This is a genomic window from Microcoleus sp. FACHB-831 (assembly GCF_014695585.1).
Taxonomy (GTDB): domain Bacteria; phylum Cyanobacteriota; class Cyanobacteriia; order Cyanobacteriales; family FACHB-T130; genus FACHB-831.
Map to the genome: position 1 here is coordinate 1 of NZ_JACJON010000053.1, position 57,671 is coordinate 57,671.

A 57,671-nucleotide genomic window follows, 5' to 3' on the forward strand; every position below is an offset into this window, starting at 1 on the left:
AAGCTCTAGATTTAGCGATTAGTCAGGCCTTTAGTCAAGTTTCCCTTAAAGACATTCGTAATTGGTTTGCTCACTCCTGTTACTGTATCTCACATATTTGAGAAAAGCTATATCAAAATAAGCGATTATCTCGTCAAACCAACGGATAATAGTATTGTTGCTATTGGGAAAATATTGTTTAGCTTTTGAGAGCCAAATACCCAGTTTAAAGACTGCTGTATACCAATCATTAGTTTTATTAAAAATGCTTCTAATTTTCTTTTTTAATTCATGCATTGCTTTGAGAATAGAAGACACCGCTTTTACTTGAATAAGCTTAGTTTGTTGCTCCTCATTTAAATCTGACTCATTTTTAAGTAGAACGTATTTACTTTTCTTTATTCCGTCTAAGAATTTTTCATATTCGGCCTTTTTTGATGATGTTTTTGCTTTTTTTATTAACTCTTCTATATGCCGCTTTTCCCGTTTTCTCTGCGTATCTAGTTCCTTATTTATCTGAACCATGACGTGAAATCTATCTGCAACTACTTGAGCTTTAGGCATTAATTCTGTAACTAAATTTTTATACCCTTTCCATAAATCTATACTGACTTCCTCTATTTGTTCTAAAACTTCACTTCCCCATTCTGTAAGGGTGTTCTTGATTACCTCAGCCGTGCGATTGCTTAAAACTACGAGTAATTTAGATGTATCTAAATCTACTAATACTGCACAGTAATTACCTTTTCCTTTAATCAGAGCTATCTCATCGATTCCAAGTCTTTTTAAGTTTAAAGGTTTTGAATCTAATAATTCTGCGGATGCGTCCTTTAACATACGTTCTATCTCTTCCGTTGTTACTATCCCTTTTGAGGCTATAGTATGAATGTCATTTTCTAAAACTTCTTGTATTATTTGGTGTGCGAGCCGTTTTGTATAAGTCCTTTTCTTCCTCACAAACTCTAGGTCTTCGCTAAAGGGTTTTCTACATTTTTCACATTTGAATTGTCGCCTATTAATTTCTAAATATACTGATTTCTCCCCAAATGGTAAGTCTTTAATAATGTGTCGATGATTTTGATGTAATTTATGACTGATTGTGCCACACTTAAGGCAAGTACTATATGACTTTTTTGATTTATTGTAAGATTATTCCAATCTCAGCATGAAGACGATGTGATATAACTTTTACATCGCTTAAATCAAGAAGCTCTGTTAAAATTTTAATATTTTTTTTGCTGACCATAATTGTAAATGCACCAAAAATACTAGGACTATATTTATATCCAACAATAAATATTGCCTAGATGTCAAGCATGGCAGCATTTTAAGTCTTTTTTTGATATACTTATTAATCTTGTTTTCTCTTATTAACTAATAATTTGGCATAACAAGTACTGAAGAACCATAATTTTTAATGTTGTTATTGATTAATTTAGTATAAAAAAATGGGGTATTGCCTTAATTGGGATTCCAGTAATTTTTAAAATTTAAGACCTACTTTCCAGGCTGCACCTCACGCTAATAATCCTTTCTTTAAGTGGAATTATATACCTTAAAATTTCCTGATTTTTGCCGAAAAATACACTCCAAAAAAAATTATGTAAAGGTGGTTGGGGGGACTCCCCCTAATTCCGGCTTTTTGCCATGTGCCTAATAAAAAGCCTCTAAATCCCAATTTTTAATTAGGTTGGGAGATATCTTTACAACCCTGCAAACCACTCGTAACCCTGATCCTCCCAGTATCCCTTTGCAGGCAGCAGATCGCTAACTAACCTAATACCAGTTACCCATTTACTCAGCTTGTAGCCAAGCTTAATAGGTGAAGCTAGACGTAGAGGCGCACCGTTATCAATAGGCAAAGGTTGCCCATTTTTTTGATAAGCCATTAAAGTTTGGGGGTGCATAGCAGAAGCAATATCCCAACTTTCGTAATAGCCATCAGCAGACATAAAGTAAACATAACGAACAGTAGATTTAGGTTGGACAAGAGACACAATATCCCGCAATCGCACGCCCCCCCATTGCACAATTGCTGCCCAACCTTCAACGCAGACATGGCGAATTGTCATCGAAGTTAGGGGCATTCCTTCGATATTTTCCATGCTAAGACTTAGAGGGTTATTAACTTCACCATCAACCGTCAAACGAAATGCTAAAGGATCGATTTTTGGAGTAAACCTGAAGCTATTGACTATCAGACCATTTGGTTCAATTTCGCTGGTAGGAAATTCCGGTACGGGCTTTTGAGGATTAAATAGTAAAGTTTCTACACTTTGGTTGAGGGGTTCAAATGCTTTTCCAGCAATACTATCAACCACATTTAACGCACACCCTCCCAACATTAAATTCATGCTGGATAGCCCCGATAACTGTAAAAATCGGCGACGAGGTATTAAAATTTTACGCATATAATATCTCTACCAAAACATAGAATCTATCAGGCGCGAACCTCCTGATTTCAAAGCCAACCAGGAGTGAACTATTGCAAAAACAATAAATATCGGCACTGATGTAAGGTGAACAATTCTCAGTGCTTGCCAATTACCAAAACAATCTACAATCCAGTAGAATTGGGCTGGTTTATACATACCTAATCCAGTAAATATGGCAAGCAACAAGACCGGAATTATGGCAGTGTAGGCTAACCGATGCCAAGCATAATTTTTGCGCTTGGGATTTTTACTAAGTTGTAAAGCTTTGAGATCTTTACTGCTGGCAAACCGATGCTTCCAGCGTCGGGTGATGAGAATGTAAATACCGTACCAAAGCAAATTGAGCGAAAATATCCACATAGCGGCAAAATGCCAATGTCTGCCTCCAGCAAGCCAACCACCTAGTAAAAATATGATGGGGAAATGCCAGCCAGTGCGTCCGCCAAAAACGGGGTTGGCGTTATAAATTTGCAGTCCGCTGGTAATCATTAACAGCAGGCTAACGATATTAATCCAGTGGAAAGTTTTTGCCGCGATCGCCTGGTACGGTATAGTTCGACCTGTTTTAGATGGTGCAGATAAATTCATATACGCTGCCCGAAACCAGCACAAACTGGATTAATGGAATAAGTATGGCGATCGCCACAACGATTGCATATCACTTAAGAAAATATTCCCCGCACGACTATGTGCGGGGTGCAATACAGTCTAAAGCAACTCCTCTAATTTTCCCCTACGGGAGTTGGCTAAACAAAAAGCAGGCAACAGTTATGGGGTCTTGGTCGGTGCCGGACTTGCTTTCTTAGCGGCAGGGGAGGGTGCTGCCTTGCTACCTGCGGCGGGCGAGGGGCTAGCTGCGGGCGATGCGTTGCTACCTGCGGCGGGAGTTTCCTTCTTGGTATCAGCGGCTGGGCTAGGGCCTTTGTTGCTCTCATCCCCACCACAGGAAGCCAGACCAGCCGTTAGTATCACACAGGCGATTAAAGAAAGCACTTTGAAATTCATATGTCTCCTCACACTTTTAAGTATTTCTACTTTGGATAAGAATTGTATCACTACCTTACGGCTATTGCTTCAGGATGATCGATCTTATAGTATAAATCCTTACTCTTTTGGCTGCCAAATACCGTATCTTGTTGACGGCAGTAGCCGATGAAACTAGGGGAATGCAAGTCTATCGGCGATCGCGCTACCGCAACTCCTGCCTAGCACGTCCAGTCGTTGTAGATTATCAGGAGGTGGAGGTTGAAGACCGAGGCAAGCTTTATCAGCCTTTAACGGCCAATCGACCGCATTCCCCACCTGCTAAAACTGTTATAAGGTTGCTATTAACTGAAAGAGGTTGAAATTTTATGAAAATAGACAAAATGGAATGGTTCCAAATAACTTTCCGCTACAAAGGCTCAGTCATTCCATCTATTTTATTTCGCGTATTGTGCTGCGGTTTATTTGGTTTTTTAATTTCTTTAATCTACCACTACTATAAATTTCCTTTAGCCGCAAAAAGTCTGGAAAGCGTAGTCCCCAGTATTGTTTTAGGTTTGTTGTTGGTCTTTCGTACAAATACGGCTTACGAGCGCTTTTGGGAAGGCCGTAAATGCTGGGGAACTTTAGTAAATACCGTCCGGAATCTGGCGCGGCAAATTTGGGTATCGGTTGAAGAAAATGAACCAGAGGATAGAACAAAAAAAATTGCTGCCTTGCGGCTATTAGTTGCTTTTTGCGTGGCTACCAAGTTGCATCTAAGAGGGCAGCTTATGAATAGCGAGTTAGAAGAGTTGATGTCAGAAGACCAGTATTTTAAGCTCAAAACCATGAACAATCCCCCACTAGAGGTTGCTTTCTGGATTGCAGATTACCTACAGCAGCAGCATGACCGCGATCGCCTACCTATCTACCAACTCACAGCTATAAATAATTTAGTGAATATTATGGTTGATATGTTAGGTGCGTGCGAACGTATTTTAAAAACGCCTATACCCCTAGCTTATGCAATTCACCTTAAGCAACTTTTGTTGATTTATTGTCTATTATTACCTTTTCAGATGGTAAACAATTTAGGTTGGGGAACCGGGCCAATTGTCGGTCTAATAAGTTTTACATTGTTTGGAATTGAAGAAATTGGCATTGAAATTGAAAATCCTTTTGGACACGATCCCAACGATCTGCCCCTCGATGCAATTTGCGCCACAATGCGCCGAAATATTGAAGATCTAATCTCGCTTAGTCCCAGCGTCCACTCAAGCGTAAATGATTTAAAGAAAATAGACAGGAAATAAAAGGCAGCAGATAAAAGACAGGAGTAATAGCTTTTTGTATTTTGCAAGCATCGCCAGTAGGTAACTAAAAATTTGCCTTGTACGCGCATCTCTTTACTACGATTTGCAAGAATCGGGAATTCGTTATTGTACTAATTAGGAGTAATATAGCAAGAATTGCTCTTAACACACTGGCATTTAAATAGATATTCACTTTTTTGAGTCCGTCTGCTCCCACAACTTACCTCAATTATTAGATTCTAATCTCAGCGTTGAGGTGCAAACTGAAAAATTTTAGCCAAAACCATTTCAGGCGATGCCATATCTTACAAACGCTAACGAAATCAGAACCAAAATTGCTGAATATGCCCAAGCAGAAATACTTTGGGTAGATACAGAAGTTGCCGATTATCAAACTTCCAAGCCAAGACTGTCTTTGATTCAGGTATTAGATGACCCCAGCGATCTAACAGGCGATCGCGTTTATATTCTAGATGTCCTAGACCAACCGGAACTCGCGGTCTATTTTATTGACAAAATTATGGTCAATTCCGCGATTCAGAAAGTGTTTCACAATGCAAGTTATGATATCAAGTTTTTGGGCAAAACTAAAGCTAAAAATGTTAGCTGCACCTTAGAAGTAGCGAAACAGATTCCTTACTACATCCTGCCCGTACCTGACTTGAAACTGCAAACTTTGGTTCGCGAACTCTGCAACGTCCCAGAAGTAGATAAAAGCCTGCAAGGTAGTAACTGGGGACAGCGACCTCTGACCAAAAGCCAATTGCACTACGCAAAAATGGATGTAGTTTACCTCGCTCAGGTGGATCAGCAACTACTACAACGCAAGCAGTTGAGCGACCCAAACCCAGCGACGGAGGATATAACAGCACTTAGCCAACGCTATCGGTCGATTGAGCAACAGTGGAAGTTACTCGATACAGAGCTAACCCACATCAAAGACAGGCTAAAAGCGGCGATGCAGGCTAAGAACATCTCAGAAACTGATTATTTCAAACTATCCCCTAGAGAGCAAACTACTAAGAAAGTCGCCTTTGACGAACTTGCCAAACTCAGCCAAGCTTCTGGGGTTGCATTGGATTTTCCCCTCAAGCTGACGAAAGACCTTCAAAAACAGTTGGGAGGCTTGATTGAGCAACTCCCAGTTGAAGACGAAACAACTACCATCTGGCGTTTGATGCCTAAAGAACAGGAGGAGTAATTGCTAGAAACAGCTAGAGCGAGGCAGAGCCTCGCAACCCTCGTTCCCAGGCTCCAGCCTGGGAACGAAAATATATAGGCGGAGCCTCCCCCCATGAAATTAATCAAACTGTTACAGTTCTTGACAGAGTTGGCAGACAGGCTCAGGCGGAGTGATAGCATTCCCTAGATAACGTTGAGAGAAATTTATGGCAGAAACCCTTACTGGACAAACTCCCATATTTGGCGGCCACACTGGTGGTTTGCTAACCAAAGCAGAACGAGAAGAAAAGTACGCCATCACCTGGACTAGCCCCAAAGAGCAAGTATTTGAGATGCCGACAGGTGGCGCTGCCGTCATGCGGCAAGGTGACAACCTGCTGTACCTGGCTCGCAAAGAATACTGCATTGCTTTGGGCGGTCAACAGTTGCGGGCAAAGTTCAAAATCAACAACTACAAAATTTACCGGATTTTCCCCAACGGTGAAATACAGTATCTGCATCCCAAGGATGGTGTATTCCCTGAGAAGGTCAATGCAGGTCGTCCTTATGTGGGCAAGATAGATCGCAACATTGGCAACAACCCAGATCCTGCCAAAGTGAAGTTCAGCGGAAAGACTACTTTCCAGGTATAGCAGCCTAACGCGCTATATAAAACTATTAGTAGGGTGGGCAGTGCCCACCCTACTTTCTATCGCTATCTATAAATTAACTTTTGATTAAAAAATATTCTTTTTGCTTGATGAAGAGAGATCTAATCAAACGCAGATGGCTATGTATTTCATGCTTGAGTTTGTCAATGGACATCTGTAGATGAAACTAAGAGTATTTATCCATTAAATGTCAAAGGTCGGGTGTGTATTATTGATACTTCTTATGAGGGCGCTAAATTTAGTTTAGGCGAGGTATCCAATAATCGAATCCGCACCAGCACTAGGCAAGTAATTATCAAGCAGGGAAACTTCTTGGGAGTAGCAGGTTACAACCAGGGTGCAGGAATCTATCCTTACTATTTGTTAAAAACTGTTGAGCCTATTACATCCTGTTATTTAATTTACTTTGCTGAAAAAGCTTAAATTATAAAATAATTTAAGGCGGCTGGTTGTACTGCTTTTGTGCCATCGATCCGGTAATCCTTTAGCTTAAAGCAGTTGAATACCCGTTTTAGGGGTAAAAAGTTACTTAAAAACTAAATACGCGATCTGTGACAACCACAAATCGCGTATATGAATCAATTTAAGCTCTAGCAAAAAGGCATTAATTACCGCCAGACTGGACAGATTTAAAGCGTTGGTTGGTATCGTCTGGCTTGCGATGCCATTTGCCATCTGGCCCTTTGTCGTAGTTTTGTTCTATAGTGTTCCAGGCAACACGAGTAGCGGAAGCTTCGTCCATACCGTTGTCGCTCGCGCTGTTAAAGGCAGCAACAAAAATCTGCTGAGCACCATCAAGTAGCTGTTCTTTTATTTCTGAAGGAAATTCATCGAGTTGCTTCTGAGCCATAACCCACTCCTATTTTATTTGCTTTTAAGTTCATCGTAAGAAACTCTGCATAAAATTACCTCTTTCTCGGAGGTAGTTACAGGCTCTATCTGAAGACTGATATAATGTGAATTACTTTTGTATAAAAGGCATAAAATATATTTCTCAAGCATCTAAACGGAAGTGCGGTGTTATGCAGAGCGGTTTTTATTTCAGGGCGATCGCTTTAATGTAAAGTAGTTGGGCCAATAGAAACTGATTGCAGCGAGGTTAAAAAGTATGGGTATGCCTTGTGAAGTAAATAGCATTCTAAAACTAAAGCGATCGCAAGGATTTCCAGACCATTTAAAGGTAGGCGTAAAACATCAAACGTCTAAAGAAGGCTACCGAATTATTCCTATCGATGTACCCATTGCTCTTGTAGATGAAGATTGGGTTGCTCATGCAGATATTGTTATTCGCAAACTAACTTGGGAAAACAATAAAACTACTATGGAATTTGAAATAAAAAGAATATATAGCCACCCCCTCTCAGTTAAATGACCAAAGGATAAGCAGGTTGTTTGCAAGACTTTATAATGAAAGACTGGGCAGCAAGCGCGATCGCGGCGCTATAGCGCTTCGCGTGGCTGAAAGTGCAACGCATACCCATATCCAAAACACCTAAAGTTATGATTTTCCCCGATTTCTCCCAATTTTCGGCTCTAGCGCAACAAGGCAACTTTGTCCCGGTGTATCAAGAATGGGTTGCAGACTTAGAAACCCCAGTATCTGCTTGGTATAAAGTCTGTGCTGGTCAACCTTACAGCTTTCTCCTGGAATCTGTAGAAGGCGGAGAAAACATCGGACGCTACAGTTTTTTGGGATGCGACCCCGTTTGGGTGTTGGAAGCGAGGGGAAATAGCACTACGCAGACGCACCGAGACGGTTCGGTTCAAGTATTTGAAGGCGACCCTTTTGCAGCTTTAGCTAGCTGTCTGGAACCCTATCGCCCGGTTAAGTTACCGCAGTTACCGCCTGGAATCGGGGGTTTGTTTGGCTTTTGGGGTTATGAATTAATTAATTGGATTGAAAATCGCGTCCCGATTTATCCAGCAACAGCAGATGATTTGCCGGATGGGTTGTGGATGCAGGTAGACAACCTGATTATATTTGACCAAGTGAAGCGCAAGATATGGGCGATCGCTTATGCAGATATCCGAGATGGAGATTTAGAAAAAGCTTATAAACAAGCATGCGATCGCGTCAGTCAGCTTGTCAGCAAACTCCAGCTACCCCTATCAGGGAAAGACACCCTCTTAGAATGGACTTCCCCAGATACCCGCCGCTTTGGTAAGGAAGAGTCAGGCGGCGATCTTGCTTACACCAGCAATATCTCCCGCGAACAATTCTGCGCTAACGTCCAAAAGGCAAAAGACTATATCCGTGCTGGCGATATTTTCCAAGTCGTACTCTCGCAACGACTTTCTGCTGAGTATGCAGGCGAACCTTTTGCGCTTTACCGTTCGCTGCGCCTAATTAACCCTTCGCCGTACATGGCTTACTTCAACTTTGGCGATTGGCAAATTATCGGGTCAAGTCCCGAAGTCATGGTGAAGGCGGAACGAGATCCAGAGGGTAAAACAGTAGCGACTGTGCGACCGATTGCTGGTACGCGACCGAGGGGTAAGACGCCACACGAGGATGATGCACTTGCGATCGATTTGCTCAAAGACCCCAAGGAAATCGCCGAACACGTTATGCTTGTTGACTTAGGACGCAATGACTTGGGTCGCGCCTGTAGCAACGGTACGGTCAAAGTAGATGAGTTAATGACGATCGAGCGTTACTCTCACGTTATGCACATTGTCAGCAATGTTGTGGGAGAACTTGCCCCTGATAAAACTGCGTGGGATTTATTGAAAGCATGTTTTCCGGCGGGTACTGTTAGCGGCGCACCCAAGATTCGCGCAATGGAGATTATTCAGGAGTTAGAGTCTTGTCGCCGGGGGCCATATTCGGGTTCTTATGGATATTATGATTTCGAGGGACAATTGAATAGCGCGATCGCAATTCGCACTATGGTAGTCCGCAACGAAGGCAATGGGAAACACGCAGTTACAGTCCAAGCTGGCGCTGGTTTAGTTGCCGATTCCAACCCGGAAACAGAATATGAAGAAACCCTCAATAAAGCCAGAGGACTTTTAGAGGCTATCCGTTGTCTGCGCTAGTTGCTAATAGTTCATAGTTCGTGGTTTATAGCAATGAACTATGAATTATCAACAATGAACTATTACAATCCGCTCCATTTTGTATCCTCTGTTGAGGATCGAGGTGAGTTAGGTTGCAAGATGACGGCTGAATAAGGAATTACACCTGCTTCTTCACTCTCAATGCACCTAGCCGCAGCGACGGATAAATCGAGCGATCTAGGGGGAATGTAAGGGCCGCGATCGTTTATTCTGACGATCGTGCTTTGGCCATTTTTCAGGTTTGTCACCTTGAGATAAGTATTAAAAGGCAGTTCTTTATGAGCAGCAGTAAGCGCAAATTGGTTATAAGTTTCGCCGTTCGCTGTTAAACGTCCGTGAAAATAGCCGCCATAAAAGGAAGCAAGACCTTCAATTTTTTTGTCTGTTTCGACTAGACTGTGCATTTGCATTTGGGCGGTAGCGAGTGATAAAGGGGGTTCGCCCAAAGCGATGCGGAGATTGTTGAGCCATTCCGTTGCTAAGATTTCGCGATTGCGTTTTAGATCGTTAGCGATCGCATCATCAATGACAAATAAAACGCGATCGCCAATCTTACCTGCGGGGATTCCATCCGCGATCGCCAGTTGCAGTTCAGATGCATTTAGGCTGGGGTCAGAAACTAGCTTAGTAAGATTTTCAGCAATTAACTCAGCTCGTACTTGGTTGGGAATTTCCGCTATCAAATTCCCTTTTACCCAAATTTGAAATGAGTCATTTTTTTCCGAAGGGGTGACAACACCAACACGTCCCGGTCGCAGTTGCGAGTACAGCCAAAAGCCTAGCTTCGCACGCTGATTGTTATTTAATTCGGTATCCCCGACTCGTTTTTGGTCGCTAGCACGGATAACCACAACTGGCGGCGGTGCTTTGATACTTTGTTCAACCGAATTTTGCCCGCGCCATAAATTCTGCATTACCTGCAAAATTTTGCTCGTGATACTGGTCTTCGATTCTTTAGCAGTATTTACTTCAAGCCCCATTGCAGCCTGAGATACAGCTTTTGGGATAATTACAGGAGAGGCAATTTTTTTATCTTCTTTCTTAGCTAATGCTGTAGGGCAGAGGGCCTTTTCTATCGTACTTTTTCCGCTGTAAATCGAACCAGTTGTAGCGTTATTTGATGCAATTTGGCTACTTTCTCCAGCCAACTGGAAAGTTAAGGAAGGCAAAGTTGCAATTGAGCGGTTATAAGGCCATATACGCGAATTAACTTGTGTTGGAACAACCAGATGTGATGGTTTTTCAATTGGACTACTACCTATAACTGAAAAAACTTTGGCTGGTATTGCACTGTATATGTATTCGGGTACCTTGAACAAACCCTGGCTAGAAGCAAACAAACAATTAATCCAGGATGTCACCCAAAAAAGTCCGAAAAATGGCATAAGCAGATGAACCTTTAAGTACAATGCACTCTGGTTTGCTAAACCGTTTCCTAGTATACATTAATACTCAATGTAAATATCTGCCTTGAGGGGGATCACACTCCTGTAGCGATCCCAGTCACTCGCCTTAGAAGTTTCGGTACTAATATTTCCATACAAAATTATCCGCTTAGGGGTAATATTAATGTGCAAAAAGTTGGGAAATAAAATGGATTTTTATATTGTAGATGTGTTTGCTGTTGAGAAATATACGGGCAATCAGTTGGCTGTGTTTACGGGAATAGGTGACATTTCAGGGGAGCAGATGCAACGCATTGCGAAGGAGATGAATTATTCAGAAACAACCTTTGTAGTGTCGGAAAATATGCGCGATCGCGGTTATGACGTGCGGATATTTACCCCTGAACAAGAATTGCCATTTGCGGGACACCCAACTTTAGGGACGGCATATGTTTTGCAACAGGCAATTATTAAGCAAGCAGTTGAGACGATTATCTTGAATTTGAAAGTTGGGCAAATTCCTGTAACGCTGCATTATGCAGAAGGGGCAGTAGAATGGTTGTGGATGCAGCAAAAAACACCTGTTTTTGGTTCACTCTTGGCAGCAGATTCGCTTGCTCAAATTTTGAATTTAGGACAGGATGAGATAGATTCTAGGTTTCCAATTCAAGAAGTTTCCACAGGAGTGCCGTTTATTATCGTTCCATTGAAGACGCACTCTGCGCTGAAGCGAATTAAGGTAAATAAAGACAAATATTTTGATTTAGTTAATACAACTGAAGCTAAAGCTATCTTGGTATTTTGTCCTGAAACGTACAATTCAGAAAACGATTTGAGCGTGAGGATGTTTGCGGATTATTTGGGAGTACCGGAAGATCCAGCAACGGGTAGCGCGAATGGTTGTTTGGCTGGGTATCTAGTACAGTATGCGTATTTTGGGGAAGAAGTGGTTGATGTAAGAGTTGAGCAGGGATATGAGATTGGCAGACCTTCTTTGCTGTTGTTGAAAGCGCAGAAAAAGGCTGGAGTAATTGAAGTGTCTGTGGGGGGTAAGGTGGTAATGGTGGCTAAGGGAGAATTTGTTTAAATTCGCAGGACAGCGATGATAATTCATTGTCTAAGGCGATGAACGACTAACAATCAACAACGAACAAAAGTTGAGATTTTTATGAGTATTATTTTGCACATCACGAAGCGCGATCGCTGGGAAGATGCTAAATCTACTAATGTTTATCGCGGCGATACGTTGGAATCTGAAGGGTTTATCCATTGCTCGACTTTAGAGCAAGTTATCAAAGTAGCGAATGCCTTTTTTAAGTCCCAAAACGGGTTAGTGCTACTTTGCCTTGAATCAGAGAAAGTTAAGCCTGAAATAAAATATGAGGGGATAGATGGAGGGGAGCTTTTTCCGCATATTTATGGTGCGTTGAACATAGATGCTGTGGTGCAAGTAGTTGCTTTTGAGTCTGGTGAAGATGGCTTGTTTGAATTGCCAGGTGAACTTGTGTGAATTACCTTTAACACTTGGAAATCACGGCGCTGCATAAAAAAAAGCCTGCGCCGACTGGAGAGGCGATCGCCAAGAGTGGCGTAGGCATTTGTATCTTGAACCAGCAGCTGAGACAGCCACCAAAGGCAGGTTAAATGATTCTATGTGCCTGCTATTTAAGTATTCAAGGCAGTTTTGCCGTAATGCTGCCGGAGTCATCGTAAACTTTCAAAAAGCTACCAGAGGAGAGCTTGTCTGGGAATATGACAACGTTATAAGCGTTAGGAGCAAGGGCTGATGGAACCTTTAAAGCTTCAATGGTTTGGGAGTTGTAGGCAGCAGTTGCAAGTTCTTGGGTTGGAGCAGGCTGGCCTTGGAGATTAATGGGCAACCATTGTCCAGTAAGTTCCTGCACATTTGTCCCTAAGACATTTTGGTTGTCAGGGTTAGTCAGGTCAAGGATTGTCTGAAGGCTGTACTCGATAGAAAGTAGGATGTAGGGTGGTGCCTTGCAGGCAATAAGCCCAGTTGCTGTTTCAACTAGGACTTTAAGCTCTCGAAGTGCAGTAATAGGAGTATCAGAGGTGTAGAGCGCTGAAAATACCTGAGCCACATTGTACCTGCCACCCGCTCTGAGAGAACCAATCGAAGACAAGGCAGTGTTCTGATATTTAATATGGAGCAGACGAAAAACCACCCCTTGTGCAGATAGGGTGGGCAGTGCAGTCAGAGACGTAACGAGCTGTTGACCAGTTAACAATTATAGGTACGCAGACTAGGTAGACTTAAAAAAAGTATAAAATTAGTCACCAATATACCAGAAACCGGGTTCCTTGAAGAAACCCGGTTTAGCAGCGCCTAAAAAGTGGGGGGTATTCTTAGACAAGCCTTTAGCTAGGCTGTCCAGTTTCAATGGCGTTGATGAAATACTCCAAAACCTCAAGCTTACCTTCATCCACATAAGACTGGGGTGTGCGCCCCCCAAGCACTGGATGAGGCGACTTCAGCCAAATTTCAACGTTGTCAGAGCCGCCGAGCAAATCACCCAAACACTCAATCAGTTGCTCGCGTCTGGTTATCTCGCCGTGGATTGGCTGGCAGTCTGACTTATTGAGAAGGCTTGTGGGTTTGGTTTTGCTCATGGTAAACCTTTCCTTGATCGTAATTGCCAAGGATTTAAAACCGTAAACTTGGCCTTGCTTATATATATTGCATCAGCTTGCCAGACAAAAGCGACCACATTTGTGGCCTATTTGTGATAATAGTGTTGTCTTTATACACATATGTGTATAAAAAAGCTAATAACCATGAACCAAGAGGAATTTGATAGATATTTCAGCGAGCTAAAACCTACCGAGCAGCGAGTGTTGGAAATGGTTGCGTCTGGTAAGACAGATTTAGAGATCTCTGCGTACTTAAAAAATAAAGAAACAACAGTCAGAAAACATATTGAGAATATCTGCAAGACGCTTGGTATCGAACAACAGAAGCAAGGTAAACGCCGCTCAAAACGCCCTGAATTAATTGCCCTGGTTGCTAAGTACAAGCCTGAGTTGTTAGGGAATAGCGCACCCGCGATCGCAACATCAGCTGACACTCTTGAGGCAGAGCCTCAGCTGGATACGGGTGCCAAGTGTGAATCAGATCCTAATTTTGTGGGCAGGAAAGAGGCGATCGCTCACCTCAACAACCTTGTCAGTCAAGGGGCGAAAGTCATCTTTATCCAAGCACCAGGCGGCGTAGGTAAGACAACTTTGGCGCAGCAATATCTCAAAACTCAAGGGTTCGACTTGGTGCTGGATCTCCCGATGGCAAAGGAAAAGGAGAACATCACCGCCGTCGAAAGTGTGATTGGAGAATGGCTCAAACAGGATTTTCAGGAAGAACCAGGGCGCGAGTTTGGGGTAATGCTTGGGCGGCTAAAACGGCAACTTCAGACGCGCAAAGTTGGGGTATTGATTGATAACTTGGAACCTGCACTGGATAGACAAGGCAAGTTTATTGAACCCCATCGCCGCTATGTAGAACTGTTGCGAGTTTTGGCTGATCCAACAGTGCAGTCGGTGACGCTAATTACCAGCCGTGAGCGTGTGAATGAAAACGTAGATATTGAAAATTATTCACTGCCTAGTTTGAATCAGCAAGCATGGCAAGATTTTTTTAGCACTCGCAAGATTAATGTAGATGCTCAGGCTTTGGAGGAAATGCACAAAGCTTATGGAGGTAATGCCCTAGCTATGAAAGTCCTCTGCGCTTCAATTCAGAGAGATGGAGATATGGCAGCTTATTGGCGAGAACATAAAGTCGAAGCTGATTTATTGGTGGAATTAGCTGTAGAAAACCTAATTAAAGATCAGTTCAACCGCCTAGAAGAAATTTACCCCGAAGCCTATCGACTCCTCTGCCGTTTGGGATGCTATCGCTATCAGGATGTGCCGACTGTCCCCACTGAGGGACTGTTATGTTTACTGTGGGATGTGCCAGAAGCACAGTGTAGACGAATTATTGAATCGTTGCGAAATCGGTGTTTAGTGGAATGCCAAAAGGAAGAATATTTGCTGCATCCAGTAATTCGGGCAGAGGCGATAAGTAGGCTAAGGGCAAGTAAAGATTGGGAAGAAGTAAACCGTAAAGTAGCAGATTTTTGGACGGAGAGTGTTAAGACAGTTGAAACGATAGAAGATGCCATCAGAGCTTTTGAAGCTTACTATCAATATGTGGAAATTGAGGATTTTAATTTGGCTGGTAACGTCATTACTAATGAGAGAAGTAATAAATGGGACAATGCTGAAGAATTGGGGGTGTCATTCTACAGGTTGGGTCTATTACAACAAATGAGGGCTGCAATAAATCAAATAATAAATAATATTACTGATAGTTATACCCAAAGTAGACTTTATAATATTTTAGGCGCTCTTTATTGGTTAACAGGAGATATTCTATCTAGCATTGATTCTCATATAAAATCAGAAGAAATTGCAATTATTATTCACAATAAAGCTATTGAAGTAATTGCTTACTTAAATAGAGGTCTTTGCTACATAGATTTATTAGAAACTCAACAAGCATCACAATGTTTTGAAAAAGTTATATTACTTGCAGAAAACACAGAATGCCATAGATACGCAGTACAGTCCTGGTATTGCCTAGCGTTTTTAAAATCATTTTTGGGTCTTCGGCAAGAAGCATTTTACTTAGCAGAAAGGAGTCTACATGAAATTTTGCCTGAGAAGTTGACTGCATGGGGTGTAGGATATAGATTATTGTTTTTAGGTCAAACATACAACAATTTAGAAGAGCTTGAAAAGTCTTTTGAGATGTACCGCAGAGCGATCGCGTTTGCTGAAGAAAGTCATTACACCCAAGTTAAGGCTAAAGCTCTAACTGGTCTAGCAGAACTTTATCGAAAACAGACAGATTTTGTTACAGCACTTTCCAATCATTCAGAATCAATAGAACTACTGGATAAAATAGGCGCTAAATGCGATCTAGCTGAAGCTTACTATCAACTTGGTTTAACTTATCAAAAAATGGGTGATGTTGAGAAGAGTCAGACCAACTTTGATAAGGCGATTCGACTCTTTAACGAAATGGAAGCACCGAAGCAAGTTGAGAAAGTGCGACAGGCGATGGAAAATAGGCGATGAGTCGGCGCGATACATAGTGAAGCGCGATCGCACATCTATTCTCCGAGGTTAAAAAGAGCGATCGCGCTTTTGAGTAGTAAAGGAAAGGGTGCGATCGCTACCCCTTATTAACATAAAATTGATTATTTATTAATAATAATTAGTTTAAATAAGCGTTAAAATAATTGTAAGTGTTCTTGCAGGTTTGCGGTTTGAAAACGATGCGATCGGCCAACTATTCAGAGAGGAAATTATGCAGCAATCTGTTTTCTATCAAAGGATCATCGAAAAGAGAGAGCAACGAGGACGCAAACAAGGAGAGGTGGCGATGCTTCTGCGGTTACTTACGCGGCGAGTGGGCGCGATCGCTCCCGATATAGAAAATCAAATTCAGCAGTTATCCATACCTCAACTGGAAGATTTAGGAGAAGCACTTTTAGACTTCTCTTCTGTAAATGATTTAACTAGCTGGTTGGAGAATCACCAGTCATAGATAAACTTCCCTAAGTCCGCACTAGCGGACTTTATAACTCCAGCAAAAAGGAGAAAAGCAACGTGGATTTAAAAGAGCAACTACACGAACACCTAACTCATATAGTGCGCGATCGCGACCCCTATCTCTCCACAAGCGGGCATTTCTACGTTAAGCAATACATCCGCGAACAATTTCAACAATGGGGAACTGTAGAAACCCATGAATTCATAATTCGCGGTCAAACTCATCAGAATCTCATCCTAAATTTACCCCCTATAAACTCCCCCCTTGCTAAGGGGGGACAGGGGGGATCTCCACCTATTTTAATAGGCGCACATTATGACGGTGTACCTGGAACGCCTGGTGCTGATGATAATGGCACTGGCGTCGCTGCGCTATTAGAATTGGCGAGAATATTTGCAGCAGAACCTATAAAATACCCAGTTCGATTAGTTGCTTTTGATATGGAAGAATATGGGTTATTGGGTAGCGAAGCATATGCAAATGAATTGCACCAAAAACAGCAACAATTACGTTTAATGATATCTTTAGAAATGCTGGGATATTGCGATCGCACCCCTAATTCCCAGCGCTACCCAGCTAAGTTAGAATACTTTTACCCAAATCGCGGCGATTTTATTGCTCTCATCGGCAATTTAACTACAATTCCCGACCTAATTAACCTCAGTCGTAATATTCGCAAAGATGGAACCCCCTGTGAGTGGTTGCCCGTGCCCAATAGAGGTTTAATTGTTCGCCAAACTAGACTTAGCGACCACGCGCCATTTTGGGATAAAGGTTATAAAGCGATGATGGTAACGGATACCGCTTTTATGCGGAATCCGCACTATCATAAGGCCAGCGATCGCATCGAAACTCTCGATTTAGACTTTCTTACTGGTGTCTGTCGCGGTTTGGCTGCTGGTATCCGCCGTCTTTAAATCCAGGGATATTTGATGGTTGCCTTGTGGTTTTTTGTTTTAAGAGAAATGAACCGCAAAGACGCACCAGCGTGGCGTCAGCGGAGCGAAGGCGTTAGCCGTTAGAGCGCTAAGGAAAGAGAAAATAGAGAGTCTTGCTGGGGGCAGTGCCCCCGTGCTTGCCTCTAAACTAGGGCGTAAACTTTAGCTTCCCAAGGAAAGATTGCCTCTCTGCCAACCCATTCTTGGGCAACAGTTCGGTCTTGGGTTACTTCGTACCATTGTTTATCTTTTGGGGTTGCGGGCCAATTTGGGACAACATATTCAGCGCCTGGATTAGGTGCGCCGGGAGTGCCGTAGTCGGAAAAATTAGCAACTACAACTACTAACTGTTCCCCGGTACCCCGCTGCCAAACTAGGACTCGCTTGCCTTCATTGAAATCAACATGAATAAATTTGGTATCATTCATGGCGAGAGCCGCTGACTCCTTCCGCCAGCGAATTAGCCGCGCTACATAGTTAAATATGCGTTGTCGCCAATCATCATTCATGCGGCTGTAGTTAACTGGATCGACCTGTTTATTACTACTATGTTCGTCGCTGATATCTAAATCTTGCTGGTCGGCAAATTCATCTCCGGCTAATATCATGGGAATCCCGACAGCCGTGAGCAGACAGACAAATGCTAGCTTAATGCGCGGTTCGGTGCGATCGATTCCATTGTTAACAAGCCAGTTGAAGAAACGTTCGTTGCCAATGCCGCCAATATCGTGGCTTGTTAAGTAGTTTACAGCTTGGGAACCGTCGCTAAAACCTAAGTTGCGGCAGTCAATAAGTTTGCGGACGCTCCATTCAAAACTAGGTTCGTCAGAGGAATTACGTCCTAGAATTACTTGGCGGACAATTTGCTTGAATTTTTCGTTCCAAAGTCCATCCAAACGATTTTGAGAGACTAATGCTAGAGGTACGCTTAATTCTTCGCCAACAACTAAGAATTTATCTCCCTTTCCTTGGCGTTTTTCCCACAGCGATCGCGCAAAATCTTTAAACTCCTGCAAGAAGTCGTAGTTACCAACGTTGTTGACACTATCTAGCCGCAAACCATCGACGCGATAATATTCTATCCAGTGGGCAATGTAGGCTTTCATGTATTCCCGTGCTGGAACTAACCATGCCTTTTGTCCGGTAATTGGGTGATAGCCTTCAACCCAAAAATTGTACTTAAATAAATCTCCCCCAAAACCATCTCTCGGCCCTTGTTCTGGATCGCCGCTACCAAATTTGACGTAAAAATCCAGAAAATTGATGTTGTGGTAAGAATTGTCGCGAGAAAAAGCCATCACAACATCTACAAAAAAGCGCAAGCCATTCTGGTGACAGACTTTAATTAAATTGGCTAGATCTGTCGAAGCCGTCGAAGCCGTCGTTGCATTTTCGCCATCTCTGCGACCCAGCTCGAAATCTGCGGCAAAATAATTAGACGTACCATAGCCCCAGTTGAGATTGTCAACGCTGTCTGCTAAGGGCAAAAGTTCTAGGGCGGTGACTCCTAATTCTATAAGATGAGAGCGGTTATTGAGGGCAGCGACTGTGGGGAAATTAGGGGCAATTTTGTCTGGAACAATCAGCGATAATACATCGCGAAACGTGCCGTTTCCTTGCGCGATCGCTCCAGTTGAGCGAATCCTTGTCCAGCGCGTTGGTAACTCATAGATTACCAGCTTATTATTCGGCGGCAGCTTTTCTAGGGAACTATCTCCTTGCGAATCTACAGTTTGTCCATCCGCATCGCAGGGAATTAGCTGTCCATTCTGATAAAGTACAACACTTGCCGGATCGAAGCTGGCAATTCCACCCGGTTCTGATGGCACTGGCGCAGGGAAACGCCGATCGATTGTCCACGCTATTGGATCGGTGCAGTAGAGGACTTGTTTAGCACTTGCACTGTCGTAGGGTTCGGTGTTGCCAACCTTAAACCAGTAGAAGTAAACCTGCTTTTCTCTGAGATCGCATTCCCCGGCTGATATCTCCCACAGATCGGGAAACTGGGGCGATCGCTTAAGAGGAATTTCCCGAAAGTTTGTAAATGATGGCGACTCAGGGCTTTGGAAGTAGCCAATGTAGAGGGCGGGATTGATGTCAGTGCGCCCAGGACGCCACAAAACAAAGTGAGTTTTTTTCCGGTTCAATAAATCGGCAGGCATAGCAGTAACCTCCTGGCGTTGGTTAATATCAAACCCGGTTAATTACCCCTAATTAGGTAGGCTTCAAAACCCTCGATAAGAAATTTGTCCTGAAGCTTCCCGTTATTAATTAGGGTTAATTAGCCGTAGTTGATATTAGTTATACCTGTTTTTATTTAAATACCGCCTAGAGGTTTAAACCTCCAGGCAACGTGTGGGGCGATATGCTACAATCCATCAAATATTTATCATCGCTTAACTTATTTGTTCGTTTGCCCGCTATATAACAATCCCTATAAGCGAGTTCGGGAGCATCCCAAATTTGCAAATTACCCACAGACTTCCAGTCTGTGGCTACACAAACAAAGCTTGCCAAAGCCAGGCTGGTATTGAGTCCGCGCAGGCGGACTTAGTTTGTCTAGCCGCGATTTCTAATCGCCAGGTATTCTTGCAAAAATCGGATGCATCCGCGATTTTAATCGCTAAGGATTGTTGTTGGCTTAACGCTTTGGCTCTGGACTACTCGACACTATTGGCAGAGTAAAGTGAAACTGGCTGCCCCGATCTTTGCCACCAGATTCAGCCCAAATCGCGCCACCCCAACCAGCGACAATCTGGCGGCAAATAGCCAGCCCTAAACCAGTACCGCCGACTGTACGCCGCAGGGATCCTTCTTCCTGATAGAAACGGTCAAACACAGCCTCAAGGCGGTTGGATTCAATGCCACGACCAGTATCGGCTACAGTCACTTCTAACATCTTGCCGCCGTTGCTTTTAGCCTCAACAGTTATGGTTCCGCCAGAGTTGGTAAATTTGCAAGCGTTGTCTAGCAATTTGGCAAGAACTTCTACCAGCCACTCGCCATCTGCCTTTACCAAAGGCAATTCATTTGGCACTTGGGTAGTAATTTGGGGCAGTGGAATCTCGGACTGGCGGGCGCGGATGCTGCTGAGGGCTAGGTCTACGCACTCTTGCAGGGCGAGGGCTTCTGGATGCCATTCCACGCGACCGCTTTCCAGGCGGGAAAGGGTGAGGAAGTCTTGCACGAGTTTACGCATGCGTTCGGCATCTGTAAGCGCAGAGTTTAGCATTACCTGCCGCAACTCTTGGGGCATATCTGGTTCGCTAGCGAGGCTTTCCAGGCAGACTTGGATGGTGGATAGGGGCGTGCGTAGTTCGTGACCCGTGATGGCGACTAAGTTGCTACGGGTGCGGTCGAGGGCTTCTAGTTGCTGATTTAGGTCTTGCAGGTTGGCGTAGGCTTCGGCTTGAATTAGGGCTGCACCTAGTTGGGTTGCGATCGCTTCGACTAATTCCAGTTGGTCTTCTTCCCAATCGTTTTGGGTTGGGCTACAGTGGTGCAACTCCACCATCCCCAGCAGTCGATCTTGATAGAGTACGGGAACCAGCACCCAAGTGGCAATAGAAAATTTTTGTACTAGCGCTTGTACGGAGGAATTAGGCGCCCGTAAGGATTCTTTGCGTGCTTCTTCACTTTTGCCTTTTGCTCTCGTTCCCTGTCTGGCAAGGGGAATTTTTTTAACTTCGCGGCTCAGGCGCTCGTCTGTATGAGTGTCGGGAACATAGACTCGCTCGTGCTTTTGCACGACTTCCTGAAATAAGATATTGTCCTTTAACGGCCAGGTTTGTCCTTCTACTGAGGTGACTGGCGCTCCCAAGTATTCATGGTTTATTGTAGCTGCGCCATCAGTTGCTTTACAGCAATATATTAGGCAGCGACAAGCTTGGAGTGCTTGCCCCAATTCTTCGACAGCGACTTGCAGAATTTCATCTGTATTGAGGCTACGCCTGATAGCTGTGCTAATTGAGTTTACCAGACGTTCTTTTTGTTCTTGGGCGGCGATCGCTCGATAAGCTTTGAGCAATTTGTACTGATTGGCTTGGATGTATGTCACCAACCGCTGTACGAACGGGTCTGGGTCAACATCGTGGAACCCTGACGGCAGTTCTACTAAAAACTGGGTTTTCGCTTCCTGGATTTTAGCTGCTAACTCAGGACGGTATTCCGAAATTCGATCCAGTAACAATTGGGCGGCTTTGCAAGTAACTTCCCGCTCAAAAGTCCAGATTCCCTCAAATCGCCGCACCGAGTCCATCTCAGAGTCGGTGCTGCTGGGTGCTGGTCGTTCCCGGCAAATCAGACAACTGGCATAACTAGGGCCTATGACCACTAAATGCCACTCTTGACTCAAGCCGTCTGCTGGCTCAAAAGCCACAGTCTCATAGCCCTCCCACCCGTTGGCGAAGTTTGTTTCCGGAGCCGCCAGCACGTATACCTGGGACGTGCGTTCGGCAATCCGATGGTAGCGGTGAGCTTCCTGTCGGTAGAAGCGCTCTCGCTGAAAGCTAGCAATGACCAGGGGCTGGTCTAACCCAGCCAAAACCTGGTCTTCCATCGCGTGTGAGAGTGCGGTCAAGGAAGACTTGAAATATATCTGTGGCCGTAGTTGTGGCAGGACTTGCAGCAAGTCAGCCAGCACAGAAGTAGGGTTGATCATCGAGAATGCGTTCGCGTCGCTTGCCGTAGGCATTCGCCTTAATTTGAGGATTCTGATAGGAGTCCTATGCTTATCCTACAGAACTGCGATCGCTGTTTGATTTGTCATTTATGTTTCGTCATCTGTCAATAACCACAAATAAATGACGGCTAACTCTGTTCTCTCAACCTAAAACACCCCACGTTAGCCACTTTTACTCAAGAAATCATCACTTTGGCTGCAACTGACGCAGCTTGTTCTGTGCAAATTGCGCTAGCTGTTGGGCTTCTCTATACGCGGTTGTCCCCGATTTCACAGTTTGTAGCTTGTCGATAATTCCCTGTAGCTGGCTAGCTGTTTGATTGCGATCTACCGAAGCCGCCTTAGTCGGAGTTGAACCAATTAAGTATTGTATTTGCTGTTTACCCTGCTTGAGCGCTTCCAAGGACTCGTTTTCTGCTTTCAGTCGAGTTTGTACAACGCCTACATTAGTCTGGTACGTTGCCAATAACTTTTGCGCTTCCACATAACCAGCGTCTTCCACTCCAATGGTTTCCAGTTGGTCAATTGCCTTTGACCACAAATTTTGGACTTGCTCCCACTCTGAAGCTGTATGGGGTGGATTTTGCCCAGCTTTAGCAGCGGCGAAGGCAAATTGCTTCGCACCCTCGATTAATGTGCCAGTGCGCTGAGTGCTGACGATGAAACCGACAACCTGCTCAAAGTCAGGCTTGTAGGCTTCCAGTTTTGTTTGTGCTGTTTTTCCTGCTAGTGTCTGTGTGGAAATGTCATCAAGCTGGTTGAGGGAAAGTTTCCAAGAGGCGATCGCTTTCTCTTTATCTATCGATGTCTGTGCTTGTTTATATTGCTGTTTTGCAGTAATCAGCGCCTGTTCCCTTTGATTCAGAAGCCCTTGAGCCTTTTTTTCTTGGTCAAGCTGCGTGTTTATTTGTTCAAATTTAGAGCGAACCGAGGTGTATCGATCGTCATATATTGTCTGCGTATCGTAGCCGCTAACACGCCTCCGACCCTTTTTCGTGTAATAGTATCGCTTAGAACTGACTGTATGCGAAACGGGCAGGGAATCAATATGTTTTTTCGCTTCATTTAATTTTTCTTCGCCCAATGCCAAATCTGCTGGTGTCCCCGCGCGGTTTACCAATTGGTCGGCTTGATCGACCAAGGCTTGAGCCTGCTGATAATGATCCTCTACACTCATTGCCTGGGAACCCGAGACGGAAGCAGTTTCCCCTACTGGCTTTTGACTTCCCAAATACACCGCTATAGCCAAGACAAGTGCCCCAATTCCCCCAACTACTGCTAAAGCAGCTAAAACAGCTAATTTGAGACAGCCCCCAATACTCGCCGAAAGGTTGGATGAAGTTGCTGCTCCTACTATCTTCTCGCCCTCTTTAGTACTGTTGGCTTTTGTAGCTTCTAAAAGTACCTTTTCGCTAAAGTTCGCATAAGTACCGATTACTGCCTTTCGCATTTCTTGTAAGGAGACAGGTGAGCCTTCTTGCGATCGCAGTAGTTGTAACTCTTGGAGTACAAGGTTTTGCTCCAATTGGCTCAACGGATCGTCTCCAGCACATTTCTGAACTTCAGCACGCAGAATTTCAAAAGCGCGAGTGTTAAGACGGGACATGGTAGGTATTACACGCAGCAACTTCTTCCAGTATTCCCAAAGATAGATGCTGGATTGACACGCGGGATACTTAAAACTTGAGGATTATTTAAGTTAAGCTCTGTAAAGGTAACAACAAATTCTCGTTCTAAGTAGTGATATGTCAACGGCTTTAATTACTGGTGCTTCGGGTGGAATTGGTGCTGAATTTGCTAGACAACTAGCAGCCCGCAAGACAAATCTCGTGTTAGTGGCGCGTTCCGAAGATAAACTGCAACAACTGGCGAAGGAACTGCAAGAATTACACAAAATTAACGTAGATATTTTAGTCCAAGACTTGACGCAACCCACAGCTACAGAAGCTGTATTTGATGCAGTTAACCAAAAGGGATTAACTATTGATTTGTTAATTAATAATGCTGGTTTTGGAGATTATGGCGATTTTGCTTTAACAGAGCGATCGCGCCAACTTCAAATGATTCAGTTAAATATTTTAGCTTTAGTAGATTTGACGCATTTATTTTTGCAAGGAATGCGATCGCGGCGCTCTGGAAGTATCATAAATTTAGCTTCAATTGCCGCATTTCAGCCTCTACCTTACTTATCTGTCTATGCCGCAACTAAAGCTTTTGTACTCAGTTTTAGCGAAGCGTTGTGGGCGGAAAATAAAAGCTATGGTGTTAAAATTTTAGCCGTTTGTCCCGGTCCAACGGAGACCAACTTTTTCACAGAAGCTAAGTTTCCCTCAGCCTTGGGAGGCGCAAATAAGGCAAATTACACTGCTGTAGATGTAGTTGTTAAACAATCTCTGAAAGCTTTAGAAAAAAATCAGGCGAATGTTGTTACAGGTGGTTTAGGTAATCAATTAGTAGTGAATGCGTCCCGCTTTTTGCCGCGAGAAACTTTGGTTACTGCGGTGGAAAAACAGTTTAAGGGTAATGAGTAATAGGTAATGGGGAATGGGTTTTGAGTTTTATCTCCCACTTTCCCACTGGGGAGACGCGATAAATCGGCGTCTCTACAAAATTCCCCATCTCCCACTCTTCCCCGACTCCGGACTCCGGACTCCGGACTTGCATTACATATAGCGAGTTAACTGGATGCGGTAGCGGTCTTTTTTAGTAACAGCAACTTCGCCAATTTCTAGGCGTCCTTTACCGCGAATAGCGATTAAGTCGCCTTGTTTGAGAATATGACTGCTAGAGGTGGTGTCTTTCCAATTGACGCGCACATCACCACCGTCAATAAACTCCACCATTTTGCTGCGAGACATACCGAAACCAGCAGAAGCGATCGCATCCAGCCGCATCGACGCCTCAACTGTCGTCATCTCTTTTTTCTTGGGTTCTCTAATCTTCAGTTCTGCTAGTTCAATTCGCCTAGTTTTCACCGGAACTGAACGCACCTGAGTTAGATGCATTTCCAGATATTCAACCATTTCTGGAATAACAATTGCTTGCGCTCCTTGATCTCCCAGTACAAGGAGATCGCCTGTCTTTTCTCGCACAATACCCGACCCTAACATTGCACCTAAAAAATCGCGGTGACTTGCAGGATCGAAGAGAAAATTACCAGCAATTTCCAAAGCAGCAACAGCGACTTGCGATTGATCCAGAGTCAGTTCCGAACGAGCGATCGCCATCCTTTGTCGTTCAGCTTGGGGATAACCCCCAAACGGTAGCAGTTGCACTTCTGTCAGACGACCAAACATATGCTGAATCTCAGCTATTTCTGGGGGAGAAAGAAAGTCGGTACAGACAACTTCCCAAGTTTTAATAGCTTGTTCGGCTTGGTCGATTACACGCACCGCAGTGTCGCGATTTTCTACTCCTTTTAAGAGTTCTTCCCTCGGTAGCATTCTTGAGGCACTTATTTAGAGAACTTCTTTGATTGTATCTAGCGATCGCTCCCCAATGTCGTTGGCGGATAGCCGTCACTATTCTTGGCGAGGACTCTAATCAAACGGATATACAATTTCTTTCCAAGACCAACCATCGCTTCGCACTAAGGCGAGGAACAAGCGTCTGCGTCTATTCAGGTTGCTTATCGACTCCTCGAAGTCTTCATCGCTGAAGGTGGGAATACCGCTAGCGCGTAACTCATCCAGTCTTGGCAGAGGCGGCACGTCTTTGGATGGTTTAATTTAAGCAGCGTTCAGCGTCTCCAGGAATTTCTCGATTGATTGACGCACGGTGTAGAGAGCAACCGCATCCGGTCGATGTTCTGGCTTGACTGCATATTCTAGAAGCGTCAGCGCCTCATCAAGGACAACCAGGCTGACTTCTGCTGGGTTCTGGCGCTGAAAGTTGTGAAAATAATCAATTAGAGGGTAGGTTAGGTGGTTTTGCCGGATGTAGGCTAATAGGATTTTTTATTGGGAATTGATTAGACGGCGATCGCACCTTTCAAAACCTTGTAGGGGTGGTAGGTGTCGGCGTGGGAACTGCGTCAGTTGGAGCTTCATCTATTGCTAACTTCGTCAAAGAAATCAGACAGGCGCCATTAGCTGAAAAGCCATCAAGTCAAAAAATAACCGCCGATGCTTGGTCAAGTTTTTGGTTTGCCTTTCTGTTCAGCATTGGGATAGGAGTTGGAGCTAGTTTAGTTACTTGGGTGGTTTTACGGTTGCGATCGCTCTATCGTAATAAGCCTTGATTATCATCTAAAATTAACAATAACCTCAGTTGATTTGGAACTACAAACATGGCTCTGCAACTGCAAACTTCCGCTCAACAAGACATCATCTACCCCGACAGCGACGGACAGCCAATGGCAGACAATACAAAGCAATTTCGCGTTATCGTAACCACGCAGGGTGGTTTAGATGCTTTGTTCCAAAACGATCCAAATGTGTTCGTTGCTGGCGATTTACTTTGGTATCCAGTTGAAGGCGACAACAAAACCAGAGTGGCTCCTGATGTTATGGTAGCCTTCGGCAGACCAAAGGGCGATCGCGGTTCTTATCAACAATGGCGAGAAGATAATATTCCCCCGCAAGTTGTATTTGAAATACTCTCTCCCGGTAACACTCTCAAGGAGATGTCTAAGAAATACAAGTTTTATGAGCGCTACGGTGTAGAAGAATACTACCTTTATAACCCCGACAGAGTTGATTTAGCGGGCTGGCTGCGCTCTGGAGAGCAATTAGAAATAATTGAAGAAATGGCGGGTTGGGTAAGTCCGCGATTAGGAGTGCGGTTTGAATTAGAAGCAGGAGAACTTGTCATTTATCGCCCAGATGGACAGCGATTTGCTACTTATTTAGAATTGGCTCAACAAAAGGAACAAGCCCAACAGCTTGCGCTTGAACAGCAGCAACGTGCAGAGTCAGCAGAAACTCTTCTGGAGCAAGAACGACAGCGATCGCAAGCCCTATTAGCTCGATTGCAAGAATTAGGAATTAATCCAGATCTGTTGGAGCAATAGGCTAAATTTTATCTGCGATCGCCCGCCACAAAAATACCCGCGTTAGTACACCTGAGATTTTGTGTCAGCGTATCCCTGGAGATTTTCCGGATTAAACGGACGTAATATCTTAGTTGCAGACAGCGTTAAAGTCTCAGCACCGTTAACCACAACGAGATATTTACCAGCATTCAGCCGATTGCGGTAGGGCAAAGCATCACCACCCCCGACAATCAACCCAACGCCACCGCCAGCGAGAACACTGCCCATACCCCCGGCGATCGCGCCTAGCAAACCACCAATCAGGTGATTGCCAAGTGCGCCCGCCCAGGGAAAGGTATCCAACCCGCTGATGACGTTAAAAATAAACCCGCCAAAAAATCCAAAGGGCACAAGCCAATAAGACATGAACTTTGCTTGCTTTCTAGCTTCTTCGTTGGGGTCTATCAATCCATATTCATCAGCACTTTTGTACCCCCTGCCAAGAATGGCGACTTGATTCATGGGTAAGCCTTCTTTTTCCAAGGCTGAGTAGGCGGCTTCTGCCTGGATGCGGTCTGGCAGTACAGCAACAAGATAATACATAGCAAATCACGATCGTGGTCTAACTTAAACAGGGTAACAATACTGAGATAGCAAATCTTCTATCTTGTTTAGGATAAGCCGCGATCGCGCTTAATTCCCTCTCGGACAAAGCTAAAAACTTTCGAGTAACCAGCAGTGGCCGTATACCTTTGCGGTTAAAATTACCTTCTGCGGTGATTCCTCAAGGGCGACTTATAGCTCCAATCAAGCACGTCTGCCCTCCAGCTTCTACCCGCACGCAAGATCGGTCTTGACGTTTCGAGAGTTGTTTTCCCGGCGCGATCGCGTGAGCCTACCGCTTCCCTACCGCAACCCCACTTAAACCTACCTGTCCATCATGTCAAAAGTTCTTGTTTCCGATCCCATTGACCAAGTAGGGATAGATATCCTCTCCCAAGTTGCTACTGTTGACGTTAAAATCGGTCTGCCTCCAGAAGAACTGGTGCGGATTATGCCAGAGTACGACGCCCTCATGATTCGCTCTGGCACGCAGGTTACTAAAGAAATGATTGAAGCTGGCACGCAGTTAAAAATTATCGGTCGTGCTGGCGTTGGTGTAGATAATGTCGATGTCACGGCTGCTACACGAGCAGGTATTGTAGTCGTCAATTCCCCAGAAGGCAATACCATTGCCGCCGCCGAACACGCTTTGGCAATGATGCTTTCCCTCTCTCGCTACATCCCCGATGCTAACCAATCAGTAAAAAACGGCCAGTGGGATCGCAAGAGTTTCACTGGTGTCGAAGTATACAAGAAAACCCTTGGCGTTGTCGGTTTGGGCAAAATCGGCTCCCATGTCGCAACTGTTGCTAAAGCGATGGGCATGAAATTGCTAGCCTACGATCCCTTCATATCCATAGAACGGGCAGATGAGCTGGGCTGTCGTCTGGTGGATCTAGATTTGCTGTTTAGGGAAGCTGACTACATCACCCTGCACATCCCCAAAACGCCGGAAACTACTCACCTAATTAACGCCGAAGCTCTGGCGACGATGAAACCCACCACCCGGATTATCAACTGTGCGCGTGGCGGCATTATTGACGAGGCGGCTTTGGCAGAAGCCTTGACAAATGGCACAATTGCTGGGGCTGCGTTGGATGTCTTCGAGACGGAACCACTCAAGGAATCGCCGCTGAAACAGTTGGCAAAACAGCTTATTCTCACCCCTCACTTGGGTGCGTCCACAGCCGAAGCTCAGGTGAATGTAGCTATTGACGTAGCAGAGCAAATTCGCGATGTTTTACTAGGACTGCCAGCGCGTTCGGCAGTAAACATCCCTGGTTTGCGTCCCGATGTCTTAGAAAAACTCAGACCTTATATGCAGCTGGCGGAAACGCTAGGCAAGCTAGTAGGTCAACTGGCGGGTAAACGAGTAGAGTCGCTAAATATCCACTTGCAGGGAGAATTGGCAAGCAATGCCAGCCAGCCCTTAATCGTGGCCACCCTCAAAGGGCTACTTTCGCAAGCGCTGCGAGAGCGCGTAAACTACGTTAATGCCAGCATTGAGGCGAAAGAGCGGGGGATTCGCGTGGTGGAGACGCGGGATGCTTCGATTCGAGACTATACTGGTTCGCTACACTTAGAGGCGAAGGGTTCTCTGGGGGATCACTCTGTTACGGGTGTGTTGTTGGGCGATGGTGAAATACGCATCACTGACATCGATAATTTCCCCATCAACGTTCCCCCCAGCCCCAATATGCTGTTTACCCTCCACCGAGATATGCCAGGAATTATTGGCAGAATCGGTTCCCTGCTGGGCGATTTTAATGTCAATATTGCCAGTATGCAGGTGGGTCGCAAAATCGTGCGCGGTGACGCTGTGATGGTGTTAAGTGTAGATGACCCCCTACCGGAGGGAATTGTAACGGAGATTACGAAGGTTCCTGGAATTCGTGATGCCTATACGGTAACTTTATAAAGGTAAAAGTAAAAAGGCAAAAGGAAAAATTACAAGCCCTTTCTTTTGCCTTTTGCCCTCGTTCCCAGCCTTTGCGTGGGAATGCTTTTTACTTATTTTATGGCAAACACTTGGTGGGAAATTGAAATTTTGTGCGATCCAGCGTTGGAGGATTTAATCTTCTGGCGGCTGGATAAGTTTGGCTCTCGCGGGACATCTAGCGCGATCAAAGGACATTCCTGCCTGGTGAGTGCTTATCTGCCTAGCATACAGGCTCAGTTGTTGGATTTGGCGGCGCTTTCGCTTTTGCTACGCGGGGATGCGCTAGTAGCGGGGTTGCCTTCCCCTCTAGTGCAATGGCAGCTGATTGATGAGGAGGATTGGGCGAGTAGCTGGAAGCAATACTGGCAGCCGCAAGAAATTGGCGATCGCATTTTAGTTTATCCCGCCTGGTTGCCGATTCCAGAGCAGTCGGAACGCCTTCTCCTGCGTCTCGACCCCGGTGCGGCGTTCGGAACTGGCACTCATCAAACAACTCAGTTGTGCTTGGAAGCGTTAGAAATGCGATTAGAACCCGATACCAGCGGTCTGGTTGTGGCTGATATTGGCTGTGGTTCTGGCATTCTCTCAATCGGCGCTTTGCTGTTGGGCGCTGAAAAGGCATATGCCGTAGATACTGACCCTGTAGCCGTGCGTTGCACTCGCAGCAATCAAGAACTTAATAAAATTAGTAGCGATCGCCTTATAGCCGCGCAAGGAAGTGTGGAGCAATTAATAAAAACAATAGATACCCCGGTCGATGGCATTGTTTGCAATATTTTAGCAGAGGTAATTATAGACTTAATTCCCCAAATGGAGGAGATTTCTAAACCCAAAACTTGGGGCATTCTTAGCGGTATTTTACTCGAACAAGTCAAACCAATTGCTGACACTTTAGAGCAGCATGGTTGGATGGTTGCGGCTCTCTGGCGTCGCGGGGATTGGTGTTGCTTTAATATCCGACGCTCATAATAGAGATTTGGGATAGTCTAAACACAGTCAGCAACCATTTTAAGTAGAAGTAAGTGTGCTTTCTTGGCCTATGACTCATGCCCAAAAAGGGGACTTTCCACCACAAGTACGGGAGAGCCTTTGTATGAGTCTTAACCCAAATTCAAAGACGTTTGCACAGTATCCATCGCAATTCCATCGGGGATTTTTCCTGCGCTAGGGGAAATACACTTTTGCCAGTTGCCCAGGCAAGAAACCATCCTGTAGGCGGCCATGCTTCGGCTGGGAGATTGGCTTGCTCGTAGGCGATCGCGGACTCATCGGATATTACTTCTAATGGTAATCCAGCGATTGCATCAGCCAACTCTGTTCGCGTAAACAGCGATGACCAAGCTACTTCCGCCATTTGCCGTGCTAGTGCGTCGGGTTCATACCCATCGACGGCTAAGAAGATATTGAATAAAAATAAACCATCCTTGCTCAGGGCGTCGCACATTTTGACAAGTAGTGTTCTTATTTGATCGCCAGATCTAAAATGCGAAACTACTTCAGATGCGATCGCCAGTTTATAATAACCGCTCCGCATCTGAATTAGAGGATTAAGAATATCTGCAACAGCAACAGTTACAGGTAATTTCTCCACAGACGCCGCTGTTTGCAGTTGCGAGGCAAACTCTGGGGTTAGTTCTATTGCGTCTACTGGGTATCCCAGCCTTGCCAAAGGTAACGTATTCCTACCCGTTCCAGCTCCGATATCCAAAATTGGCGCAGTCGCAGCAGGATTAGGGATGGATTTAACAACCGCCATCAACTTCGCATCAGGTTGAGAGCCAAACAAAGGAGGTTGCTTTGTTTCAACCCATCCCTTGTACTGTTCTGCAAGCGATGGCGTAGTAAGTGCCACATTGCAAGCTAAATTTTTTTGCAGGCTAGCAGACATAGATATCTCGTACCGCAGCACTACCTTGGCACTAGCACTAGACTCAAATCCTTGTTGCATCGTCTGTGCTACTAACTCTTGCAACTGCGCGAGTTCTTTTTCAGATAGCTGCTTGCCAAGGGTTTTAAACAACTCGTCTAGCTGCTGCATATAAAAGTCTATGGATGCTGGCGTGCAATGCATTGTCACGTCGCCTCGGTGCGTAGTGCGAGCCTTAAGGTTGCTCTCGACAGCCTGTTTTAGTAATGCTGGGGTAGCGATCGCATCCCCTACCTGATGCTGTGTCAATTGATCTTCCGAAGCCATATTAATACTCACAAGTTTACTGGCTATAAATTAAGCAATTAAACAAACTTACATATAAAAATTTGCTGGGTCTAATTATCACCGATACGAGCAACAGCAAACGCCAACAACGTTAGCTAATGTCTTCTCAATGACAACCAGACCCAGCAGGTGTTGGATCTAAATCAGAGTTTTAGCGTCTGCCGCGATTGGGCACTTTGTTCAAATAGTCAATATCAAACGCCGATACATTTTGAGCGTAGTTGCGCTTGGTACTAACAGATGCGGCCATATCGCGATACTTGCGGGGGTCGCCTTCGGCCAATTGCCGTTCTTGGTATTTGCGGCTGTAGGCTTTTTCTAGCGCAAAACGCCAGTCGGTTGTCACCGTACCAGCTGTTTCGCGGAAATCTTCGCCGTAGCGTGGTGTCACCAAGTTAAACGGACGAGCCTCCATCCGCTTGCGCTGGTAGGGAACGGTATAATCGCCAAACGCGCCTGTATACTCTTCGCTGTCAATCAAAGCATCGACAAAGCCAGAGAAACCCAACGTAGCGATTTTAATTGACCAGGCAATTTCTTCATCCTTGTTATAAGAATCCCGACCTAAGAAGCGTCTTAGGCAGATTTGTACAAGGCGATAGTTATTATTGACCGATACAACCAACCGGTAAAATGCCTCAGACTTTGCTAGACCCCGGATGAAGTCGCGCACGTTAACATCACCATTTCTCAGCTGAGATTCTAGAGTAATCTGACGGTTGAATTTAAGAATCTCATGTTCGCTGAAAACTTGGCGATAGGCCGCCCAAATCAGATCCTTGAATTCACCTGGAGATTGTGCATCTTCAAGGCGATAGATGTAAGGTGTATCTTCATTGAGGTCAGCTATGCCAAAGCTCTTGACCCGCTGATTTTGACTGCTTGGTTTGTATTGAAGTAATGGCAGTGCCATTGATTATCTCCCTATCTTTAGTGTTGAAAACGTGCTTTTTAGACGCAGCTAACGGAATGGGAAACTCGCAGATGAATCAATCGAAGCTCGTGTCCCTTGTGGCTTATTATCCCGTGTCATGTCCGGAATTTTGATGTTAGCCGTATTGACAGTAACATTCTGGGTAACTGCTTTTGGCTTGATGGATCGGGCCATCTCTAAGAAGTTATTAACAGCGCCCCACTTGTAGCGCTCGTCTTCTAGCTTATCGCGCCAGTAGTCTGCGTAACGAGGTGTTACGAGGTTAAAGGGGCGATCTTTGAAGCGACGGCGCTGATAAGGTACGGTATTGTCGCCAAAGTTCGTTTGATACTCTTCACTATCAACAAGTGCATCTATGAAGCCGCCTAAGCCTTTGGTTGCAATTTTAATTGACCAGGCTATTTCTTCATCTTTGTTGTAAGGGGCGCGGCCCAAGATGCGTTTGAGGCAAAGTTCTACAACTCGATAGTTCGAGTTTGTCTCTACAACTAGAGTATAAAAACCCTCGGTTTTTGCCAAACCCCGGATGAAGTCACGCACTGTAATAGCGCGATTCTTCAGCTGAGATTCTAGGTTTACCTGACGAAACGATTTCAGGATTTCGTGTTCGCTGAAAACTTGCCGATACGCTGCCCAAATTAGTTGTTGGACATCAGTATCGTCGATGCAGTCTTCAGCGCGGTAAATCCTGGGCGTGTCTTCGTTAGGCACTTCATAACCCGATACTCGCTGGTTCTGCGAGGAGGGTTTGTATGCAAGTAAAGGAATGGACATATTAGTTTTGAGTGTTGAGTTTTGAATTAGGGATTGGGAATTGGAAAAAAACCATTGCCCATTACCCATTACCCATTAGCCCCTAAACTTTTGGTGTTGGGGAAATGTACCGATAGGGTAGTGCTACATCCGTGCGACCAATAGCTGGTTTTGGCGTGGTAGCTTTGCGGGTCATGTCGGGAATCTCCATATTTTTGACTTGAGAGAGTACCCGATCTCTTGACCGTTGGTAGTTTACCTCGCTAGGAGCAATACTTTTAGCCATTTCTAAAAATGTATTAGGAATGGCGCTGCGAACTCCTCGTTGCACTCCTTGGCCCCCAATTTGTACTTTATAGTATGAACCACCTTCTATCTCGATTTGGCGAGTGCGCCAGTAATCGTTGTAGCGGGGGTTGACGAGATTGAAGGGACGTTCGTTGAAGCGGCGGCGTTGATAAGGGATGATATCATCACCGAAGTTTTGGCGGTATTCTTCGCCATCAATAATGGCGTCAATAAAGCCATGCAATCCCTTTGTGGCAATGACTATTGACCAGGCAATCTGTTCGTCTTTGTTGTAGGTAGCGCGTCCCAGAAATCGCTTGAAGGAGATATCTACGAGACGGTAATTGGAGTTTGTTTCTCCAACTAAGTTACGATAAACTTCAGATTTGCCCAAGCCGCGAATAAACTCTGCAACAGATATTGCTCGATTACGCAGCTGAGATTCTAGGAAGGATTGGCGGTAGCTTTCTAGAATTAGGTGTTCGCTGAATATTTGGCGGTAGCCTGCCCAGATTATTTCATCAATATCTGTGTCTGATATTGCATCGGTTAACCGATAAATTTGAGGATCGTCTTCATCAGGAACTTCGTAGCCTTCAACACGCTGATTTTGTGTTTTGGGCGTGATTGCAAGGAGTGGTATGGACATTTTTTTAAGTATGAAGGATTAACGAAATGCTGAAAAAAGTATTAAGTATGAATTATAAATTATGATTAATGAATTATGAATGTGTATAGTTGGAGTCGCCGAACTTTAGCATTGATAATTCACGCTTCATAATCCATAATTCATACTTCGCACTTTAGTTGCTGTTGAGCCAGCTGAACTCTGGCACGAACCGCAATTTCAGCTTCTGTTTGGAGCATTTGCTCAAAAGCCGCCAAAATGGGCTGTTGGTTACCTGACTTAGCAAGTGCTTGCAAGCCTGCAACGGCTGCATAGCGAATTGACCAGTCTGGATCGTGACAAACTTGCTTAAGCGTATGTACGGCTTTGGCTTGTTTATCAGCAATTTGCTCGGCTGGCAATTGGTTCCAGCGCAGGCTTCCCAGCCCTTTGGCAGCAGAACGACGCACGCTGGGGGCGAAGTCATTTGCTGCTGCTTGTATTAAGCACTCTAGTGCGCGTGGATCGCCGATTGCGGATAATGCCCGAATGGCATAAGCCCTCGCGCCGTAGTTGTACCCATCTAGCAGTTCAAGTATGGGCTGTACAGACATTTCGCCCATCTGAATTAGCCCTTGAACAGCGGCGGTAGCTGCACCTGGGTTGTTGTAACCCAGAACTGCAATGAGGGTGGGAATCCCGGCTTCTATCTCGGCGGCTGCTAGGGCGCGTACAGCGGCTATGAGGTTTCCGGGAGAATCGGCTTGTTCAACAGCCTGAATTAGTTCCTGCATGACGTTACAAGAGTGCGTCCATCAGGTTCATGACCCGGATGGCGTCATCAGAGAGGGACTGGGAAGTTTGGTTATATTGATGTTCGAGCAAGCCTTTGAGGGCGATGAGCTTGAAGCTATTTTCGGCGGCAGCCGATGCGATCGCGTCTGCTGCTTCTAAATAACCAATGGCACCGAGGTCGTTCAGTGCCATGCGACGCAGTTGAATATCTGCGCCGTTTAGAGCTTGCACCAGACGATCTCCATAAGCATTATCCCCTGTCAGCTGGTACATTGCTCGAGCGGCTGCATATTGCACCCGCTCGACTGGATGTTCTAGAAAGGGCTGAATCAGGGGGATGGCTTCGGTAGCTCTAAGAGATCCTAGTGCTTCGATCGCTGCCTCGCAAGGCTGGGCTAGGTGGGGGCGTTCTGGTACTCGCACAGCAGCTTCTACACCACCAGCAAGCAACTGCATCAGGTAGGGGATGCAGGAGCGATCGCCTAGCATTCCCAACGACTGAGTAGCTGCTTCGCGCACGTAGAAGTCGGAGCAGTCTAAACAAGCGATTAGCGGTGGCACAGCTTTTAGGTTTTCCAGTTTACCCAGCGCCCGTGCAGCATTGCGGCGGAGGGGGTACCCGCCTAATTCTGTACGATCTGCTTCGTCTGCTAATGCCTCAATTAAGGCGTCAACAGCTGGTGCTTCTTTAACCTGGAACCTACCTAACCACCATGCAGCGTAGTAGCGGAGACTCAAGTCTTCATGGCGGAGATTAGCGATCGCTTGCTCGACCGTCAGCTGTGCAGCTTCGGGAGACTGTTCCGGACTAGACTCTTGCATGGCAAGTAATAATTAAACGCTAAAAAGTCAAAAGCTCTTTTTCCCTCGTTCCCCGGCTCCGCCTGGGAAGGCTTTTTACTTTTTAGCCTTTTTAGCTTCTTGGGTCTCTGTGTTGCTTGAAGCATCAGCCGTCACTGGCTGAATGCTGACAATTGTGCCACCCATCCGCAAAATCCGCTGCATTTCTTCGTTCATGCGGTTGTAGGGGACTGTGAGAAATACGCTACCGCTGCGGCGAATGTCGTAGTTATTTTTGTCGTTTTGTTCGTTTTGGCGTAAACCTACGACTTCATAACGAAAAACGCGGCTACCTGATGATGTATTGGCAGCACTACCGTTTGCAGTTTGTCCAAACATTTTCTACCTCCTGTAGTCAATAAAACGGGGTCAAAATTCAAAATTAAAAAGAATCAGGCAAAAGTGAATTTTTTTCTTTTGCCTTTTGATCTCGTTCCCAGGCTCGGCCTGGGAATGCTTTTTTGTTTTAAGCTGGCGTCACGCTAACAACTTTGCCGCCTTGCTTGACAATTTGTTGCAACTTGCTCGATAGCCGCTCGTAAGGCACTAAGAAGGCTGTGCTGCTGCGACGGACTCTGGGATAACCAGGATTTAGCAGTCCGGTTACTTCGATGCGGTAGACGCGATCGCCTTCCCCAACTGCATTACCCAAAGCCTTCTGGGGAACGGCATCGTTAGAAGCGCGGAATGCCCAGTTTTCGTTACTACCAGATGGGCCTACGATGCTGGATGCCCCGTTCCGAGCCAATTCGCGAGCTAGACGAGGGTTGTTGCCTTCTACTTGGGCGCGATCGCTGTTGGCATAGCCGCGATACAACCGGAACATCCGGTTAAAGCCCACAGTTTTTTGCCCTGTTTGGGTTGCAAAACCGCGATAATATGGCACAACATTGTCGCCAAAGCTGGCTTGATACTCAACTGAATCGATGTAAGAATCAATCTCAGCGTCATACCCTTGGCTGTGGTACAAATCCAAGTGATAAATCACCTCTGATTCGTCGTATGGCGCACGACCCAAGAGGTGTTTGTAATTCAGTTCGATAAACCGAGTTTGAAAATTGTTGTAGAAAAACTTGGATTTGTACAGCTCAGATTTAGCAATTGACCGCACAAATTCCCGCACTGTCAGGTTGCCATCACGCAAAAGTGATTCTGCACTGGTCAATCGTTCTGAAGCCATGATATAGTCATTGCCCAGAAGTTGCCGATATACGGCACGAATCACGTTTTCGATGTCTGCTCTGGTGTAGTTCGGGCGTAGTTCTACCCTTGATGCATCACTAAAAGCTGATGTTCCCAACCGCGAAGCGGCTGCTGTAATAGCCATGTGAAATTCTCCCAATTAACAGCAAGACTTTTAAATTGTTCATTGTTGATTGTTCTTTGCTATGAATCAGCAGCTTTGAACAATAAACTATGAGCTTTTTTAACTGATTTAGTCGGATTTGATTGCTTGCAATACTCGTTAGTTTGCCGTTTATCCGATTAATTTGCTACAACTTCTGAGTTTTCCGATTGTAGGGCGCGAAAAACTTTCTGTTCCTTTGTCGCAGCTAGGGAATCTTTTATCGGCTACAGATACAACAAGGCCCGGAGCGGTAAACACCTGCTAGCATCTGCGCCAGCAACTGCATACCCCTCCGGGCCATACGTTCAATTAGCTCAGAGCGTTGATCGCGTAGTCGAGGTAGGTGTTAGCTTCGTTTGCAGCTTGACCGCTCAGACCATGGCTGGACTTGATGTTCTTCAGAGCTTCAACGTACCAGCTGTTAGATAGGTTGAAGGTGCGGTTGATTTCATCCAAACCAGCAATCAGGTACTCATCCATTGGGCCGGTGCCACCAGCAACACAGCAGTATGTAACCATACGCAGGTAGTAGCCGATGTCACGAGCGCACTTAGCTTTGCCTTCGGGAGTTGATGAGTACTCGGGGCCTTGCATTTGGGTGGTGTACGGGAACTTCTGATACACCGCTTGTGCAGCACCGTCGATCAGACGCTGTGCGTTGTTGGTCAGGGCGCGAGCAGCTTCCATGCTGGCAACAGCACGCTCAAAGCGACCGTTGACTGCTTGCAATTCGGTGTTGCCCAAAAAACGGCCTTGGGTATCTGCTGCTGCGATCGCTTCGGTAATTGGGGTCTTCATTGTTGCGTTATCTCCCTATGTTCTAAAGGTTTTCCGTGAAAACTGATTTCGTTAAGCTTGCACACTAGCCGGCGATGGCTTTGTGACTATGCAACAGCAGCTGCGGCGCGGTCGAAATAGCTAGCAACTTCAGAGATCAGCTGGCTGCAATCGCCTTGGGTAATTCCGGTAGGATCGTTGGCGAGTTTAATTGCGGCATCTTTCATCTTTTGCACGCCAACAGCTACGGAAGAGCCGGGGGTGCCCAGTGCTTGGTATGTTTCGCGCAGACCGTTCAAGCAGCGGTCATCCAGCACGCTGGAGTCACCTGCTAGTACAGCGTAGGTGACATAGCGCAGGATGATTTCCATGTCGCGCAGGCAAGCGGCCATCCGGCGGTTGGTGTAAGCATTTCCGCCTGGAGCAATTAGCTGGGGTTGCTCTGCAAACAGGGCACGAGCTGCGTCGGCAACGATCGAAGAAGCGTTGCTGGTGATGCGGTTTACTGTATCTAAACGCTTGTTGCCGTCGCGAACCAATGCTGTCAGAGCGTCCAACTGGCCGCTGCTGAGGAATTCACCTTTAGCATCTGCTTGAGAAACAACCTTGGCGAATGCGTCTAACATGAACGAAATCTCCTACTTACTTGGTTGATCGTGATTTTTTAAAACGCTTTAAGTAGCTCGCTAGCTCTTTAAAGCTATTGAATCAGCCCTTGGATAAGATCGATCGTCCGACTTCAGCACAAACACGCAACCAAGCTGCTCCCTCACCCCATTTATTCCCTCACGTCTGTTACTTCCATCCGGCCAGGTAACAAATAGGTTTTCAGAGAAATATGAGAAAAATTCTTCTTTTTATGAGAGATAGGCAAACTTGATAAATCCGTGTTTTCTTTAACTTCTGTCTGTTATTGATCCCTCCGGTTATTTTTATACAACGCCTTTGGGCTGTTTGTTTTTTAAGATTTGTTAACCTATCTCAAGAGAGATGAATAAACCATCAAAACTTTGTCCTATATAGGTTGTAGCTTCTAATTATCGTACAATACGCTCCAAAATCGACGTAGTATTTATACTTAATTCACCAAATTTAGGTTGCTTTATTATCTTTTAAGATTCGTGCAAAAGATAGGTGGGGTAAGGAGTTCTGAACCTGAATGTTATGAGGAATTTATTAAGCTTTGTGTAGTTATATAAAACATTACTTTTACTTATATGTGGATTAGACAAACGTTAGAACCGACTCAGCGACGCCGCAGCACCTCTAGGAGAGTAAGAAAAGCTGGGGGGAGAGGGGCGATCGCTTCTATCCAATCTCCAGACACGGGATGCTGCAAACGCAGTCGCCAAGCGTGGAGTGCTTGACCTGGTAGATTGACACCGACTGAGTTACCAGGACCGTAAAGCGGATCTCTCACAATGGGATGACCAATGTGGGTGCTATGGACGCGGATTTGGTGAGTGCGACCAGTTTCTAGCTGGAACAGCATCAGAGTGTAATTGCCCAAACGTTCCTTAACTTGCCAGTGAGTTACAGAGGCGCGTCCGCCCTTTTCTTCGGGGACGATCGCGTTTTTCTTGCGGTCAACCGGATGACGACCGATAGGAAGGTTAATTGTACCGATGTCAGTGGGAGGGACACCGTATACGACGGCGAGATATTCTCGGCGGGCGGTTTTGGCTTTAAGTTGGGCTTGCAAGTTTTGGTGGGCAAAGTCCGTTTTAGCAACAACCATTGCGCCAGTGGTATCTTTATCCAGACGATGGACAATACCGGGACGCTGCACGCCACCAATTGCAGATAGGGGACAGTGGGCTAAAAGCGCGTTGACGAGAGTGCCTTGCGAGTGTCCGGCGGAGGGATGAACGACTAATCCTGCGGGTTTATTGAGAATGAGCAGTTGCTCATCTTCGTAAAGGATATCGAGGGGAATGTCTTCCGCTTCCATTGTGGGGGCTTCCACAGCGGGAATAGTTATATGAATGCGATCGCCTGTTTTTAGTTTGTAATTTTTGGAAGAGGGAAGTTGCTCGTTAACTTTTACCCAACCTTGCGCGATAAGTTTTTGGATACGAGAACGGGAAAGATCTGTTAACTCGCTAGCTAGCCAAACATCGAGGCGATCGCCCTTGTTTGCTGCTAAGAACTCGCTACTATCTTTGATTTCTAAGTTAATTTCTGTCACAGTTTGTTGGAATTAATTTCGCGTTTTTCAAGTATAAAGCGGAGGGCTTACAGTTCTGATTATGCTTGCTCTGCCCATTTCAGCTAGATCAATATAATTAACTCAAACTGCTTAGTGGTATCTGCAATTAGCTGTCCAGCCCTGTCGGGGTAGATGATGTCTCATGAGTTTGGCTTGGGGTTGGTCTGCTTTGTAAGTTTATCGTTTATAGGGCGCGATCGCATTATTTTAAGCGAACCGCAGAGGCGCAGAGAAAGATAAGAGAGGGCGATCGCTCTTAGATAATCTAGCTTCATACGATCGCTCTTCTTACTCTATGACCACTTCATTAGCTTTACATTCCGGGAAATACTTTGGATAAATCTAGGGACGAATCGGGAAAACAGGGTAGAGCGATCGCTTCATTTGGCAAGAAAATTTGTTTGGTGCGATAGCCAAATTTGGCTGCTCTATTTTCATAGGTGCTGCTGTAACATTCCAGGCAATTATCTACCAAATTAAATATCCAATAATTAGAAATATCCGCTTCAGCATACAAGGCTAGTTTCGTCTTCTGGTCATAATCTAAAGAAGAATCTGCAACCTCTATCACTAACAACACATCAGCAGGAATAGGGTGTTCGGAGAAATAGTCATCAGAGCGATTTTGCACAATGGCAATATCTGGTTCAGGTTCACCATCGTTTGGGATAACCATCGGTTCTTGTCCCCGTAGGGTAGCACGCTCACCCACCAGTTTGAATAACTCCCGAAATAGACGGGTATTGCAAACTGAGTGTGGTCTACCTTTTGCGGCCATTTGGATGATTTCTCCGCGAATTAGTTCAACTCGGTCATCCTCATGGAAAAATCCGAGTTCTGCGAGTTGGTGGTATTCTGCTAGGGTGAAGCGTTTAGCCTGCACAAAGCTCATAATCTTTATCCTTTGTCTGGCGACAACTGCGATAGTCGCCGATTAAGTAATATTGTGATTTTAGACTAAGCCCATCTCTTGTCGGATGACCTTTAGGCCAGACAAGTAAAAAGCCTATCTCACAAGACATTAAATTTATCTTGTGAGACAGGCTATGTTCGGGAGGATTTTATGCGTGTTTGATGCTTAAGACGGGCGACAATATGACAGAATACTGTGCATATTAACTACTGCACCAATAACGGCGATCGCGGGGGCGCTAAATCCAGTTTGCTCAACTTGCTCTACTATTGTTTCCAAAGTACCAATCAATTCTTCTTGTTCGGGTCGAGTACCCCAACGGACTAAGGCAATTGGAGTCTCTAAACTCTTTCCAGCTAATTGCAATTGTTCGATAATGTAGGGCAGATTGTGAACGCCCATGTAGATAACAATTGTCTCTGAACCGTGCGCGATCGCTTGCCAATTAATAGCAGGTCGGTACTTTCCCGCCGACTCGTGTCCGGTAACAAACGTAACTGAGGAACTATAATTTCTGTGAGTTAAAGGAATTCCTGCATAAGCTGGTGCGGCAATTCCCGATGTTATCCCTGGTACAACTTCCACTGGTACTCCAGCATTAACCAAGTCTTCCATCTCCTCGCCACCGCGACCAAATATAAAGGGATCGCCGCCTTTCAGCCGCACAACTATTGCTTCTGTCTGCGCTTTTTCTATTATTAACTGTGTAGTTTCTTCCTGCAACAACGAGTGACGTCCCATTCTTTTTCCCGCATCAATCTTCTCTGCATACGGGTTAATCATTTCTAGAATTGGAGGACTCACTAGGGCGTCATAAATTACGACATCGGCACACTGTAATAGCCCTTTTCCCTTGAGCGTCATCAGTCCCGGATCTCCCGGCCCTGCACCCACCAAATATACCTTACCCAAACAGCTTCTCCTCTTTTCTTGTGCGATTGTGCTGTTCATTTGCTTCTTAAATCCCAAATCAACTCGGCTAACTCAGCGCTAGCTCCTATTGGATCTGCCAAATGGAGACTAGCAGATGGGAACTGTACTCTATGCTGAGCGACTGCCCTGGCGATCGCATCAGTAATTCCACCACTAAATAGAAAATAGGGTACTATTTCTATCTTTTTATGTTCTGAGGTAACTAACTCTAACAGTCGCGCTTCTAAGCTGGGTTGCACTGACCAGTAAGCTGGTATTGCCCCTAAAGTTCCCGCGATCGCCTCAACTGACTTATTTCCACCTGCACGACGGCTACCGTGAGATAACAAAATGCGTGCATCTACGCCCAAATCACCTAGCTGGTTTGCCAGCAAATACCCCAAGCCTGGGTGCGAACCTAAGTGAGGCTGTATCTCGATTGTGAGCTTTGAGCCAAGAGTTTGTTGAGCCTTCGCTACTTGAAGAGGGATATCTTCTTGGACATGAACCCCAGGTAAAAGAAACAACGGCAACAACTCAAGGCGTTTGTACCCAATAGCAACAGCGCGATCGCCAAATTGCCGGATTTGTTCGTGCAAAGGATCTTCCGCCAGTTCCAAGCAGGCAGTACCTACCATGGGCTGCAAAGCATTACCTAGCACGGCCACCCGGCTAACCGAGTTTTGCACCAATGCAGCGCTCTCAATCGCCACGCGATCGCGTATTAGTTCGGCTAGCTGCTCTACAGCTGCTTGCGGGCGCGGATCGCGACTTCCGTGAGATACCAATAGATAAGCAGATGACAAGGGCTTATGCGTACCTGAATCTTTCTCTAACAATGTTCTATTCAATTTTTTAGCGTTTTATAGCCGAAATTTCTGTATAAATTGTTTCTTTTTCTGTTAATCGGTTTTAACCGAATTTAGCCAATGCTTTTAAATTATAGATAGTATTAATAATTTTTTAACAAAAATCGAGCTAGGTAAGTAAATTGCCCTAGCTCGATTTTTGACAATTGGGTTCAGATATCACATCGGTATGAATGCTTAACCAAAGCGATCGCGGCTGGAATTATGCGATCGCATCGTTAGAGTCACCAATACCAAACAAACCCTATAACACCAAAATGCTAATGTTAACCTTCCGCAGATGGGTTGGCAACATATTGGAAATCAGGCTCAGAATTCCAGGGACCGCGCTCGTCTTTACCATTAGTAGACAAATTAAAGTAAAGATTGACGGTTTCATCAGGCTGAATATTTCCAAACATTGGGTCGGTTAGCTTACCCAGCGAATCGAGCGCCTTCATAAACATCTTCGTATGAGAAATCTCGCGGGTCAGCAGATGCACGAGGGTGTTTTTGGTTGCTTCATCCGTTGACAACTTGATTAATTCCTCATAAGTTTGACGTGCGCCAGCTTCAGCAGCAATGTCTGCCCGCAAGTCGCGTACCACATCGCCACCTTCATTAATATAGCTAGCAGTCCACGCATTGCCCATACTATCTAAAAAGTGCGGCCCAATACCGCGCACGGCAAAGAGGGTACTTTTGTAAGCTTCGGTTTGATCGCTATTTTTAGTATGCTGCTCGATAAGTTTGCCTACCATTTCCAAGTGGCTAAACTCTTCAAGGGCGATATCTTGGAGCATATCTTTAATACCGGGATTTTCGCAGTGAAAGGACTGCACCCAATACTGTAATGCGGCTGTGAGTTCGCCCGTCGCTCCCCCAAATTGCTCTAACAACAACTGGGCAAAGCGTGGATTTGGCTCGACGATATCTACAGTATGAATTGTTTCTTTTTTGTGAAAAAACACGATTTAAGCTCCTTTTTTTAAGGCTGTCGGGACAAAGCAAGGTAGAATTTTTGAAGAAGGTTTTTTATGAAGAGTTGGAAGTCTTTAAACCTTCAAAAAGTATTTGCTTACTTCCACAGCTTAGTACAGGGGATACATCTAAACCTGCATCTGAGGGAGGACTTGAAATCTCGGTTCCTATTACCAAAGAATGATAGCCGCGCGATCGCTGGCTCGTCTGCACTGCCAATAAGGTAAAATTTAGGCTTAGGCTGTGATAGGTAATTAGGATTGTTTTCTGCTTTTAACTAGCATAGTGCTAGGATGTGGCGCTTCGGGCAATAAAATGTGGCTGATGTGAATTTAAGTTACCTAAAAATAGATATTATGCAATCTTTCCCGCTAGGGCATACTCCGGTTATTCCCATAAATAGATAGTGGGGAGAGCGATCGCTCTCCCCACTATGAGTAAATCAAAGCTTAAAATTAGGAATATTTACCTTATGTTCGCCATCTTTCAAATTGATCTTCCGAGCATCCGTTGATAAATTTGTTGCTTACCCAACCATTAAGTGGTTTAACTACTTCTGGAGTTACTCCAGGTTTTGATGTTACTCTGCCAGATATTTGCACCCAGCTTCCCGATTTTCGCACCGCTCTTACAATATCTCCCCTATTTAGTTTGGCAACAACTCGATTTTGAGCTTTAGGACCGCTCCGGATGTTGACATTATTTTCGTTAATAAACGAACATATGCTGTTGTTTTGTGCAATCAGGGTGGCAGCATTAGAAATGGAAGTAGAGAAAAGCTGCAAACCAGTGATGGTAGAAAGTAGCGCGATCGCGGCTATATATTTTCGCGAATTGCTCATATTCAAAAGGCCTGGTTTAACTGATGTCAATAAGCACAGCTTACCTTATTTAGTGCGACACTGTTGATTTTATAATATTTTTTTAATTTACTTGTATGCAAAATACTATTAGCCTGCCAAAGCTTTGGAAGAGCGATCGCTAATAATTTACCCCGCTTCTATTTATTACACCAGGTTTGAGCGCCAGCCTTACGTTCCATTAATCAACTACGCTTAGTAATCCCCTTTGCAGAGCATCGCAAACGCGGTTGATTTGATCTCTGTCCGTCGTGCTTAGGGAATCTTTAGATAACAGAGTTGACATTAGTAAATGTTGGTCAGTGCGACTAATTTGGCGAAAGGTAAATATTCGCTCAACTATTTGTTCCACTGAGACTTTGGGTAGATAAGCTGTAGCTGACATCATCCTTAAGATAGAAGTTAATGTATTAAACCGAACTCAGTATCTTAATTGTAAAGATATGTTCACAATAATAGGCTATTAAAACGCCATAATTCCTGTGACAATTACTTTGCCTTAAAGTGAGATCGATCATTGACAACTTGCCTTAATTTGTGCAGTCAATCCCTTATTTAGAAATAAGACCAGTTTCTCATGTGCTTTGAATAGACCATCTAATTTCCCGGTACAATAGCTTGGCGTTGCACGTAATAGGAAGGATGATGGCTCAGGCAAAAATTGGGATTATCGGTGGTAGCGGCCTATACAAAATGGACGCCCTCAAGGACGTAGAAGAGGTGCAGATAGACACGCCATTTGGCGCACCATCTGACGCATTAATATTAGGAACTTTGCAAGGAACGCGGGTTGCTTTCTTAGCTCGTCACGGTCGCAACCATACTTTTTTACCCTCTGAGTTGCCGTTTCGAGCTAATATCCACGCTATGAAGCAGCTAGGAGTCGAGTATTTAATATCTGCATCAGCTGTTGGTTCTCTCAAGGAAGAAGCTAAACCATTAGATATGGTAGTTCCGGATCAGTTTATTGACCGGACAAAAGATAGAATTTCCACATTTTTTGGGGAAGGAATTGTTGCACACATCGCTTTTGGCGATCCTGTCTGTAAGAATCTTGCCAAAGTGGTGGCTGATGCTGTTGAAAGTTTGCAACTGCCAGATGTAACTCTACATCGCGGCGGTACTTATGTATGCATGGAAGGGCCAGCATTTTCTACTAAAGCGGAGTCCAACCTCTATCGCAGTTGGGGCGCAACAGTAATTGGAATGACGAATCTGCCAGAGGCGAAGTTAGCACGAGAAGCGGAAATTGCTTATGCAACTTTAGCCTTAGTTACCGATTATGATTGCTGGCATTCAGACCATGACAGCGTGACGGTAGACATGGTGATTGCCAATCTACAACGCAATGCGGTAAATGCTCAGAAAGTGATACAAGAAACCGTGCGGCGTTTGAGTGAAAATCCTCCAGTTTCAGATGCTCACTCGGCGTTGAAGTATGCAATTCTTACTCGTCTGGATAATGTTCCGGCGGCGGCTAAGGAAAAGTTGGGTTTGTTGTTGAAGAAGTATTTGTAAATTTCTCCTAGTAAGGAAGCAGCAGCCAGGATTTTGTTACTGGACTGCTGCTTGAAAGCTATAAAAAAAGTGTTATTTATTTAATTGTTGTTTAGTAGTAGTAGTAGTGTTTGTAATAGTAGTGTGAGTATTCCTGCGTGAAGTACAGCGTTGGTGAGTTTGAGTGGGTAGAGAGGAAGTAATGATAGTTTGGTTATTTATAATCAGACGTTTATAGCTTGTACCATTACTAATTAAAGCTTGTCCGCAGCCATTGGTCGTGATAGTTCTAGTGCTATTGCGCTCGCGCAAATTAGTCGTCTGGACTGTATATTTAGTGCGCGGTGCCAACTCCGTGACTACGACTTGATTGCTGGTAGTCTTGTAGGGAGTGGCTAGGGCAGTAGTGCCAGAAGTTATCAGCAGCGTAGTACTTATTGCAATCGTCATTAACTTTGAATTCATGGCAATTCCTCAACTAGACATCATGTGTATAGGCTAGCTCATAGAACAGGCTTATACCGCGATCGCAGACACTAAAAGGCTAAAATTTAAGTTAAAAAACCTAACTAGCCGCTTTTTGTAACCTATCCATAAATTAACTTCTTAAACTGCTCCTCTGCTCGAATTGCAGCAAAAGCAGAGTCAGTTTTTGCCATTTCCTTATACTGTTCGTGCATATCAATAGCCCATTGTAAATTTCCGATTGCAAGATTTACGCGGTATTGCATCGCATAAGAACGAGCGTTTTGATACCTAGCTTCAGCTAGATTTGGGTCTAATTTCACAGCAGCGTTATAAGATTGGGTTGCTTCTAGATATCGCCCTTCAGCAAAATGAGCTTCGCCTTGCTGCAAATAATCATTTGCATTAAAAAATTCTTCTTGAACCGCTGCTTCCGCTTCCTCAGATTCGGCTACAAGCTCATATTGACCATCTGAAACCACTTCTGATGTTTGATATTCTGCTTCATAATTCTCGGTTTCGATTTCTTGTTCAAAATCGCTCTGCACTTGGTAATACTGCTCGTACCTTAACCTTTCTATTTCTGCAAAACCAATATCTATCTGTTGTCTTAACTCAGATAATGCAGTTTGCGCCTCCGATATTGGAATTAGTAGTTGATTAATTAGCTCAGCTTTGAGCTTTTCAATCTGCTGGTTAAAATCTTCGGTTTGGCTTTTAAAGTCAGCAGTTACTTTGGCGGTTATTTGTACGGCTAATTTATCCCCTATTTCTTCTAATTCATGGGGAGCGTAAGCAGGTATTTGTTTAATTCCATTGCGGCTTAACAACCACACTCCGGATACTGTTACTATGCAAACTAAAATTAGTAAAAATAGCAAAGTATTGAGTAAAATTGTCGTGCGGCTGAAGGCGCGGTCAACTTCTTCTTGAACGCGATCGCGCATTTCCAACTCTAGCCGTAGCCTTTGCACTTCCTGTTGCTCCTGCTGGTTCAACATCGTTACAGCAGACGTTGGCTGGTGTGATATAAATGGTGCAGCCTCGACAGTAGCAGTCCCAGAAAATAATAGAAGTATCAAAAGAGTAAATGCACCAAGCGCACGCACAACTGACGCAACTAGATTGTTGATTTTCATAAAATTAGGTAATTTTAAACTTATCCCGCCAGCCGATATTAAAGACCGTGCAACCTCCACAAATCAAGCGCCTGACCCAAGAATTACTCGATACTATAGCCCAGCAAGCTCGTAACAGCCCCCGCCAGCGCCAAAACTACAATTTTCACGACGAAACCGAAAAAGTTCAACGCTTTCTCAACGTCCTCCAGCCTGGAACCTACGTGCGTCCCCACCGCCATCACCGTCCAGCGGCGATGAACGGGTTTGAGTTCTTCTTAGTTCTGCAAGGGGAAATAGGCATGATCGTCATGAATGAAGATGGTAAAATATTATACACAGAGCGTATAAGTGCTAATGGTTCAACCAGGGGGATTGAACTTGCCGAAGGAACAGTTCATACTCTAGTGGCGCTAGCTCCAGATACTATAATTCTGGAATTAAAAGAAGGGCCTTATAACTCTAGAGGCGATAAAGAATTTCTTGAGGCTTTCCCAACTGAGGGGACGCCAGCAGCGACGCAGTTGGTAGAAAAGTGGGTTGGGTACTTTGCTTAAAAGGCAGTTGATATCCAGATGTCTGCAATTTTACTTAAGCAATTGCCGATTACGCACAACACGGACTTGGTATATCAGTAGAACAAATTACTAACCTTTGTAGCTAAACCACTTGGTAAATAAAGCTGAGAGTTGCCCAAGTGGCCACATCAAGCGAGTAAGTGTCAGAGGATGTAGAGGTAGCTTCGGATGCGATCGCCCCCCGTTCTCTAATCGCATTGGCGCTAGCATCGTGCAAATCTTGCAACAACGCTCGTGCCACATCCAGGGAGTTGTTCAACTCTGCTACTCGCTCTCGTTTTGGATTAGACAATGCTAAAGCGGCCATCGTCTGGGTGAAGGGTGCTTTACTACAAATTAGTTGCATTTCCGCCAATCCTGCTGGGCCGGAAATAACCCATGAAAAAGATGCCGAAGGTTGCGGCAAAATTAGGGTAGTTTGTGGCTCGACGCGCGGTTCTTGGAAAGTGGTTTTTGTTTCCCCCGTCGCCGATACTTCTTGCGATTGCATAGGATAGAAAGCGATCGCGCTACCCGAACTATCCAGCCCCAAGATCATCAAATACAGTGGTTCCTTGCCCTCGTTCTCAATCCGATACTGAATTCGGCTACCGACGGGTAAAGTAGGAATCCCCGCTTGACTCGTTCCCATGTTTTGGTTGGGGACGCTAGCGCCAACCAAAGGCGATCGCAGAGTTTCTCTTAGCACTAGCACCTGTTCTTGAGGAGAAACCATCTCCAGCGTCGCCCTAACTCCCAACCGCGAAGAACCCTCATTCACCGTCAGACGCCACAACTTAGCCGCTAAAAGCGTTTTTAGTTTTGGAACCAAGCGATTGACAGCCACCTTCACCGCCTCTCCCGCTTGCCCTGCTGTATTGGGAAGTGGGTCGCGACCGAGAGAAAATAACCCATAACCCGTTTGAGAAAGCGCTATAACAGGGGCTTTGGGTGCGGCTGTAACTGATGTATCAGCTAAATTAGTATGTGCAGCAGCTACATCGGTCGTTGTTTGCGATCGCACGTTGCCAAATAAATAATCAGCAGGTTGATCCACCGCCGCCACAATTGAGGATGCACACGCAACGTTAGCAAAGGCGCTGGTTGCATCTACCCGCTCAATTCTCTCCAGACGAGCATCCAAGGCAATCTTCAAGCCGATATTGCGCGGCAGAACCCGCACGGCTTCTTGAACTAGCTGCCCCACCTGAACAGAGTTTTGGGGGCTTTGTGGTACTTGAGTTAAAGTTTCCTGACTTTTGACTTCTGGCTCTAGGCTTTTTAATTGCGCCTTGGCAGTCAGACCATCGCGAGAGCGAATTTGCAAGCGCAGGGGTTGATCGGAGGAACCGGGTAGGGGAACAAGGGTGAGTTGGCTATTTATCCCGTAATATTCCAGAACCGTTGCTGGAACGCCTGCTAGCCAAACTTGGGCAGCTTTGCCATTATCTTCAACAGCTACAACTACACCATCTGCCCCCATAGTGGGGTTTGGTGAGAGGTTGTAAGCAAGTAGCGATCGCTCGTTACTTTTCTGTCCGCTTAACTGGGGTTGTTGCTCTTTACCCACCAATTGCTCAACTACCCCAGCGGCTCTACTGAGGCTAATTTGAACTGTTGTTGGCGGCGTGGCTTGCCAAAGATGTTGAGTAAGAGCATAGGTAAACAGCCCAGCGCTGAAACCACCCCAAGGAGCCTCGCTTGCTAGTTGACTCGGCCCTGCTGCTGCTAGAACAATACCTGGCATCTGACCCAAGTCGCGCTTTATCTTCAGCGGATCGGATGAAGAATTGAGGCGGCGTAGGAGTTCTTCTTGAAAAGCGAGTTCTTCTAAACTGGGGCTATCTGCCGAAAGGCTGGCGCGGGATCGAATCCGCAGATTGCTTTGGACGACAGTACCGGGATCTGTGTAGCTGGTATCGAGAACAGTGGTTACTTGGTCGGTAGCAAGCGATCGCAACAGCAAGATTAGCGTCTCTTCCAGCAAATCGTTGACCCCTTGTGTCTCCTTCGCTGACAGGACGCCATCAACAGGTACTAGGGAATTTTGGATTTTGCTCGTTCCCAAACTCTGCTTGGGAATAGAATTTTGGATTAGCGAATTTTCCTCTTGTGGTACATCTATCCCAGATGCATCCATCATCTTCACGCGGCTACCATATCCGCTGAAGTGGAAAAGCACAACATCGCCCTCACGCGCCTGATTCGTTAGATGCTCTAGGAAAGCCGTCTCAATATTCTGCCGTGTGGCTTCTTTGTCCGTCACGCTGAGAATATCGCCAGGTTTAAAACCAAACCTGTGAATCAACAGTTCCCGTTGCAACTCTACATCAGTGACACAACCCCCCAACGCCGCACTGCGGGGGTACTGATTTATTCCCACAAGTAGAGCCAACTTCCGCCCGTTCGTTTGTGCCAGAGCTTGATAATAGCGATCCAGCAAAGGTACTGCAAAGCTTTTATCCGCCAGTATCGATAGCGCCGTTTCGCTCGCGCCCAGTGCTGCCAGCGCCAAACCAGCCTGTTGCAAAAAAGTCCGCCGCTTCAGTCCCATTCCTTCAATTTTCCTCTGCCATCCCAGGTATCCTGGCAGAGCCTACCATTTCTATCCTATGCGTAGTTGGTAACGCCTCATGTCACGGGAGACACAAAGGCGTTTCCTCTTATACTATTTTGGATTTTAGATTTTGGATTTTGGATTTTTTAAGCCCCGCCAGTAGGTAGTAGAGACGCGAAGCACAATTTCGCGTCTCTACTTCAATCCACAATCCTAAACCCAAATAGTATTAGCCGCCTCAATCCGCAGACTCCATACGCAGCGTCTGGAATCCAGATATAGCTTAAATTTCAAAAGTATAAACATTCATCGCTATTGCCAACTCTTTAGCGACCTCTGGTCGTGAAAATTCCGGTGGGGGCAATTCACCCCTACGCAACATTTCCCGCACTTTTGTCCCCGACAGATGAATTCTTTCTTCTGGCGTACTGGGACTGGTCTTAGTAGTTGCCATCTGCTGGGTGCGCTTGCAGTAAAAGGCATGTTCAAACTTCATCGGCACAATGCCTAATTCACCTGGCTCAAATTCGTCAAATATGTATTGCGCGTCGTATGTGCCGTAGTAATTACCAACTCCCGCATGATCTCGACCGACTATGAAGTGGGTGCAGCCGTAGTTTTTGCGGATGAGTGCATGGAAAATCGCCTCGCGGGGGCCAGCGTAGCGCATCGCCGCTGGGTTAATCGCCAAAATCACTCTATCTTTCGGATAGTAGTGGTTGAGCATAATTTCATAACAGCGCATTCGCACATCCGCTGCGATGTCATCCTCTTTAGTTGCACCTACTAGGGGGTGCAGGAATAAACCATCTACGGTTTCCATAGCGCACTTTTGGATATATTCATGCGCTCTATGGATGGGGTTGCGTGTTTGGAACCCAACTATAGTTTTCCAACCCTTTTCCTTAAACATCTGGCGGGATTGGAGCGGGTCGATTTGGTAGGTAGGAAATTGGGGATGAGGGTCGCGTTGCAGCAACCAAATGGGGCCTGCGAGATTTATTGGCCCTTGGTTGTAGACAACCTGCACCCCTGGGTGTTTTGTATCGTCCGTGCGGTAGACGTTGATTGCCTCGTGGGCTTTGTTATAGCGATATTTTTGAGTCAGCTCCAAAATGCCCACAAAGCGCCCGTTCGAGTCATCCAAGCGCACCCAATTGCCTTCTTTGAGGGGTTCAGCTACTTCCTCTGTAACCGATAGGGTGATGGGAATCGACCAAGGAAGCCCGTTAGCCAAGCGCATATCAGACACGACTTTCTCGTAGTCTGCCTGGTTCATAAAGCCATTGAGGGGACTAAATGCACCAATGGCAATCATTACTAAATCGGAGAGCGATCGCTCGTTTAGTTGCACTCGCGGCAAATGGTCTGCTTGAGCGAGAAATTCCTCTCGTTCTGCTGGTGTATCGATTCTATTGATCAGTTGGCCACCGTGAGGAGTAATGCCGTCTGCTTGCTTAGTCATCTGCATTGAGGAGGGTAGATTGGGGATTTGGGCTGCAAAAATTTATCGTACCAAGCAAGAGAGCATTTTTACCCCCTCAAGATTTCATGTTTGCATAAAAAATTCCTCTGGATCGGTTCCCCAGTTTACCCAGCGGATTGCTTTGCGTGCCAGCTTAACATCAGGCGGGACTCGCAATACATGGATGGATTTTGTGCTGGGGCATATCATTTTTAATAAGTGAATTGGCTCGATATCGAGATTATTAGCTATTTTTAATAAAGTATATTCTTGCCAAGTATCTAATTCTTGGGCTTCCAATTCTTGGCAGATTCGAGCGTAACCTATACCCTGTATTAGGGGTATGGGTTTTAACCATATTTAGTCACATACTTATATTAAAAAAGAGGCAAAAGATTTTACTTTTGCCTCTTATAAAATTGTCTTTTTACAGGTTACTGTTGCCGTTCGATGATTCCACCGCCTAACACTATATCCCCGTCGTATAACACTGCTGCTTGTCCTGGGGTAATGCTAAACTGCGGTTCATCAAAAACAAGCTTTATGCGATCGCCTTCTACGGGAACTACGGTAACTGGTACGGCTGGCGAACGATAGCGAATTTGGGCTTCGGCGCGAATTGGTGCTGTTGGTTGTGGTATCGAAACCCAGTTTACCCGGGCTACGGTACATTCTGGATGATTCGCACTAGAGCGATCGCCTACTATCACCCGATTCATTACCGCATCCAATCCAATCACATAAAGCGGTTCCGGTGCGGCAATTCCCAACCCCTTGCGCTGTCCGATAGTGTAATGATGAACGCCAGTGTGCTTGCCCAACACTTTACCCGACTTATCGACAATATCGCCAGCTTTCTGCGAAATATATCCATCCAGAAAAGTTTGCATCGACCCGTGATGTTCGACCAAGCACAAATCCATGCTTTCTGGCTTATCGGCAGTTTTTAGGTTAAATTCAGTCGCAACGCGCCGGGTTTCTGTTTTCAACATTTCTCCTAATGGAAACATCGAACCAGCAAGCATTTCCTGCGCTAAATCATACAAAAAGTAAGACTGATCCTTAGATAAATCCACAGCGCGACGCAATTGATAGCGTCCGTTATCCGGGTTATAACTAATCCGGGCATAATGACCAGTGGCAATTTTGTCAATTCCTAACTCTGTACGAGCATAGTGCAGCATTGGGCCAAACTTCACCGCCTTGTTGCACTGAGAACAAGGTAACGGAGTAATTCCCGCTTCGTAACCAGAAACCAGGTAATCGACAATATTAGCCTGGAAAACTTCCCGACTATCGACAATGTGATGGGGAATGCCTAGCTGTTCGCAAATAGAAGCCGCATCGACCATACCCTCAGAACAGCATTGGCCTTTACCCTTCATTAGCCAAAGGGTAAGACCAACAACTTCATATCCTTGATGGTGGAGGGTGGCGGCGGCGACTGAACTATCAACCCCACCGGAGAGGCCGACGACGACTTTGTTCATGGCAGAAAAATTTTCAACTACTGAAATTATCAGTTTTTCTCTAGACTAACACTTACGGATAGATGCATTGAAAAGAAAGAGCAGGTAAACCAGAAATAAACGCTAAACAAGCATCTACGAGTGTGGTAGATTGTCTACAAATTTTACCGCTCCGGTTCCTGAAAAATAACCCCGCATCTGATTTCAAATGACCAGCAATCAGCAGAGTCAACTAAGAAAGTTACCCAAAAGATTTTTTGAGCCATCCAGACGAATGTCTAACACAACAGCAGCGTCATTGATGATGTTGTTGCTGGGTGTATGTTCGGTTATGGCTTTTCAACCTCACGCAGACGCTAAACCCGCATTGCGTCCGAGAATTTTTCGCGACTTACCTCCAGCATCGCCGTCAGATGTGCCGCCAGTAACAGAAGGCGAACAATTTCCCCAACCCTCACCCGGCGATCTTGACGATAGTCGGGAGTTGGATTTTCAAGCACCCAACCGACCAAATACATACCGCAGCAATTCCAGGCGCTTCCGAGTGGATATTAAAGGGGATAGTCCTTTGTTGTTAGCGCAAGTAAAGAAATTAGAACCAGAAGCCTTTGTGCGATCGCGCGAGGGTGTCATCCAAGCTGGGTCATATAGCGATCGCTATTATGCCGAACAGCGCATCCGCGAACTGGCAACGCTAGGCATTATCGCGGAAATAACTGCATCCTCTGATGCCAATTTCTACAGCGATATACCTCAGACGCCCCAAGTAACCACCCGTGAAGCCCAAAATACCGATATTCCACAACTGTACAGCGAGCCTCCCAGAATCTACAGCGATAATCCAACAGTACAAACCGATAATCCCAGACTGTACAGCGATTCTCGAAGACTGGTAAGCCCCAGGAACTATTTTGTTGTGGTTCCGGCGAGTCGAGGTGACTTAGCTGACATGGCAGCCGAAGTGATTCGCACGGGGGTTAACCGCGATGCAGTGCAAACAAGAGAAGGGCCGCGAGGTTCCCACGTCGCTGTTGGCCCCTTTGAGGCGCGGCGAGAAGCAGAACGTTGGAGTAGTTATCTGCGATCGCGTGGAATTGATGCGCGGGTCTATTACGGGCGTTAAAAAGTTTTGAGTTTTGAGTTTTGAGTTTTGAATTTTGAATTTTGTATAGAGGCGATTCATCTCGTCTGAGTTAGGAATTTTGCGCCTTAGACTAAGGGGAAAGAACTTTGGTACAGATGCAAGATAGGCGATCGCGCATTGAACAAGTTGTTGTTACGACGCAGCAGATGCGCCAAATCGAAGGGCGCATCTTTGCTGCGGGGATGCCCGTTGCGGCTTTGATGGAAAAGGTGGCTGGTTTAATTGCCAAGCGGATTAATCAACTCCTTTCAGCACCACTTAAAAAGGGGGGCTTTAATTTGCCGCTTGGTACGGAGAATTGGGGCGGATCTTTGCGTATCGGCATTTTAGTTGGGCCAGGTCACAATGGCGGCGATGCTTTGGTTGTTGCCCGCGAATTGCATTTCCAGGGTTATAAAGTTGTTATCTATAGTCCCTTTTCTAGACTCAAGGAACTAACACAGCAACACGCGCAATATGCTAAAAGTTTGGGCATTCCGTTTTCCGAGGAAATTTCGCTCCTGCAAGATTGCGATTTAATAATTGATGGTTTATTTGGATTTGGGCTAGAAATAGCGATCGCCGATCCTATTGCCTCTGCTATTAACCAAATTAATAGCTTGTCTAAACCCATTATTAGTATCGATTTGCCTTCAGGATTGCATACCGATACTGGTGAAGTATTGGGGACTGCAATTCGCGCTACTCATACTCTTTGCTTAGGCTTGTGGAAACTGGGATTGTTGCAAGACCAAGCATTAGATTATGTCGGCAAAGCTGAACTAATTGATTTTGATATTCCCCTTGCGGATATCGAGGCGGTATTGGGGAACCCGCCACCAATTCAGCGCATAACAAAAACATCTGCTTTTGCTCATTTGCCTTTACCTCGCCCACCAGTAACGCATAAATACAAGCAAGGCCATTTGCTACTAATTTGCGGATCTCGTCGCTATGCTGGGGGAGCGCTTTTAACTGGATTGGGAGCAAGAGCAAGTGGTGTGGGGATGCTCTCGATTGCCGTACCAGAATATCTTAAACTTATCCTTGCGGCGCAATTACCGGAAGCATTAATAATAGGTTGTCCAGAAACAGAAAGCGGCGCGATCGCCGATATACCAACAGAAATTGAACTTAGCAAATATAGCGCGATCGCTTGTGGCCCTGGTATAACAATAGATGCTAAACCAATAGTTGAAAAAGTTTTAGAGAGCGATCGCCCTCTAGTATTAGACGCCGACGCCTTAAATATCCTCGCCAATTTTTACCGCCACTTTTTGCAACGAGGGAATCGACACGCTAATACTGTACTTACTCCCCACGCTGGTGAGTTTAAGCGTTTATTCCCCGACTTAACCGATCCAACAAAAGACAGGGTGGATGCAGTTCGAGAAGCATCTCAATTAAGTGGTGCGATTGTGTTGTTAAAAGGAGCCAGGACAGTAATTTCTAACCCTTCGGGTTCAGTATCGATAATTCCAGAAAGCACGCCAGCTTTAGCACGTGGCGGTAGTGGGGATGTACTAACTGGACTTATGGGAGGATTGCTAGCGCAAGCTTCTTCACTGCAACTGCCCGTAGAAAGAATGGTTTCAACTGCTGCTTGGTGGCACGCTCAAGCTGGTATTTTAGCAGCGCAAGAGAGGACAGAATTGGGAGTTGATGCTTTTACTTTGACACAGTATTTAATGCAGGCAGTGCAAGATTTTTGATTTTAGGTTCTCTCGTCCCCCGCCTCTGCTTGGTAATGTAAAGTAAGAGGTTTTAGCCTCTCTCCAAGCTTATATCGGGAAACGAGAGAACATCTAAAATTGTTACACCTCAACAGGCGATTTAGTATTCTTTGGTGAGTAATATTCACCATTGGAGTCAACTCCAATTAAGCCCATTGATTCGTCACCAGTAATTAACCTAGCACCGCGTTTGCGAGTCCAATAGTTCCAGCCCCACTGGAGCATTACTATCAGTTTGTTGTCAAATTCAATTAAGAAGTAGATGTGGATAAATACCCAGATCAGCCAAGCTAGCAAACCGGAGAACTTCACGAAGCCCAAGTCTACTACCGCAGCATTTCGCCCGATGACTGCCATGCTTCCTCTGTCTACATAGCTGAAAGCTGGCATGGTGTAACCTGCAAGCCGCTGTTCGATCAGGTTGGCAACATATTGCCCTTCCTGCATGGCTACGGGTGCTACACCGGGGAGGGGTTTTCCGTTTTGATGAGAAAAACTGGCTAAGTCGCCAACTACAAAAATATCGGGGTAGCCTGGTACGGTCAGATCGGATTCGACTATTACTCGTCCCACTCTGTCTAATTCAGCACCAGTGCTTTGGGCGATCGCTTTCCCCATTGGCGAAGCTTTAACGCCCGCTGCCCATAATATTGTTCTAGCTGGAATTTGTTCGACTTTATCGCCTTGTTT

57 protein-coding genes and 1 pseudogene (1 of these 58 running past the window's edge) are annotated in these 57,671 nt (G+C 45.4%); 20 read left to right on the forward strand and 38 right to left on the reverse strand.

The features are described from left to right. Positions 1 to 45: 45 nt before the first annotated feature. From H6F77_RS13440 to H6F77_RS13455, 4 genes are all read right to left on the reverse strand, one after another. On the reverse strand, positions 46 to 1,077 hold the full coding sequence (locus H6F77_RS13440; protein ID WP_309228846.1) for an ISL3 family transposase: 1,032 nt from the start codon (positions 1,075 to 1,077) through the stop codon (positions 46 to 48). A 605-nt stretch (positions 1,078 to 1,682) separates the two neighbouring features. Next, positions 1,683 to 2,390, reverse strand: coding sequence for a molybdopterin-dependent oxidoreductase (locus H6F77_RS13445; RefSeq protein ID WP_190489233.1), 708 nt, complete (start codon positions 2,388 to 2,390; stop codon positions 1,683 to 1,685). Between the two features lie 9 nt (positions 2,391 to 2,399). Further along, entirely contained in the window at positions 2,400 to 3,002 is a 603-nt protein-coding gene (locus H6F77_RS13450; RefSeq protein ID WP_190489234.1) for a cytochrome b/b6 domain-containing protein, read from the reverse strand. Positions 3,003 to 3,182: 180 nt separating this feature from the next. Then, complete coding sequence (locus H6F77_RS13455; RefSeq protein ID WP_190489235.1) at positions 3,183 to 3,419, reverse strand: hypothetical protein; 237 nt, start codon at positions 3,417 to 3,419, stop codon at positions 3,183 to 3,185. Positions 3,420 to 3,526: 107 nt separating this feature from the next. On the opposite strand from H6F77_RS13455, the gene H6F77_RS13460 reads away from it, so the two are divergent. The 4 genes from H6F77_RS13460 (at position 3,527) to H6F77_RS13475 (ending at position 6,507) form a co-directional block, all read left to right on the forward strand. Further along, a complete protein-coding gene (locus tag H6F77_RS13460; protein ID WP_190489236.1) occupies positions 3,527 to 3,760 on the forward strand; it encodes a hypothetical protein in 234 nt (77 codons plus the stop codon). Between the two features lie 6 nt (positions 3,761 to 3,766). Beyond that, a complete protein-coding gene (locus H6F77_RS13465) occupies positions 3,767 to 4,693 on the forward strand; it encodes a bestrophin family protein (RefSeq protein WP_190489237.1) in 927 nt (308 codons plus the stop codon). Between the two features lie 295 nt (positions 4,694 to 4,988). Further along, the gene (locus tag H6F77_RS13470) at positions 4,989 to 5,894 is read left to right on the forward strand and encodes a ribonuclease D (RefSeq protein ID WP_190489238.1); all 906 of its coding nucleotides are present in this window, start codon (positions 4,989 to 4,991) and stop codon (positions 5,892 to 5,894) included. Positions 5,895 to 6,081: 187 nt separating this feature from the next. Then, entirely contained in the window at positions 6,082 to 6,507 is a 426-nt protein-coding gene (locus tag H6F77_RS13475; RefSeq protein ID WP_190489239.1) for a photosystem I reaction center subunit II PsaD, read from the forward strand. 622 nt (positions 6,508 to 7,129) lie between these two features. Here the strand turns inward: H6F77_RS13475 and H6F77_RS13480 are convergent. Beyond that, complete coding sequence (locus H6F77_RS13480) at positions 7,130 to 7,375, reverse strand: ChaB family protein (protein WP_190489240.1); 246 nt, start codon at positions 7,373 to 7,375, stop codon at positions 7,130 to 7,132. A gap of 258 nt (positions 7,376 to 7,633) precedes the next feature. Here H6F77_RS13480 and H6F77_RS13485 point away from each other — a divergent pair, with 258 nt between their 5' ends. Continuing rightward, positions 7,634 to 7,897: a DUF2584 family protein gene (locus tag H6F77_RS13485; protein ID WP_190489241.1), complete on the forward strand. Its 264-nt coding sequence runs from the start codon at positions 7,634 to 7,636 to the stop codon at positions 7,895 to 7,897. A gap of 128 nt (positions 7,898 to 8,025) precedes the next feature. Beyond that, complete coding sequence (gene trpE, locus H6F77_RS13490) at positions 8,026 to 9,564, forward strand: anthranilate synthase component I (protein WP_190489242.1); 1,539 nt, start codon at positions 8,026 to 8,028, stop codon at positions 9,562 to 9,564. Between the two features lie 62 nt (positions 9,565 to 9,626). Here the strand turns inward: trpE and H6F77_RS28655 are convergent, their stop codons facing one another. Then, positions 9,627 to 10,754 carry a septal ring lytic transglycosylase RlpA family protein gene (locus H6F77_RS28655; RefSeq protein WP_305076085.1) on the reverse strand — a complete coding sequence of 376 codons (1,128 nt, stop codon included), beginning with the start codon at positions 10,752 to 10,754 and terminating at the stop codon, positions 9,627 to 9,629. 424 nt (positions 10,755 to 11,178) lie between these two features. Here H6F77_RS28655 and H6F77_RS13500 point away from each other — a divergent pair, with 424 nt between their 5' ends. Together H6F77_RS13500 and H6F77_RS13505 are read left to right on the forward strand one after the other, a co-directional pair. Continuing rightward, the gene (locus tag H6F77_RS13500) at positions 11,179 to 12,057 is read left to right on the forward strand and encodes a PhzF family protein (protein ID WP_190489243.1); all 879 of its coding nucleotides are present in this window, start codon (positions 11,179 to 11,181) and stop codon (positions 12,055 to 12,057) included. Between the two features lie 81 nt (positions 12,058 to 12,138). After that, positions 12,139 to 12,480, forward strand: a complete 342-nt coding sequence (locus tag H6F77_RS13505) for a DUF952 domain-containing protein (protein WP_190489244.1) — start codon at positions 12,139 to 12,141, stop codon at positions 12,478 to 12,480. A gap of 163 nt (positions 12,481 to 12,643) precedes the next feature. On the opposite strand, the gene H6F77_RS13510 is transcribed toward H6F77_RS13505, so the two are convergent. Beyond that, positions 12,644 to 13,156 carry an RES family NAD+ phosphorylase gene (locus tag H6F77_RS13510; protein ID WP_309228847.1) on the reverse strand — a complete coding sequence of 171 codons (513 nt, stop codon included), beginning with the start codon at positions 13,154 to 13,156 and terminating at the stop codon, positions 12,644 to 12,646. Between the two features lie 193 nt (positions 13,157 to 13,349). Beyond that, positions 13,350 to 13,601: an MbcA/ParS/Xre antitoxin family protein gene (locus tag H6F77_RS13515; RefSeq protein ID WP_190489246.1), complete on the reverse strand. Its 252-nt coding sequence runs from the start codon at positions 13,599 to 13,601 to the stop codon at positions 13,350 to 13,352. A gap of 165 nt (positions 13,602 to 13,766) precedes the next feature. On the opposite strand from H6F77_RS13515, the gene H6F77_RS13520 reads away from it, so the two are divergent. The 3 genes from H6F77_RS13520 to H6F77_RS13530 all read left to right on the forward strand — a co-directional run bounded on the left by H6F77_RS13520 (position 13,767) and on the right by H6F77_RS13530 (position 17,501). After that, entirely contained in the window at positions 13,767 to 16,106 is a 2,340-nt protein-coding gene (locus tag H6F77_RS13520) for a tetratricopeptide repeat protein (protein ID WP_242022140.1), read from the forward strand. A 232-nt stretch (positions 16,107 to 16,338) separates the two neighbouring features. Beyond that, positions 16,339 to 16,578, forward strand: coding sequence for a DUF4351 domain-containing protein (locus H6F77_RS13525; RefSeq protein WP_190489247.1), 240 nt, complete (start codon positions 16,339 to 16,341; stop codon positions 16,576 to 16,578). Between the two features lie 62 nt (positions 16,579 to 16,640). Next, entirely contained in the window at positions 16,641 to 17,501 is an 861-nt protein-coding gene (locus H6F77_RS13530; RefSeq protein ID WP_190489248.1) for a M28 family peptidase, read from the forward strand. A 164-nt stretch (positions 17,502 to 17,665) separates the two neighbouring features. Here H6F77_RS13530 and H6F77_RS13535 read toward each other — a convergent pair whose 3' ends face one another. From H6F77_RS13535 to H6F77_RS13545, 3 genes are all read right to left on the reverse strand, one after another. Continuing rightward, positions 17,666 to 19,684, reverse strand: coding sequence for an alpha-amylase family glycosyl hydrolase (locus H6F77_RS13535; protein ID WP_190489249.1), 2,019 nt, complete (start codon positions 19,682 to 19,684; stop codon positions 17,666 to 17,668). 479 nt (positions 19,685 to 20,163) lie between these two features. Continuing rightward, a complete protein-coding gene (locus tag H6F77_RS13540) occupies positions 20,164 to 22,182 on the reverse strand; it encodes a DICT sensory domain-containing protein (RefSeq protein WP_190489293.1) in 2,019 nt (672 codons plus the stop codon). Between the two features lie 208 nt (positions 22,183 to 22,390). Then, positions 22,391 to 23,809: a hypothetical protein gene (locus H6F77_RS13545; protein ID WP_190489250.1), complete on the reverse strand. Its 1,419-nt coding sequence runs from the start codon at positions 23,807 to 23,809 to the stop codon at positions 22,391 to 22,393. 139 nt (positions 23,810 to 23,948) lie between these two features. Between H6F77_RS13545 and H6F77_RS13550 the strand changes: the two genes are divergently transcribed. Next, positions 23,949 to 24,734 (forward strand): SDR family NAD(P)-dependent oxidoreductase, encoded by a 786-nt coding sequence (locus H6F77_RS13550; protein ID WP_190489251.1) that lies wholly within the window; start codon positions 23,949 to 23,951, stop codon positions 24,732 to 24,734. A gap of 132 nt (positions 24,735 to 24,866) precedes the next feature. Here the strand turns inward: H6F77_RS13550 and H6F77_RS13555 are convergent, their stop codons facing one another. Then, positions 24,867 to 25,646 carry a photosystem II electron transport protein, Sll1252 family gene (locus H6F77_RS13555; RefSeq protein ID WP_190489252.1) on the reverse strand — a complete coding sequence of 260 codons (780 nt, stop codon included), beginning with the start codon at positions 25,644 to 25,646 and terminating at the stop codon, positions 24,867 to 24,869. 96 nt (positions 25,647 to 25,742) lie between these two features. Further along, complete coding sequence (locus H6F77_RS13560; RefSeq protein WP_190489253.1) at positions 25,743 to 25,913, reverse strand: hypothetical protein; 171 nt, start codon at positions 25,911 to 25,913, stop codon at positions 25,743 to 25,745. 311 nt (positions 25,914 to 26,224) lie between these two features. On the opposite strand from H6F77_RS13560, the gene H6F77_RS13565 reads away from it, so the two are divergent. After that, positions 26,225 to 26,443 carry a hypothetical protein gene (locus H6F77_RS13565; protein ID WP_190489254.1) on the forward strand — a complete coding sequence of 73 codons (219 nt, stop codon included), beginning with the start codon at positions 26,225 to 26,227 and terminating at the stop codon, positions 26,441 to 26,443. A gap of 48 nt (positions 26,444 to 26,491) precedes the next feature. Beyond that, complete coding sequence (locus H6F77_RS13570) at positions 26,492 to 27,214, forward strand: Uma2 family endonuclease (protein ID WP_190489255.1); 723 nt, start codon at positions 26,492 to 26,494, stop codon at positions 27,212 to 27,214. 42 nt (positions 27,215 to 27,256) lie between these two features. Here the strand turns inward: H6F77_RS13570 and H6F77_RS13575 are convergent, their stop codons facing one another. Beyond that, the gene (locus H6F77_RS13575) at positions 27,257 to 27,778 is read right to left on the reverse strand and encodes a hypothetical protein (protein WP_190489256.1); all 522 of its coding nucleotides are present in this window, start codon (positions 27,776 to 27,778) and stop codon (positions 27,257 to 27,259) included. Between the two features lie 337 nt (positions 27,779 to 28,115). On the opposite strand from H6F77_RS13575, the gene serA reads away from it, so the two are divergent. Beyond that, complete coding sequence (gene serA / locus H6F77_RS13580) at positions 28,116 to 29,696, forward strand: phosphoglycerate dehydrogenase (protein ID WP_190489257.1); 1,581 nt, start codon at positions 28,116 to 28,118, stop codon at positions 29,694 to 29,696. A 99-nt stretch (positions 29,697 to 29,795) separates the two neighbouring features. After that, on the forward strand, positions 29,796 to 30,686 hold the full coding sequence (gene prmA, locus H6F77_RS13585; protein ID WP_190489294.1) for a 50S ribosomal protein L11 methyltransferase: 891 nt from the start codon (positions 29,796 to 29,798) through the stop codon (positions 30,684 to 30,686). A gap of 142 nt (positions 30,687 to 30,828) precedes the next feature. Here prmA and H6F77_RS13590 read toward each other — a convergent pair whose 3' ends face one another. The 17 genes from H6F77_RS13590 to H6F77_RS13665 all read right to left on the reverse strand — a co-directional run bounded on the left by H6F77_RS13590 (position 30,829) and on the right by H6F77_RS13665 (position 44,979). After that, complete coding sequence (locus tag H6F77_RS13590) at positions 30,829 to 31,911, reverse strand: class I SAM-dependent methyltransferase (protein ID WP_190489258.1); 1,083 nt, start codon at positions 31,909 to 31,911, stop codon at positions 30,829 to 30,831. Between the two features lie 172 nt (positions 31,912 to 32,083). Beyond that, positions 32,084 to 32,845: a phycobilisome rod-core linker protein CpcG4 gene (gene cpcG4 / locus H6F77_RS13595; RefSeq protein WP_190489259.1), complete on the reverse strand. Its 762-nt coding sequence runs from the start codon at positions 32,843 to 32,845 to the stop codon at positions 32,084 to 32,086. A gap of 48 nt (positions 32,846 to 32,893) precedes the next feature. After that, the gene (gene cpcG2 / locus H6F77_RS13600; RefSeq protein WP_190489260.1) at positions 32,894 to 33,640 is read right to left on the reverse strand and encodes a phycobilisome rod-core linker protein CpcG2; all 747 of its coding nucleotides are present in this window, start codon (positions 33,638 to 33,640) and stop codon (positions 32,894 to 32,896) included. A gap of 82 nt (positions 33,641 to 33,722) precedes the next feature. Then, complete coding sequence (cpcG1, locus tag H6F77_RS13605; protein WP_190489261.1) at positions 33,723 to 34,556, reverse strand: phycobilisome rod-core linker protein CpcG1; 834 nt, start codon at positions 34,554 to 34,556, stop codon at positions 33,723 to 33,725. 140 nt (positions 34,557 to 34,696) lie between these two features. Next, on the reverse strand, positions 34,697 to 35,308 hold the full coding sequence (gene cpcF, locus H6F77_RS13610; RefSeq protein WP_190489262.1) for a C-phycocyanin alpha-cysteine-84 phycocyanobilin lyase subunit CpcF: 612 nt from the start codon (positions 35,306 to 35,308) through the stop codon (positions 34,697 to 34,699). Between the two features lie 4 nt (positions 35,309 to 35,312). Continuing rightward, a complete protein-coding gene (gene cpcE / locus H6F77_RS13615; RefSeq protein WP_190489263.1) occupies positions 35,313 to 36,131 on the reverse strand; it encodes a C-phycocyanin alpha-cysteine-84 phycocyanobilin lyase subunit CpcE in 819 nt (272 codons plus the stop codon). A 75-nt stretch (positions 36,132 to 36,206) separates the two neighbouring features. Next, entirely contained in the window at positions 36,207 to 36,488 is a 282-nt protein-coding gene (gene cpcD / locus H6F77_RS13620; protein WP_190489264.1) for a rod-capping linker protein CpcD, read from the reverse strand. A 127-nt stretch (positions 36,489 to 36,615) separates the two neighbouring features. Continuing rightward, the gene (locus H6F77_RS13625; protein ID WP_190489265.1) at positions 36,616 to 37,476 is read right to left on the reverse strand and encodes a phycobilisome linker polypeptide; all 861 of its coding nucleotides are present in this window, start codon (positions 37,474 to 37,476) and stop codon (positions 36,616 to 36,618) included. 330 nt (positions 37,477 to 37,806) lie between these two features. Continuing rightward, on the reverse strand, positions 37,807 to 38,295 hold the full coding sequence (gene cpcA, locus H6F77_RS13630; RefSeq protein WP_190489266.1) for a C-phycocyanin subunit alpha: 489 nt from the start codon (positions 38,293 to 38,295) through the stop codon (positions 37,807 to 37,809). Between the two features lie 86 nt (positions 38,296 to 38,381). After that, positions 38,382 to 38,900: a C-phycocyanin subunit beta gene (gene cpcB / locus H6F77_RS13635; RefSeq protein ID WP_190489267.1), complete on the reverse strand. Its 519-nt coding sequence runs from the start codon at positions 38,898 to 38,900 to the stop codon at positions 38,382 to 38,384. Between the two features lie 620 nt (positions 38,901 to 39,520). Further along, complete coding sequence (locus H6F77_RS13640; protein WP_190489268.1) at positions 39,521 to 40,462, reverse strand: RluA family pseudouridine synthase; 942 nt, start codon at positions 40,460 to 40,462, stop codon at positions 39,521 to 39,523. 161 nt (positions 40,463 to 40,623) lie between these two features. Beyond that, entirely contained in the window at positions 40,624 to 40,758 is a 135-nt protein-coding gene (locus H6F77_RS28400; RefSeq protein WP_255515748.1) for a hypothetical protein, read from the reverse strand. A gap of 38 nt (positions 40,759 to 40,796) precedes the next feature. Further along, a complete protein-coding gene (locus H6F77_RS13645) occupies positions 40,797 to 41,375 on the reverse strand; it encodes a Uma2 family endonuclease (protein WP_190489269.1) in 579 nt (192 codons plus the stop codon). 186 nt (positions 41,376 to 41,561) lie between these two features. Next, complete coding sequence (cobA, locus tag H6F77_RS13650) at positions 41,562 to 42,347, reverse strand: uroporphyrinogen-III C-methyltransferase (protein WP_190489270.1); 786 nt, start codon at positions 42,345 to 42,347, stop codon at positions 41,562 to 41,564. After that, a complete protein-coding gene (locus tag H6F77_RS13655) occupies positions 42,344 to 43,159 on the reverse strand; it encodes a sirohydrochlorin chelatase (protein WP_242022143.1) in 816 nt (271 codons plus the stop codon). Before H6F77_RS13655 ends, cobA begins: the two co-directional genes overlap by 4 nt. A 284-nt stretch (positions 43,160 to 43,443) precedes the next feature. Further along, positions 43,444 to 44,127, reverse strand: a complete 684-nt coding sequence (locus H6F77_RS13660; protein ID WP_190489271.1) for a manganese catalase family protein — start codon at positions 44,125 to 44,127, stop codon at positions 43,444 to 43,446. Positions 44,128 to 44,607: 480 nt separating this feature from the next. Beyond that, positions 44,608 to 44,979 carry an SH3 domain-containing protein gene (locus H6F77_RS13665; RefSeq protein ID WP_190489272.1) on the reverse strand — a complete coding sequence of 124 codons (372 nt, stop codon included), beginning with the start codon at positions 44,977 to 44,979 and terminating at the stop codon, positions 44,608 to 44,610. A gap of 663 nt (positions 44,980 to 45,642) precedes the next feature. Here H6F77_RS13665 and H6F77_RS13670 point away from each other — a divergent pair. Then, complete coding sequence (locus H6F77_RS13670; protein ID WP_190489296.1) at positions 45,643 to 46,515, forward strand: S-methyl-5'-thioadenosine phosphorylase; 873 nt, start codon at positions 45,643 to 45,645, stop codon at positions 46,513 to 46,515. Positions 46,516 to 46,587: 72 nt separating this feature from the next. Here H6F77_RS13670 and H6F77_RS13675 read toward each other — a convergent pair whose 3' ends face one another. Both H6F77_RS13675 and H6F77_RS13680 read right to left on the reverse strand, forming a co-directional pair. Further along, positions 46,588 to 46,959, reverse strand: a complete 372-nt coding sequence (locus H6F77_RS13675; protein WP_190489273.1) for a hypothetical protein — start codon at positions 46,957 to 46,959, stop codon at positions 46,588 to 46,590. A 122-nt stretch (positions 46,960 to 47,081) separates the two neighbouring features. After that, positions 47,082 to 48,098 carry a TPR end-of-group domain-containing protein gene (locus tag H6F77_RS13680; RefSeq protein ID WP_190489274.1) on the reverse strand — a complete coding sequence of 339 codons (1,017 nt, stop codon included), beginning with the start codon at positions 48,096 to 48,098 and terminating at the stop codon, positions 47,082 to 47,084. Between the two features lie 47 nt (positions 48,099 to 48,145). On the opposite strand from H6F77_RS13680, the gene H6F77_RS13685 reads away from it, so the two are divergent. Continuing rightward, positions 48,146 to 48,634 (forward strand): WbuC family cupin fold metalloprotein, encoded by a 489-nt coding sequence (locus H6F77_RS13685; RefSeq protein WP_190489275.1) that lies wholly within the window; start codon positions 48,146 to 48,148, stop codon positions 48,632 to 48,634. Between the two features lie 103 nt (positions 48,635 to 48,737). On the opposite strand, the gene H6F77_RS13690 is transcribed toward H6F77_RS13685, so the two are convergent. The 4 genes and pseudogenes from H6F77_RS13690 to mnmA all read right to left on the reverse strand — a co-directional run bounded on the left by H6F77_RS13690 (position 48,738) and on the right by mnmA (position 54,173). After that, on the reverse strand, positions 48,738 to 51,188 hold the full coding sequence (locus H6F77_RS13690) for a caspase family protein (RefSeq protein WP_190489276.1): 2,451 nt from the start codon (positions 51,186 to 51,188) through the stop codon (positions 48,738 to 48,740). Positions 51,189 to 51,474: 286 nt separating this feature from the next. Next, a complete protein-coding gene (gene sat / locus H6F77_RS13695; protein WP_190489277.1) occupies positions 51,475 to 52,656 on the reverse strand; it encodes a sulfate adenylyltransferase in 1,182 nt (393 codons plus the stop codon). Positions 52,657 to 52,740: 84 nt separating this feature from the next. Then, positions 52,741 to 52,995: pseudogene (locus H6F77_RS13700) on the reverse strand (DUF6745 domain-containing protein); the annotation flags it as partial. 95 nt (positions 52,996 to 53,090) lie between these two features. Then, on the reverse strand, positions 53,091 to 54,173 hold the full coding sequence (mnmA, locus tag H6F77_RS13705) for a tRNA 2-thiouridine(34) synthase MnmA (RefSeq protein ID WP_309228849.1): 1,083 nt from the start codon (positions 54,171 to 54,173) through the stop codon (positions 53,091 to 53,093). Between the two features lie 226 nt (positions 54,174 to 54,399). Between mnmA and H6F77_RS13710 the strand changes: the two genes are divergently transcribed. Beyond that, the gene (locus H6F77_RS13710; protein WP_190489279.1) at positions 54,400 to 55,248 is read left to right on the forward strand and encodes an SPOR domain-containing protein; all 849 of its coding nucleotides are present in this window, start codon (positions 54,400 to 54,402) and stop codon (positions 55,246 to 55,248) included. A gap of 116 nt (positions 55,249 to 55,364) precedes the next feature. Continuing rightward, on the forward strand, positions 55,365 to 56,960 hold the full coding sequence (locus H6F77_RS13715; RefSeq protein ID WP_190489297.1) for an NAD(P)H-hydrate dehydratase: 1,596 nt from the start codon (positions 55,365 to 55,367) through the stop codon (positions 56,958 to 56,960). A gap of 102 nt (positions 56,961 to 57,062) precedes the next feature. On the opposite strand, the gene H6F77_RS13720 is transcribed toward H6F77_RS13715, so the two are convergent. After that, positions 57,063 to 57,671, reverse strand: the 3' portion of a protein-coding gene (locus tag H6F77_RS13720; RefSeq protein WP_190489280.1) for an NAD(P)/FAD-dependent oxidoreductase. It continues 753 nt past the right edge of the window; 609 of the gene's 1,362 nt are visible here — the last part of the coding sequence; the start codon falls outside the window, past its right edge; its stop codon occupies positions 57,063 to 57,065.

Bases quoted from the DNA above. Each gene is read 5' to 3' on its own strand.
- H6F77_RS13535 (WP_190489249.1), bottom strand. From the start codon at position 19,684: ATGCCTGCCGATTTATTGAACCGGAAAAAAACTCACTTTGTTTTGTGG.
- cpcF (WP_190489262.1), bottom strand. From the start codon at position 35,308: ATGCAGGAACTAATTCAGGCTGTTGAACAAGCCGATTCTCCCGGAAAC.
- H6F77_RS13665 (WP_190489272.1), bottom strand. From the start codon at position 44,979: ATGAGCAATTCGCGAAAATATATAGCCGCGATCGCGCTACTTTCTACC.
- H6F77_RS13465 (WP_190489237.1), top strand. From the start codon at position 3,767: ATGAAAATAGACAAAATGGAATGGTTCCAAATAACTTTCCGCTACAAA.
- H6F77_RS13710 (WP_190489279.1), top strand. From the start codon at position 54,400: ATGTCTAACACAACAGCAGCGTCATTGATGATGTTGTTGCTGGGTGTA.
- H6F77_RS13690 (WP_190489276.1), bottom strand. From the start codon at position 51,188: ATGGGACTGAAGCGGCGGACTTTTTTGCAACAGGCTGGTTTGGCGCTG.
- H6F77_RS13455 (WP_190489235.1), bottom strand. From the start codon at position 3,419: ATGAATTTCAAAGTGCTTTCTTTAATCGCCTGTGTGATACTAACGGCT.
- H6F77_RS13590 (WP_190489258.1), bottom strand. From the start codon at position 31,911: ATGGCTTCGGAAGATCAATTGACACAGCATCAGGTAGGGGATGCGATC.
- H6F77_RS13575 (WP_190489256.1), bottom strand. From the start codon at position 27,778: ATGTATTATCTTGTTGCTGTACTGCCAGACCGCATCCAGGCAGAAGCC.
- sat (WP_190489277.1), bottom strand. From the start codon at position 52,656: ATGACTAAGCAAGCAGACGGCATTACTCCTCACGGTGGCCAACTGATC.
- H6F77_RS13680 (WP_190489274.1), bottom strand. From the start codon at position 48,098: ATGAAAATCAACAATCTAGTTGCGTCAGTTGTGCGTGCGCTTGGTGCA.
- cpcG2 (WP_190489260.1), bottom strand. From the start codon at position 33,640: ATGTCCATTCCTTTACTTGCATACAAACCCTCCTCGCAGAACCAGCGA.
- H6F77_RS13520 (WP_242022140.1), top strand. From the start codon at position 13,767: ATGAACCAAGAGGAATTTGATAGATATTTCAGCGAGCTAAAACCTACC.
- cpcD (WP_190489264.1), bottom strand. From the start codon at position 36,488: ATGTTTGGACAAACTGCAAACGGTAGTGCTGCCAATACATCATCAGGT.
- H6F77_RS13540 (WP_190489293.1), bottom strand. From the start codon at position 22,182: ATGATCAACCCTACTTCTGTGCTGGCTGACTTGCTGCAAGTCCTGCCA.
- H6F77_RS13570 (WP_190489255.1), top strand. From the start codon at position 26,492: ATGGCTCTGCAACTGCAAACTTCCGCTCAACAAGACATCATCTACCCC.
- H6F77_RS13450 (WP_190489234.1), bottom strand. From the start codon at position 3,002: ATGAATTTATCTGCACCATCTAAAACAGGTCGAACTATACCGTACCAG.
- cobA (WP_190489270.1), bottom strand. From the start codon at position 42,347: ATGAACAGCACAATCGCACAAGAAAAGAGGAGAAGCTGTTTGGGTAAG.
- H6F77_RS13550 (WP_190489251.1), top strand. From the start codon at position 23,949: ATGTCAACGGCTTTAATTACTGGTGCTTCGGGTGGAATTGGTGCTGAA.
- cpcB (WP_190489267.1), bottom strand. From the start codon at position 38,900: ATGTTAGACGCATTCGCCAAGGTTGTTTCTCAAGCAGATGCTAAAGGT.
- H6F77_RS13485 (WP_190489241.1), top strand. From the start codon at position 7,634: ATGGGTATGCCTTGTGAAGTAAATAGCATTCTAAAACTAAAGCGATCG.
- cpcG4 (WP_190489259.1), bottom strand. From the start codon at position 32,845: ATGGCACTGCCATTACTTCAATACAAACCAAGCAGTCAAAATCAGCGG.
- H6F77_RS13470 (WP_190489238.1), top strand. From the start codon at position 4,989: ATGCCATATCTTACAAACGCTAACGAAATCAGAACCAAAATTGCTGAA.
- cpcE (WP_190489263.1), bottom strand. From the start codon at position 36,131: ATGCAAGAGTCTAGTCCGGAACAGTCTCCCGAAGCTGCACAGCTGACG.
- H6F77_RS13545 (WP_190489250.1), bottom strand. From the start codon at position 23,809: ATGTCCCGTCTTAACACTCGCGCTTTTGAAATTCTGCGTGCTGAAGTT.
- trpE (WP_190489242.1), top strand. From the start codon at position 8,026: ATGATTTTCCCCGATTTCTCCCAATTTTCGGCTCTAGCGCAACAAGGC.
- H6F77_RS13475 (WP_190489239.1), top strand. From the start codon at position 6,082: ATGGCAGAAACCCTTACTGGACAAACTCCCATATTTGGCGGCCACACT.
- H6F77_RS13645 (WP_190489269.1), bottom strand. From the start codon at position 41,375: ATGAGCTTTGTGCAGGCTAAACGCTTCACCCTAGCAGAATACCACCAA.
- serA (WP_190489257.1), top strand. From the start codon at position 28,116: ATGTCAAAAGTTCTTGTTTCCGATCCCATTGACCAAGTAGGGATAGAT.
- prmA (WP_190489294.1), top strand. From the start codon at position 29,796: ATGGCAAACACTTGGTGGGAAATTGAAATTTTGTGCGATCCAGCGTTG.
- H6F77_RS13625 (WP_190489265.1), bottom strand. From the start codon at position 37,476: ATGGCTATTACAGCAGCCGCTTCGCGGTTGGGAACATCAGCTTTTAGT.
- cpcA (WP_190489266.1), bottom strand. From the start codon at position 38,295: ATGAAGACCCCAATTACCGAAGCGATCGCAGCAGCAGATACCCAAGGC.
- H6F77_RS28400 (WP_255515748.1), bottom strand. From the start codon at position 40,758: ATGAAGCTAGATTATCTAAGAGCGATCGCCCTCTCTTATCTTTCTCTG.
- H6F77_RS13500 (WP_190489243.1), top strand. From the start codon at position 11,179: ATGGATTTTTATATTGTAGATGTGTTTGCTGTTGAGAAATATACGGGC.
- H6F77_RS13715 (WP_190489297.1), top strand. From the start codon at position 55,365: ATGCAAGATAGGCGATCGCGCATTGAACAAGTTGTTGTTACGACGCAG.
- H6F77_RS13555 (WP_190489252.1), bottom strand. From the start codon at position 25,646: ATGCTACCGAGGGAAGAACTCTTAAAAGGAGTAGAAAATCGCGACACT.
- cpcG1 (WP_190489261.1), bottom strand. From the start codon at position 34,556: ATGTCCATACCACTCCTTGCAATCACGCCCAAAACACAAAATCAGCGT.
- H6F77_RS13675 (WP_190489273.1), bottom strand. From the start codon at position 46,959: ATGAATTCAAAGTTAATGACGATTGCAATAAGTACTACGCTGCTGATA.
- H6F77_RS13525 (WP_190489247.1), top strand. From the start codon at position 16,339: ATGCAGCAATCTGTTTTCTATCAAAGGATCATCGAAAAGAGAGAGCAA.
- H6F77_RS13505 (WP_190489244.1), top strand. From the start codon at position 12,139: ATGAGTATTATTTTGCACATCACGAAGCGCGATCGCTGGGAAGATGCT.
- H6F77_RS13670 (WP_190489296.1), top strand. From the start codon at position 45,643: ATGGCTCAGGCAAAAATTGGGATTATCGGTGGTAGCGGCCTATACAAA.
- H6F77_RS13480 (WP_190489240.1), bottom strand. From the start codon at position 7,375: ATGGCTCAGAAGCAACTCGATGAATTTCCTTCAGAAATAAAAGAACAG.
- H6F77_RS13445 (WP_190489233.1), bottom strand. From the start codon at position 2,390: ATGCGTAAAATTTTAATACCTCGTCGCCGATTTTTACAGTTATCGGGG.
- H6F77_RS13515 (WP_190489246.1), bottom strand. From the start codon at position 13,601: ATGAGCAAAACCAAACCCACAAGCCTTCTCAATAAGTCAGACTGCCAG.